The 57,671-nt window shown below is 56.2% G+C and carries 46 protein-coding genes and 1 pseudogene (1 of these 47 running past the window's edge); 18 read left to right on the top strand and 29 right to left on the bottom strand.

Going from position 1 to position 57,671, the window contains the following annotated elements:
- On the bottom strand, nt 1-273 hold the 5' portion of the coding sequence (gene alkB / locus FWJ25_RS18820; RefSeq protein WP_149601808.1) for a DNA oxidative demethylase AlkB. It extends 378 nt beyond the left edge of the window; the window shows 273 of its 651 coding nt (coding positions 1-273); its start codon is at nt 271-273; its stop codon lies off the left edge, out of view.
- 116 nt (nt 274-389) lie between these two features.
- On the opposite strand from alkB, the gene FWJ25_RS18815 reads away from it, so the two are divergent.
- From FWJ25_RS18815 to FWJ25_RS18805, 3 genes are all read left to right on the top strand, one after another.
- A complete protein-coding gene (locus tag FWJ25_RS18815) occupies nt 390-3,224 on the top strand; it encodes an HD domain-containing phosphohydrolase (RefSeq protein ID WP_149601807.1) in 2,835 nt (944 codons plus the stop codon).
- Between the two features lie 49 nt (nt 3,225-3,273).
- Entirely contained in the window at nt 3,274-4,053 is a 780-nt protein-coding gene (djlA, locus tag FWJ25_RS18810) for a co-chaperone DjlA (RefSeq protein ID WP_149601806.1), read from the top strand.
- Nucleotides 4,054-4,149: 96 nt separating this feature from the next.
- Entirely contained in the window at nt 4,150-5,640 is a 1,491-nt protein-coding gene (locus FWJ25_RS18805) for an amidase (protein WP_149601805.1), read from the top strand.
- Here FWJ25_RS18805 and FWJ25_RS18800 read toward each other — a convergent pair.
- Nucleotides 5,550-6,350 (bottom strand): pseudouridine synthase, encoded by an 801-nt coding sequence (locus FWJ25_RS18800; RefSeq protein WP_149601804.1) that lies wholly within the window; start codon nt 6,348-6,350, stop codon nt 5,550-5,552. The two genes, FWJ25_RS18805 and FWJ25_RS18800, sit on opposite strands and share 91 nt — an antisense overlap.
- 102 nt (nt 6,351-6,452) lie before the next feature.
- Here FWJ25_RS18800 and FWJ25_RS18795 point away from each other — a divergent pair, with 102 nt between their 5' ends.
- Nucleotides 6,453-8,078, top strand: a complete 1,626-nt coding sequence (locus FWJ25_RS18795) for a methyl-accepting chemotaxis protein (protein ID WP_149601803.1) — start codon at nt 6,453-6,455, stop codon at nt 8,076-8,078.
- Between the two features lie 6 nt (nt 8,079-8,084).
- On the opposite strand, the gene FWJ25_RS18790 is transcribed toward FWJ25_RS18795, so the two are convergent.
- Both FWJ25_RS18790 and FWJ25_RS18785 read right to left on the bottom strand, forming a co-directional pair.
- A complete protein-coding gene (locus FWJ25_RS18790) occupies nt 8,085-11,156 on the bottom strand; it encodes an efflux RND transporter permease subunit (RefSeq protein WP_149601802.1) in 3,072 nt (1,023 codons plus the stop codon).
- Nucleotides 11,157-11,161: 5 nt separating this feature from the next.
- A complete protein-coding gene (locus tag FWJ25_RS18785; RefSeq protein ID WP_149601801.1) occupies nt 11,162-12,244 on the bottom strand; it encodes an efflux RND transporter periplasmic adaptor subunit in 1,083 nt (360 codons plus the stop codon).
- Nucleotides 12,245-12,571: 327 nt separating this feature from the next.
- On the opposite strand from FWJ25_RS18785, the gene ilvG reads away from it, so the two are divergent.
- Both ilvG and FWJ25_RS18775 read left to right on the top strand, forming a co-directional pair.
- On the top strand, nt 12,572-14,269 hold the full coding sequence (gene ilvG, locus FWJ25_RS18780) for an acetolactate synthase 2 catalytic subunit (RefSeq protein WP_149601800.1): 1,698 nt from the start codon (nt 12,572-12,574) through the stop codon (nt 14,267-14,269).
- Complete coding sequence (locus tag FWJ25_RS18775; protein ID WP_149601799.1) at nt 14,266-14,544, top strand: ACT domain-containing protein; 279 nt, start codon at nt 14,266-14,268, stop codon at nt 14,542-14,544. Before ilvG ends, FWJ25_RS18775 begins: the two co-directional genes overlap by 4 nt.
- Nucleotides 14,545-14,880: 336 nt before the next feature.
- Here FWJ25_RS18775 and FWJ25_RS18770 read toward each other — a convergent pair whose 3' ends face one another.
- The 3 genes from FWJ25_RS18770 to FWJ25_RS18760 are packed head-to-tail and all read right to left on the bottom strand — an operon-like array spanning nt 14,881 to nt 18,035.
- Nucleotides 14,881-16,062: a thiolase family protein gene (locus FWJ25_RS18770; protein WP_188093673.1), complete on the bottom strand. Its 1,182-nt coding sequence runs from the start codon at nt 16,060-16,062 to the stop codon at nt 14,881-14,883.
- A 5-nt stretch (nt 16,063-16,067) separates the two neighbouring features.
- Complete coding sequence (locus FWJ25_RS18765) at nt 16,068-17,219, bottom strand: acyl-CoA dehydrogenase family protein (protein WP_149601797.1); 1,152 nt, start codon at nt 17,217-17,219, stop codon at nt 16,068-16,070.
- 54 nt (nt 17,220-17,273) lie between these two features.
- A complete protein-coding gene (locus FWJ25_RS18760; protein WP_149601796.1) occupies nt 17,274-18,035 on the bottom strand; it encodes an SDR family NAD(P)-dependent oxidoreductase in 762 nt (253 codons plus the stop codon).
- Between the two features lie 104 nt (nt 18,036-18,139).
- Between FWJ25_RS18760 and FWJ25_RS18755 the strand changes: the two genes are divergently transcribed.
- From FWJ25_RS18755 to FWJ25_RS18715, 9 genes are all read left to right on the top strand, one after another.
- Nucleotides 18,140-18,562 carry a MerR family transcriptional regulator gene (locus tag FWJ25_RS18755; protein WP_149601795.1) on the top strand — a complete coding sequence of 141 codons (423 nt, stop codon included), beginning with the start codon at nt 18,140-18,142 and terminating at the stop codon, nt 18,560-18,562.
- 64 nt (nt 18,563-18,626) lie between these two features.
- Entirely contained in the window at nt 18,627-19,793 is a 1,167-nt protein-coding gene (locus tag FWJ25_RS18750; RefSeq protein WP_149601794.1) for an isovaleryl-CoA dehydrogenase, read from the top strand.
- A gap of 186 nt (nt 19,794-19,979) precedes the next feature.
- Nucleotides 19,980-21,587, top strand: a complete 1,608-nt coding sequence (locus FWJ25_RS18745; protein ID WP_149601793.1) for a carboxyl transferase domain-containing protein — start codon at nt 19,980-19,982, stop codon at nt 21,585-21,587.
- A gap of 16 nt (nt 21,588-21,603) precedes the next feature.
- Entirely contained in the window at nt 21,604-22,407 is an 804-nt protein-coding gene (locus FWJ25_RS18740) for an enoyl-CoA hydratase-related protein (protein ID WP_149601817.1), read from the top strand.
- Nucleotides 22,408-22,412: 5 nt separating this feature from the next.
- Nucleotides 22,413-24,401: an acetyl/propionyl/methylcrotonyl-CoA carboxylase subunit alpha gene (locus FWJ25_RS18735; protein ID WP_149601792.1), complete on the top strand. Its 1,989-nt coding sequence runs from the start codon at nt 22,413-22,415 to the stop codon at nt 24,399-24,401.
- Nucleotides 24,401-25,309, top strand: a complete 909-nt coding sequence (locus FWJ25_RS18730) for a hydroxymethylglutaryl-CoA lyase (RefSeq protein ID WP_149601791.1) — start codon at nt 24,401-24,403, stop codon at nt 25,307-25,309. The genes FWJ25_RS18735 and FWJ25_RS18730 overlap by 1 nt, the downstream gene beginning before the upstream one ends.
- Complete coding sequence (locus FWJ25_RS18725) at nt 25,306-25,881, top strand: peroxidase-related enzyme (RefSeq protein ID WP_149601790.1); 576 nt, start codon at nt 25,306-25,308, stop codon at nt 25,879-25,881. The genes FWJ25_RS18730 and FWJ25_RS18725 overlap by 4 nt, the downstream gene beginning before the upstream one ends.
- Before the next feature lie 52 nt (nt 25,882-25,933).
- Nucleotides 25,934-27,622, top strand: coding sequence for an AMP-binding protein (locus tag FWJ25_RS18720; RefSeq protein WP_149601789.1), 1,689 nt, complete (start codon nt 25,934-25,936; stop codon nt 27,620-27,622).
- A gap of 166 nt (nt 27,623-27,788) precedes the next feature.
- Nucleotides 27,789-28,232, top strand: coding sequence for a DUF7282 domain-containing protein (locus FWJ25_RS18715; protein ID WP_149601788.1), 444 nt, complete (start codon nt 27,789-27,791; stop codon nt 28,230-28,232).
- A gap of 51 nt (nt 28,233-28,283) precedes the next feature.
- On the opposite strand, the pseudogene FWJ25_RS20505 reads toward FWJ25_RS18715, so the two are convergent.
- Nucleotides 28,284-28,367, bottom strand: a pseudogene (locus FWJ25_RS20505) (PEP-CTERM sorting domain-containing protein); the annotation flags it as partial.
- A gap of 702 nt (nt 28,368-29,069) precedes the next feature.
- Between FWJ25_RS20505 and FWJ25_RS18705 the strand changes: the two are divergent.
- Complete coding sequence (locus tag FWJ25_RS18705) at nt 29,070-29,783, top strand: SGNH/GDSL hydrolase family protein (RefSeq protein ID WP_149601786.1); 714 nt, start codon at nt 29,070-29,072, stop codon at nt 29,781-29,783.
- 14 nt (nt 29,784-29,797) lie between these two features.
- On the opposite strand, the gene FWJ25_RS18700 is transcribed toward FWJ25_RS18705, so the two are convergent.
- The 6 genes from FWJ25_RS18700 to hlyD form a co-directional block, all read right to left on the bottom strand.
- Nucleotides 29,798-31,354 carry a DHA2 family efflux MFS transporter permease subunit gene (locus FWJ25_RS18700; RefSeq protein WP_246166896.1) on the bottom strand — a complete coding sequence of 519 codons (1,557 nt, stop codon included), beginning with the start codon at nt 31,352-31,354 and terminating at the stop codon, nt 29,798-29,800.
- The gene (locus FWJ25_RS18695) at nt 31,351-32,496 is read right to left on the bottom strand and encodes an HlyD family secretion protein (RefSeq protein WP_149601785.1); all 1,146 of its coding nucleotides are present in this window, start codon (nt 32,494-32,496) and stop codon (nt 31,351-31,353) included. The genes FWJ25_RS18700 and FWJ25_RS18695 overlap by 4 nt, the downstream gene beginning before the upstream one ends.
- A gap of 129 nt (nt 32,497-32,625) precedes the next feature.
- A complete protein-coding gene (locus tag FWJ25_RS18690; RefSeq protein WP_149601784.1) occupies nt 32,626-33,708 on the bottom strand; it encodes an ABC transporter permease in 1,083 nt (360 codons plus the stop codon).
- Nucleotides 33,709-33,712: 4 nt separating this feature from the next.
- Complete coding sequence (locus FWJ25_RS18685) at nt 33,713-34,807, bottom strand: ABC transporter permease (RefSeq protein ID WP_149601783.1); 1,095 nt, start codon at nt 34,805-34,807, stop codon at nt 33,713-33,715.
- Complete coding sequence (locus tag FWJ25_RS18680) at nt 34,800-36,476, bottom strand: ATP-binding cassette domain-containing protein (protein ID WP_149601782.1); 1,677 nt, start codon at nt 36,474-36,476, stop codon at nt 34,800-34,802. Before FWJ25_RS18680 ends, FWJ25_RS18685 begins: the two co-directional genes overlap by 8 nt.
- On the bottom strand, nt 36,473-37,450 hold the full coding sequence (hlyD, locus tag FWJ25_RS18675) for a secretion protein HlyD (protein ID WP_149601781.1): 978 nt from the start codon (nt 37,448-37,450) through the stop codon (nt 36,473-36,475). Before hlyD ends, FWJ25_RS18680 begins: the two co-directional genes overlap by 4 nt.
- Before the next feature lie 186 nt (nt 37,451-37,636).
- On the opposite strand from hlyD, the gene FWJ25_RS18670 reads away from it, so the two are divergent.
- On the top strand, nt 37,637-38,437 hold the full coding sequence (locus FWJ25_RS18670) for a class I SAM-dependent methyltransferase (protein WP_149601780.1): 801 nt from the start codon (nt 37,637-37,639) through the stop codon (nt 38,435-38,437).
- A gap of 75 nt (nt 38,438-38,512) precedes the next feature.
- Here FWJ25_RS18670 and FWJ25_RS18665 read toward each other — a convergent pair whose 3' ends face one another.
- The 12 genes from FWJ25_RS18665 to FWJ25_RS18610 form a co-directional block, all read right to left on the bottom strand.
- Nucleotides 38,513-39,979 (bottom strand): fibronectin type III domain-containing protein, encoded by a 1,467-nt coding sequence (locus tag FWJ25_RS18665; RefSeq protein WP_149601779.1) that lies wholly within the window; start codon nt 39,977-39,979, stop codon nt 38,513-38,515.
- Nucleotides 39,980-40,308: 329 nt separating this feature from the next.
- Nucleotides 40,309-41,304: a branched-chain amino acid ABC transporter permease gene (locus FWJ25_RS18660; RefSeq protein WP_149601778.1), complete on the bottom strand. Its 996-nt coding sequence runs from the start codon at nt 41,302-41,304 to the stop codon at nt 40,309-40,311.
- Between the two features lie 2 nt (nt 41,305-41,306).
- On the bottom strand, nt 41,307-42,194 hold the full coding sequence (locus FWJ25_RS18655) for a branched-chain amino acid ABC transporter permease (protein WP_149601777.1): 888 nt from the start codon (nt 42,192-42,194) through the stop codon (nt 41,307-41,309).
- 104 nt (nt 42,195-42,298) lie between these two features.
- Nucleotides 42,299-43,513: an ABC transporter substrate-binding protein gene (locus tag FWJ25_RS18650; RefSeq protein ID WP_149601776.1), complete on the bottom strand. Its 1,215-nt coding sequence runs from the start codon at nt 43,511-43,513 to the stop codon at nt 42,299-42,301.
- A gap of 72 nt (nt 43,514-43,585) precedes the next feature.
- The gene (locus tag FWJ25_RS18645) at nt 43,586-44,308 is read right to left on the bottom strand and encodes an ABC transporter ATP-binding protein (RefSeq protein ID WP_149601775.1); all 723 of its coding nucleotides are present in this window, start codon (nt 44,306-44,308) and stop codon (nt 43,586-43,588) included.
- On the bottom strand, nt 44,305-45,108 hold the full coding sequence (locus FWJ25_RS18640) for an ABC transporter ATP-binding protein (RefSeq protein ID WP_149601774.1): 804 nt from the start codon (nt 45,106-45,108) through the stop codon (nt 44,305-44,307). The genes FWJ25_RS18645 and FWJ25_RS18640 overlap by 4 nt, the downstream gene beginning before the upstream one ends.
- 76 nt (nt 45,109-45,184) lie before the next feature.
- Nucleotides 45,185-45,991 carry an alpha/beta fold hydrolase gene (locus tag FWJ25_RS18635; RefSeq protein WP_149601773.1) on the bottom strand — a complete coding sequence of 269 codons (807 nt, stop codon included), beginning with the start codon at nt 45,989-45,991 and terminating at the stop codon, nt 45,185-45,187.
- A gap of 5 nt (nt 45,992-45,996) precedes the next feature.
- Nucleotides 45,997-46,413: a PaaI family thioesterase gene (locus FWJ25_RS18630; RefSeq protein WP_149601772.1), complete on the bottom strand. Its 417-nt coding sequence runs from the start codon at nt 46,411-46,413 to the stop codon at nt 45,997-45,999.
- Nucleotides 46,410-48,059, bottom strand: coding sequence for an AMP-binding protein (locus FWJ25_RS18625; protein WP_149601771.1), 1,650 nt, complete (start codon nt 48,057-48,059; stop codon nt 46,410-46,412). The genes FWJ25_RS18630 and FWJ25_RS18625 overlap by 4 nt, the downstream gene beginning before the upstream one ends.
- A gap of 189 nt (nt 48,060-48,248) precedes the next feature.
- Nucleotides 48,249-49,292 carry a proline racemase family protein gene (locus FWJ25_RS18620; protein ID WP_149601770.1) on the bottom strand — a complete coding sequence of 348 codons (1,044 nt, stop codon included), beginning with the start codon at nt 49,290-49,292 and terminating at the stop codon, nt 48,249-48,251.
- On the bottom strand, nt 49,282-50,433 hold the full coding sequence (locus FWJ25_RS18615; protein WP_149601769.1) for a zinc-binding dehydrogenase: 1,152 nt from the start codon (nt 50,431-50,433) through the stop codon (nt 49,282-49,284). The genes FWJ25_RS18620 and FWJ25_RS18615 overlap by 11 nt, the downstream gene beginning before the upstream one ends.
- 92 nt (nt 50,434-50,525) lie before the next feature.
- Nucleotides 50,526-51,221 (bottom strand): DUF3592 domain-containing protein, encoded by a 696-nt coding sequence (locus FWJ25_RS18610; RefSeq protein WP_149601768.1) that lies wholly within the window; start codon nt 51,219-51,221, stop codon nt 50,526-50,528.
- A 205-nt stretch (nt 51,222-51,426) separates the two neighbouring features.
- On the opposite strand from FWJ25_RS18610, the gene FWJ25_RS18605 reads away from it, so the two are divergent.
- Nucleotides 51,427-52,347 carry a formylglycine-generating enzyme family protein gene (locus tag FWJ25_RS18605; RefSeq protein ID WP_246166895.1) on the top strand — a complete coding sequence of 307 codons (921 nt, stop codon included), beginning with the start codon at nt 51,427-51,429 and terminating at the stop codon, nt 52,345-52,347.
- Here FWJ25_RS18605 and FWJ25_RS18600 read toward each other — a convergent pair.
- The 3 genes from FWJ25_RS18600 to FWJ25_RS18590 all read right to left on the bottom strand — a co-directional run.
- On the bottom strand, nt 52,344-54,851 hold the full coding sequence (locus FWJ25_RS18600; RefSeq protein WP_149601767.1) for a LysM peptidoglycan-binding domain-containing protein: 2,508 nt from the start codon (nt 54,849-54,851) through the stop codon (nt 52,344-52,346). The two genes, FWJ25_RS18605 and FWJ25_RS18600, sit on opposite strands and share 4 nt — an antisense overlap.
- Entirely contained in the window at nt 54,838-55,704 is an 867-nt protein-coding gene (locus FWJ25_RS18595; RefSeq protein WP_188093672.1) for a DUF4123 domain-containing protein, read from the bottom strand. Before FWJ25_RS18595 ends, FWJ25_RS18600 begins: the two co-directional genes overlap by 14 nt.
- On the bottom strand, nt 55,673-57,671 hold a 1,999-nt coding region (locus FWJ25_RS18590), incomplete at its 5' end, for a type VI secretion system Vgr family protein (protein WP_149601765.1). The genes FWJ25_RS18590 and FWJ25_RS18595, both read right to left, overlap by 32 nt.

The following is a 57,671-nucleotide window of genomic DNA, read 5'->3' as shown; positions in this document are numbered from 1 at the left end:
CGGCTTTCCAGTGACCGGATCTTCTGACTGGTAACGATAACCCTGCGCATCCGTCACCCAGCCGTACTGGCCGCAACAGGTCATCGCAACAGACATGGTATGGCCACCGGGCGTTTTCATCCTGCGAAGGGGCGATTCGGCAATAACCCTTCGAACTGCTCCCATCAAAGCATCTGCATCCCTGACCGCTGCGCCGCGCAGCACCACAGCACCCTCGCAGATCGCTTCGAAGTGCGGTTCAGATGGCAGCTTATCAAACAAGTCCAGAGTCATAACATGCTACTTTTACAGAGAAAAAAGGAAATTATCCAAGGAACGTCTAAGCTTTAGATAGTAACCGATCAATTCCAGACAACCTTGGAATCCATCTACGCCCACAGGGATACCCCATGCACCGAGAACGCAGGCCAGCGCAGATTTCTCTCGCACTGTTGATCGCCTCAACCATCACCCTGGCAATGCTGGTGCTGGCGATATTTCTGGTTGGCCAGACCTTCCGGGGCATGGAAAGTGCGAAAGTCCAGGCGGCGAGCGTTGCCGCAAGGCATCTTGCAATCAGTGTCGATGACCGCATCCTGGCGATTACCGCACCGCCCTCAACCGCATTGGCGGTGCTGAGCCATGATCCGCTGTCATCCGCCAGCACACTCGAAGAACGTCTGTCACGCCTGCCGGTGATTGCCAATATCCTGCGCAGCAGCAATATCGTAAGCGCCGTGTACACTGGTTACGCCAACGGTGATTTTTTTCTGCTTCGCAAAGTCCGTAGCTCCGGCGTGCTCCAGTTCCCCGATGCACCGGATGGCACTCGCTTCCTCCTTCAGGCTATCGATACCGTGGCCGGAGAGCAACGCCGTGAATGGCGCTTCTACGACGACACCCTGAACCTTCTTGAGCAGCGCGCAGTTCCGGACTACGTCTACGACCCCCGCTCACGGCCCTGGTTCCAATCTGCATCGGAAACCAACAGAACCGTGCTGTCTGCTCCCTACATATTTTTCACTACCCGGGAAACCGGACTGACACTGTCCCGCCGCGCGGCCGGAAGCACGGCCGCTGAGGGTCATGGGGGCACGGTATTCGGCATTGACGTAACAGTTTCAGACCTCAGCACACAGCTTGCGGAGTTAAAGCAGACGCCGGGCACACACATCGCCATCGTGAACGGCGAGAATCAGCTTCTCGCCAGCACCAACGACCATTCCAGCCCCGGCCCGGAAATCAGCGGAGCCCTTAATCACCAGGGAACCCGAGTCAGCAACAGCGCGGTCACCCGCTACGAAGTGGAGGGAGAAGACTGGTATGGCATGTCGGAGCCGTTGAACGCGCTCTCGGCCCAACAACTGAAAATTGCGGTCGCCATTCCCGCCGATGAACTCCTGTCTGAAGTCTGGAAAACACTCGTTCGTCAAACCCTCATCGCTGCAGTCATCGCCCTGGTTCTGCTGGTTTTTGGCTGGTTTATCGGAACCCGGGTCGGACGACCGCTGGAACGACTGACCGATCAGGTCAGCCAGCTCTCCCGATTCCGCTTCGATACCCAGATCAAAACCGATTCAAACATTCGCGAGGCAAGGGAGCTTGGCGATGCGCTTGACGACATGGCCCGCACCATCCACAGCTTCCAGAGCATCGCCACCGTACTTAACCGTGGCCAGAACCTCAACGAGCTACTGCATGACATCCTGCTGCAAATTGCCCATATCGTTGGGCAGGAGCGCGGCGCCATCTACCTCTTCCGGGGCCAGCATCAGGATCTTTCACTGGCGGTAAATCGCGACCTGGATATTCCCGACACCCTGAACAACATCACAAACGATCTGGACGACAACGAATTGATCCGATTGCTGAGAAGCCAGATCGGCGGGCACCCCGTATTTGCCATCCTCCGCAACCGTCAGAAGCACCTCGTAGGCGTTCTCATCGTGGAAATGGAGCACGGCGACCATACCCATTTGAGCGATGACCTCATCGTGTTCGTTGATGAAATCGCCGGTTCTGCCGCTGTGGCCATTGAGACCAGGGAGCTGATCGAAAGCCAGCAAGCTCTGCTCGAAGGCATTATACGACTGGTCGCCAATGCCATTGATGCAAAATCCCCATACACCGGTGGCCATTGCGAGCGGGTACCGAAGCTGGCCCAGATGATGGTGGAAGAAGCGATCACAAGCACCGCACCCGCCTTTGCCGGTTTTACCATGAGCGAAGAAGAGAAGTACGAATTCCACCTCGCAGCCTGGCTCCATGACTGCGGCAAAATCACCAGCCCGGAGTATGTTGTGGACAAGGCGGTGAAACTGGAAACCATACATAACCGAATCCATGAGATCCGCACCCGGTTCGAAGTACTTCACCGGGATGCCGAGATTCGCTATCTCAAACGTTTGCTCCAGGGCGATGATGAGAAGACTGCCCAGGATGAACGGGATGACACCCAGGCCGGGCTTCAGGAAGATTTTACCTTTGTTGCCCGCGCCAACGAAGGCGGGGAATTCATGACGGACGAGGATATCGCCCGTATCCGGTCCATCGGCGAACGAACCTGGCAACGGCATTTCAGCGACCGACAGGGCTTGTCCACCGACGAGACCATCGCCCTGCTGGGCATTCCGGAAGCGGAACTGCCCGCCAGAGAAACTCTGTTGAGTGACCGGCCAGAGCACAGGCGCGGCTGGGGCGACCGAATTCCTCCGGTGCAGAAAGGCGACCCCGCCAATCGCTGGGGTTTTGACATGAAGCTACCGGAGCATGCCTCCAACCGGGGCGAAGTCCACAACCTGACCATTGCCAAGGGCACCCTGACCGAAGAAGAACGCTTCAAGATCAATGAACACATTGTCCAGACTATCTGCATGCTGGACGCACTCCCCCTGCCCTCCCGGCTGGCCAACGTGCCAAGACTCGCAGGCACGCACCACGAGCGGATGGACGGAAAAGGCTATCCCTGCGGCCTGACCGCTGACGATCTGGGTATCCCGGAAAAAATCATGGTGGTGGCAGACGTTTTCGAGGCACTGACGGCGGTTGACCGCCCCTACAAGAAGGGCAAGACCCTGACCGAGTCTCTGACCATCATGGCGAAGATGGTTGAAGAGGGCCACATCGACAACGAGGTGTTTGATCTTTTCGTCCGCTCTGGTACCTATCGCACTTATGCTGAGCAGCATCTCCGGGCTGAACAGATAGACGCCGTTGATGAAAGCCTGTTCATGAATAACGCCTGAAAAACCCGTATATTCTGTGGACTGAAAACGTATATAAGGACGAATTTTAATGATCTTTGCTCTGCTGATCGGCGGTCTTATTGGTTATGCCTTCGGAAAGTTTCCCGGTTTTCTCGTCGGCGCGGCGATCGGTGCCTTTCTCTTCAACCGGATGAAAAGCCGTCTGATTGGCAAACTGCAGAACCTTCAGTCCGGATTTGTAGAGTCCGTCTTCGCGGTTATGGGCGCTCTGTGCAAAGCGGATGGCGTGGTCAGCCGTGATGAAATCCAGATGGCAGAAACCATGTTTGTGCGTTTTCGCCTCAACGAGCAGCAAAAAGCCAAAGCCAAAACGGCCTTCAACCGCGGAAAGTCACCGGAGTTCGATCTCGATGCCGAACTTGATCGCTTCCTCCAGATGAGCGGGCGGCAACCCGCGTTTTTGCAGATGTTCCTTCAGGTACAGGTGTCTGCCGTTGCCGCAGATGGTGTTGTTCACCCGGCAGAACACGAAATGCTGGTTCGGATCGCCCGCCGGCTCGGGCTGCCTGAAAGCCAGGTAAGCCAATTGGAAGCCATGCTGCGAGGAGCTCATACCGGACAGGCAGGCCCCGGGCAGCGCTCGACCTCACAGCAAATTGACGACGCCTACCAGGTTCTGGGTGTATCTCCTTCCACCAGCGACGCGGACATCAAAAAGGCTTACCGCAAACTGATGAGCGAAAACCATCCGGACAAACTGGCAGGCAAAGGTTTACCGGAAAGCATGCGCGAAATGGCAGAGGAGCGGACCCGGGAAATCAGTCACGCCTACGACGTGATCAAAGAAGCCCGCAAAAGCCAGGCATAGGCATTATGCCAGCCGGCAATTTCCCGAAATGACATATTGTCACGTTACTCAATAGCGTAAAGTGGGACTCATAAGAACATCAAAGCGAGTCCCCCTATGCGTTCCGGCACAAACTGCTCCATCAACACTTTTACCGACGATGCCCTGGGCAATGACGATGCCACTGCACTTGCTGCCCGTATACGCAGGCGGGAGGTTTCTGTTGCAGAGGTGACGGCTGCGGCCATCCAACGGGCCCAGAGAGCAAACCCAAGCTTGAATGGCATCGCCGCGGCAGGGTTTGAGCAGGCCATGTCTCTCGCCCACCAAGTCGATTCCGATACCGGTAACCCAGCCGCATTCATTGGTTTCTTTGCCGGGACGCCCACGTTCATTAAGGACAATACAAACGTTAAAGGCCTGCCAACCGGCCACGGCTCGCCCGCCGTTCCTCACCACCTGGCCGCGGGTACCAGCAATATCGCCAAACAGGTACTCGCCCAGGGATTTATTTGCCTTGGCAAAAGCACCCTGCCCGAGTTCGGCTTCAACGCTACAACAGAATCGTCTTCAAGAGCACCCACCGTGAATCCATGGAATACGGCGTATTCGTCCGGCGCATCTTCCGGTGGTGCTGCAGCGCTTGTCGCCGCCGGCGTCGTACCTCTTGCCCATGCCAATGATGGTGGCGGGTCCATCCGTATTCCGGCTGCCTGTTGCGGACTTGTAGGGCTCAAACCGAGCCGCGGAAGGCTGGTGGACAATGACGCTGCAAAGTCACTACCGATCAATATCCTGGCCGACGGGGTTGTCAGCCGGTCCGTAAGGGATACGGCAAATTTCATGGCGCAGGCAGAGCACTACTACCGGGATAAGGGCTTACCAGGTATCGGAGAACTGAGCGGACCCTCAGAAAGAAAGCTGACGATTGGACTGATTGTGGACTCCGTCACTGGTCACCAGACCGACAAGCAGGTCCGCGAAGCCGTTGAAAGGACCGCCCGCACCCTTGAAAAGCTGGGGCACTCGGTACACCCGGTTGCAATTCCTGTCGCCAGCACATTTCCCGACGACTTCGCGCTTTACTGGGCCATGCTTGCCTTTGGCGTCAAAGCCAATGGTCGTAAGCTTATCCATCCGGATTTCGACAAGCACCGCGTCGACAACCTGACCAATGGTCTGGCCGCATTTTTCAGAAAGAGGTTCTATCGATTACCGGCAGCTTTATGGCGCCTCAGAAAATCCCGGACAGACTATGCCCGTGCCATGGCAGCCTATGACGCTGTGCTGACTCCGGTACTCGGCCAGACCGCGCCACCATTGGGTCATCTAAGCCCCGACGTACCCTTCGATACCCTGTTTGACCGGCTGACACGCTACGTCAGCTTTACACCGGTCGCGAATGCCACCGGAGCACCGGCCATCTCACTACCGGCTGGGTTCAGCAACGAGAAAACACCACTCTCAGTCCAGTTCATGGCGCCGTTCGGCAAAGAGCGGACGCTTATCGACCTGGCCTACACACTGGAAGCCGAATCGCCCTGGCCCCATTTGTTCAATTCAGAGGTCCCATCCCGGGCTGACATTGCTGACATCAGTTCGGCCTGAGGGAAGATCGACAGTACGTCAAGAAAGCTCTGTTCCGGTTCTGCATGGATATGAAGCAGGTCTCCGCTGACGGGATGAGCAAAGGCAATGTCGGTTGCCGCCAGCATCAGCCTCCCCTGCCCAAAGCGCTCGGCAAAATACCGGTTATGCCGGCCCCGACCATGGTTGGCATCGCCGATAATGGGATGACTGATGTGCTTCATGTGCCGCCGCAACTGATGCTTGCGGCCAGTTTCCGGATAGAGTTCGACCAAACCATAACGACTGCTCGGGTACTTCTCGATCAAAACCGGAATTTCCGTCGTCGCCAGGGTCCGATAGCGGGTTCTGGCCTCACGAACCGGTTGGTCCTGGCCTTTCAGACGGCGGTCTTCCGGCTCCTCCCTTAAGGGATAGTCAATCGCCCCCTCCAACTGCGGCCAGCCGCGAACCATCGCCAGATAGGTTTTTCTGACCTGCCCCGCCATCATGGCCTGCCCCAGCGTCCTTGCAACTTCCGGACTCCTGGAAAACACCAGCACACCCGAGGTCGGCCGGTCCAGGCGATGAACCGGATAAACATACTCGCCATCGTTCATCTCACGGGCATACTGCAATGCAAACTCAGTTTCATGTTTGTCGATGGGGCTGCGGTGCACCAGCAAGTCGGCCGGCTTGTGCACGATCAGCAGGTCATCGTCCCGGAAAAGCTGTATCAGCGGGTTTGTCATCTATATTTAACACGTTACGGAAATACAAAAGTTTGAAACAGACTAGAGCCTATTATCAGGGATAATAGCGTCCCCCAAAACCTCAGTGACAGGAATAGTTGAATGGCCTGGTACAGCCGAAGCATTCTCAACCGAATGCTCACCATCGTTCTGACCGCGAACATCATCGTAGGTATCGTCGCCGGTATCTATTTCAATACCTCGCTTGAGTCGAAGGATGAGTACAACCACCTTGTCAGCGTAGAGATGACCCAGGCACTTGAGGCTCAGGATATCCTCATCGCCTTCAAGACTCAGGTACAGGAATGGAAAAACGTACTGATTCGCGGTGCAGATGATCAGCAACGTGAAAAATACTGGGGCCGTTTCCAACAACGGGAAGCTGACATCCAGACAGCGCTGAGCGCTTTGATCCCCGATATCGCAGATCCTGAAGCAAAGAACCTGATGAGCCGGTTCCAGTCTGCCCACAAAAGCATGGGGGAAGCCTATCGTCGTGGATTTCAGTCTTTCGTGAATGCCGGTTATCTGCATTCAGCCGGGGATAAGGCCGTCGCCGGAATCGACCGCGAACCCGCGAAACTGATCGATGAAGCGACGGCTCAACTCAAAGACAGCGGGCTGGCGAATGCAGCCAGTCTGAACCAGACCGTCACCACGAGCACCTGGCAGATGGGCGGTTTGCTGTTTGCCGTAATCATTGCGGGCACCATCGCCTGCGTGATTGTGCTCCTGCATTCTGTTGTGCGACCAGCCCAGCGCCTGATCGACCAACTGGGCAAATTGGGACAGGGTGATCTCAGTGAACGCGTCACCGTGCAACGCAATGATGAACTTGGCCGGCTGGCTGATACCGGCCGCGCACTGTACGCGTTCCTGTCTGAAACCGGCAACCTGATGAAATCCAATGCCGAGCAACTGGAAAGCACCGGCAATCTTATCCGGGACAACGCCAGCAGCGTATCTTCCCAGTCCGACAAGGCTCATCAGCGTATTGACCAGATTGCGACAGCCATGAATGAAATGTCCGCAACGGCTCAGGACGTTGCACACCACGCTGCATCCGTTGCCAGCCAGGTGGACGAAACGGCAGGACAAACCAGAGATGCAGACCAGCAGATCAATCGTGCGGTAGACAGCATGAACCGACTGAGCGATCAGATTCGCAGCTCAGCAGAAGCCGTCAATCAACTGGCCAGCGATGGCCGCAAGGTCGGCGATGTGATGCAGGTCATTCGTGAAATCGCCGACCAGACCAACCTGTTGGCACTGAACGCCGCCATCGAAGCAGCGCGGGCCGGAGAAGCTGGACGCGGTTTTGCCGTTGTGGCCGATGAAGTCCGCAATCTGGCCGCAAAAACCCAGGAAGCCACCATCGAGATTGATCAGATTATTGAGACCATCAGCTCGGCCTCCCGGGATGCAACGGAATACATGCAAGCCTCAGAAGTAGTTGCCGGTGAGAGCAGTGAAGCGGTGGAATCTGTCCGGGTCATGCTCGCCGACATATCGAACCGCATGGCCAGCGTCAACGATGCAACCGCTCAGGTGGCTACGGCTGCTGAGGAACAGACCAGCGTCAGTGAAGAGATCAACCGCAATGTTACCGACGTTGCCGAAATATCCGAACAGATGAATCAGGCCGCGGAAGACAACCTGCGAACCGTGCCTGAGCTGGAGAACATGGCTCGCCAGGCCAGCGAGCTGGCCGCGCGAATCCGCCACTAGAACTCATCAACGCCCGGTCAGAGACCGAAACCTCTGGCCGGCCTTATCCCCCAATACCAGCATTGCCGGCGTCAGGAGCAGGGTCAGTATCGTCGCAAACGCCAACCCGCCAGCGATGGCACTGGATAACTGCGTCCACCACTGGGTGGAAGGGGCACCCAATCCGAGTGACGGTGTCAGCAGATCAACATTCACACTCAATACCATCGGCATCAGCCCGAGGACGGTGGTAACCGCTGTCAGCAGAACCGGGCGAAGACGAAGGCAACCGGTTTCCAGAGCGGCCTCGTAGGCAGCCATACCGTCTCTGCGCATCTGGTTGTAGGTATCGATCAGAATGATGTTGTTGTTCACCACGATACCCGCCAACGCAATAATGCCCATACCAACCATGACGATACCGAAGGACTGGCCATTCAACAGGAGCCCCAGTAGAACACCCGCCGTGGACAGAATGATGGCCGAAAGAATCAGAAAGGTCTGGTACAGGGAATTGAACTGGGTTACCAGAATCAGCAACATCATGGCTACCGCAACAAGGAAAGCTGATGCCAGGAAATTCGAGGCTTGCTGCTGGTCTTCGTTCTCGCCGGCAAATTTCACAGACACACCCTCTGGCACCTCCGGCATCTCAGCCTGAAGAGACTTCAGCAACTCATCCACTCGCCGCCCCGGTGAGAGTTCGGACTTAATGGTGATCGTTCGCTGGCCATCAACCCTGACAATACTGTTGGTCTTGTCGCCCGGTTCCAGATCCACAAACTCCGACAACGGTATCTGCCCCCTTGCGGTATTTATTGTCTGCCGTTGCAATTGATCCAGTTCCCGCCAGTTGTTTGGCACACGAACCGCTATATCCACTTCATCGCGGACATCCTCCGGACGATAAGTGGCCAAAACAAGGCCGTTGGTCACCAGGCGTACCGCGCTGCCAATACTGAGCACATCCGTGCCGAACCGGGCCGCGGCTTCGCGATCCACCTTCAGCCGCCATTCAATCCCCGGCAGACTCCGGTCATCTTCGATGTCCACGAAGCCACCCAGAGCCCGCATGCGCTCTTCAATGGCATCAACCACTTCGTTGAGCTTTTGCGGATTGCGACTGCTGATCTGCAATTCGATAGGCTTGCCCTCGGCGGGCCCGCCTTCCTGTTTTCTGAACTCCAGCATCACACCCGGAATATCCTCCGTCCGTGCCCGGAAGTCCTCAAGGATATCCGAGGCGGGTCGACGGGTATCCCAGTCGGTGAACTGGAATTGCAAAACACCGATCACGTCCGGTGCCATCTGGTTACCCGCGTTCACCATGGACCGGGCATAGAGGGCTTTCACTTCCGGCATGCCCCTCAAGCGGCGCTCTACTTCCCGGACAATGCCGTCCATCTCCCACACCGAAAGATCGCCCCGGGCCCGAACCTGAACCTGGGCAGAATCCGGCTCTACGCTTGGAAAGAACTCAACACCATGATTGAACTTCCCGTAGGCCACATAGATCAGGACGATCACCCCGAGTACACCCAGCAAGGTCCAGCCGGGATAGCTGAGCAGGCGAGCCAGCAGTCCACGATAGCGGGTCATCATTCGCCCTCCGGATGCCTTATGCCGAGCCCTACGCCCGCCACTGGCGCCACCCAACACTGGCAGGAACACCAATGCCATCGCCAACGAAGCCACGAGGCAGATAATGACCGTGAGGGGCAGGAATTTCATGAATTCGCCCACTACGCCCGGCCAGAACAGCAGAGGAACAAATACCGCCAGGGTCGTTGCCGTAGACGCAATGATGGGCCAGGCCATGCGGCTGGCTGCCTCTGCCCATGCGCCTTTGACGTCAGCCCCGTCTGACAGGTTCCGGTCGGCCAGTTCGGACACCACAATCGCACCATCCACCAGCATTCCGGCAACCAGAATCAGGCTGAACAGCACTACAATATTAAGGGTCAGCCCCATCCCCCAGATCACCAGGATACCGGTGAGAAATGCCCCGGGAATAGTGAGGCCTACAAGGAGTGCAGACCTTGGCCCCATGGCGGCGATGACCACAATGATGACCAGGACGATGGCGGCCAGGACGTTATTGAGCAGGTCACTGAGAATATCTTTGACCTCCTCGGACTGATCCATAATGAAGCGCACATCGAGACTGTCCGGCAGGTGCGGTCTGGCCTGCTCGATCAGCGTTCTCACCTGGGCAACCGTTTCGATGATATTGGCGCCTGTGCGCTTTGATATTTCAAGAACCAGCGCCGGCTCGCCATTGATGCGTGCAAACCCGGTAGGGTCCTTGAAGGTGCGTTGAAGCATGGCGACGTCACCGAAAGTCACCACCGTGTTACCGTCAACCTTCACAGGCATCGACATCACGTCTTCAATGGTTTCGATCACGCCCGGCACTTTCAGGGACATCCGGCCATTTCCGGTATCCAGAGAACCTGCCGCAACCAGTTGATTATTACGGGTGACGAGGGACGCCAACTGGTCAAAATCAATGCTGTAACTTTCCAGAACCTGAGGATCGACAACGATTTCCAGCAGATCCTCCCGGTCACCTCCGATCTCCACTTCCAGCACCTCAGGAATCGCCTCTATGGCATCCTGCAATGTGCGGGCGATCGTTATCAGCTCCCGCTCGGACAGAGGGCCGGACAGCCCCACCGACATGACGGGGAACAACGATACGTTGATTTCATTGACACTGGGTTCGTCCGCTTCATCAGGAAGCTTACTGCGGGCCGTATCCACCTTCTCCCGCACGTCCTGCAAAGCCTTGTCTGAATCAAAGCCCGCATCGAACTCCAGCATCACCGAGGCATGGCCTTCCGATGCCGTGCCCCGCATTTCCTTGATGCCTTCGAGTGCGCGGAGCTCCTGTTCCATGGGGCGCACCAGCAAACGCTCGGCATCCTCCGGGCTGATGCCCTCCAGCGACATGGAAACGTAGATCATCGGAATGGTGACATCCGGATTGGCTTCTTTCGGGATCACCTGGAACGCCGCAATGCCGCCAAGAATCAGGAATAGCAAGGTGAGCAGTGTGGTGCGGCTTCGATCCATCGCGGCATAGATGAGTGTGCGCATGGAAGTCAGCCCCGGCTGTTGTCGATCGCTATCGGGCGAACCTTCTCACCCACTCCCACGAACCCGCCACCACGGGTAATCAACCGAATCTCGGCCGGCAACCCTGTAACCCAGGCTCCCTCGGTGGACACATTCAGCAATCCGACAGTGCCAAACACAACCCGATCCTGCTCATCCACGTATTTCACTCCGGGGCGCCCTGCATCATCCAGGGAGAGATAGGCGGGCGATATAAACATCGCCTTCACGTCGGGCAAAGCAATACGAAGACTGGCACTGCCCCCGGCAACCCGCAACAGATCGGGATTTTCAACGGCGACTTCTACGCCAAAACTCCGGGTCTGGGTGTCTGCCGCACTGGCAACAAAGGTGACGACCCCATGTAACTGCTGGCCATCCAGCAGCTGCACAGTCACATCCTGTCCTGGCTCAACCTGGCCAACAGACTGTTGCGGAACCTGGCCAGTCGCTTTCAGGCGGTCGATACGCACCAGTTCAAACAGCGGAGACCCAACCTGGACAAGGCTCCCCGGTTCCACACTTTTTCCGTTAATCACTCCGGTAAAAGGCGCATTGGGCGTTAAATAGTCTACCGCCAGCCGTGCTGACTCCAGCTCGGCTCTTGCCGCCGCCAGTTCACTTTCAAGATTCATCAGATCCGATTGCGACGCCAGGTTGCTGGACCTCAGTTTACGCGCAGCCGCCAGATCCGCTTCCAGCTTGCGGGCACGAGCCTGCCATCGTGCGACCACAGCACGGCGCCCATCATCAGAGATAGTAAGCAGCACCTCCCCCGTCTGTACCTGCTGTCCCAGATCCGCTGATATCGACTGAACTGTGCCAGGTACCCTGGCGCTTACGGAAACAGAATGCCAGGGGTCAAGTTGTCCCTGAAGCAAAAGACCCGGCTCATGGGCTTGCGAACTGACCGTCTGGACCTGGACACTTGTCAGCTCCCGGGTATCGGAAGTACCGGGCTCAGGCGCGTCGATTCTGGCTTCTTTGACACTTCCTGTTGCCATCCAGAAAACCAGTGCAACAACGATCAGGAGAGATAATCCCAGGGAACCCCATTTTGCTTTCGTCATGAAATACTCGCCGTGCCGATTGTACGGAGCGGAAGACTCCAGTTCGCCCGCCCGACAAAAAACCTGAAGAAACAGTTGCAACCTGTTTAAAACGTGGGTTAGATTCTACACACATTGTTTTTACGAATTCAGAGCAGATTGTCGATTTCATGAACTTCAACGCAGTGATTGTCCTTGTGAAGCTTGTCCTGGTGGTCGTGGTGCCATCCGGGGGCTTTTGCGTGGACAAGCGGTTGAACTGACGACAACCTGACAAGACACCAAAAGCCCCCGGCACCGAAAGGTCCCGGGGGCTTTTTTTTGCGGAAGAAAAAAGGAAAAACGACCATGAACGGCGCACAGCACATTCTTGAAGCGTTCCACCGTCATAACATCAGCACCGTATTCGGTTATCCGGGTGGCTGCATCATGCCGCTATACGATGCACTGGTGGATGATGTGGGCGTGGAACATGTGCTTTGCCGCCACGAACAGGCCTGCGCGCTGGCAGCCGATGGCTACGCCCGTGCCAGTGGCAAGCTGGGCGTTTGCATCGCCACCTCCGGCCCCGGCGCAACCAACCTGATTACCGGTGTTGCCAATGCGCACAGGGATTCCATTCCTATGTTGGTGATCACCGGGCAGGTTCCCTCCGGTCTCATCGGCACCGATGCCTTCCAGGAAACCGACGTACTGGGCATGGCCCTGGGCATCGTCAAACACAGCTACCTGATCGACAATGCCGACGAATTACCAGCGATCCTTGAGGAAGCCATGGAGTTGGCTGAGGGTGGGCGCCCCGGGCCGGTATGGATCGACATCCCCAAAGACATTCTGCTGACGGAAGTGGCTCAAGCCGCCACCCCGACTGAGCAAAAGCCCGCCCGTGCTCAGACTGATATCACAGACGCTCTGGCCATGCTGAGAAGCGCGAAAAAGCCTCTGCTATACAGTGGTGGCGGCGTGTCCCTGGCACATGCGGAAACAGCCTTTCGTGAATTCGCCGAGGCTTCCGGCATGCCAGGTGTTGTTACCCTGAAAGGCATAGGCAACGCAGGCAAACACAACCCGAACGATCTCGGCATGCTGGGGATGCACGGCTCGCGGGCTGCCAACAAGGCAGTTGATGAATGCGACCTGCTGTTCGTCGTTGGCGCCCGGCTGGATGACCGGGCCACCGGTAAACTGGACGGATTCGCCCCCAACGCGCGGATGATTCACATCGACGCGGACGCTGCGGAAATCAATAAACTCCGCCCGGCTGATACTGCCCTGCGCGGTGATCTGAACAGCATTCTGGAAGCCTTCACCAAGGCGTTGAAAGACGCTCCCCTGAAGATTGGCGACTGGCAGACCCTGTGCAAGACCTGGTGCACAACAGGTGGTTTCCACACTGCGGACAACGAAGAAGCTCTGGCCCCCATCACCGGCCCGGCGTTCATCCGGCAGATGTCCCGAATCACTCCGGACGACACCATCATCGCCTGCGACGTTGGCCAGCACCAGATGTGGGTAGCTCAGCACTACCACTTCGACCACCCTCGCCATCACCTCACCAGCGGCGGCCTGGGCACCATGGGCTTCGGCATGCCTGCGGCCATTGGCGCCCAGTTCGCTGATCGCAGCAGTACCGTTATCAACGTCACCGGCGATGGTTCATTCATGATGAACGCACAGGAACTGGCGACCATCCGCCGCTACAACCTGCCGGTCAAACTGATCGTTCTGGACAACCAGTGCCTGGGCATGGTCCGCCAGCAGCAGGAACTGTTCTACAACAACCGGGAAAGCCAGATAAACCTGGATGACAACCCGGACTTCGTCGCCATGGCACGGGCTTTCGACATCCCGGCCCTGCACATCGAACGCACCGACCAGATCCGCCGGGGTATCGAAACCCTCCTGGCCTACGACGGCCCAATGCTGCTGCACGTATCCATTTCTCGGGAGGAGAATGTGTGGCCCATCGTTAAACCCGGCGGCAGCAACAAAGACATGATCGACGAACCACGACGCACCAATGCAAACAAGGAGCAGGTAGCATGAGCCAGCCAAGAGAAGCATCAAAACCCAGTTATACCTTGAACTGCCGCATGGCCCATGAGGCGGCCGCGCTGGAGCGGTTGTGTCAGGTGGTTCGTATACGCGGGTTCCGGATTTCCCGGATGAATATGGAAAGCGCCGGGGGGCATCTGGATATTGCTCTGACTCTGGAGGGTTCCCGGCCTATCTCAATGTTGCAGTCGCAATTGGAGAAATTGCATACGGTGGCGTCGGTTGACCTTGAGTTGGGTGACCGGGTTCAGTCTTGTAGTGCCTGAGGATTTGGGATGTAGCCTGCCTTGCTTGGTGTTTGGATAGGAGGTGGGGGTGTCTTTCTTCTGGGAAAAATAACTCGCTGCGCTCAGACAGCTTTTTCCCGGCAGAAAGACACCCCCACCTCCTCTCCGACTTGACCACGGACTGGTCCGCCTTGGAGGATTAACGCTTTGTTCTCTACGGGCAATTCATTTGCCTGTCGGGCACGGGGTGGTAGGTCATTTCGTTCGGAAAAAATGTCTGAGCGCAGCGAGTTGTTTTTCCGATAAGAAATGACCTACCACCCCGGGACCAGCCCCCAAACCCAGCAGGCTGGCGCCGGCCCAGAACTCCAACGTTTACAGTAACTCGATAGCCACTGCAGTACCCTCACCACCACCGATGCAAAGCGAAGCCGCACCACGCTTGAGGCCGCGCTGTTTCAGGGCGTTGATCAGGGTGACCAGGATACGGGAGCCGGATGATCCGATAGGGTGACCAAGTGCGCAGGCGCCGCCATAGACGTTCACCTTTTCCGCAGGCAGGTCCAAGGCCTTCATGGCTGCGAGGGTAACCACGGCGAAGGCTTCGTTGATTTCAAAGAGGTCGACATCATTCGTGGACCAATTTGCCTTCTCCAGAACTTTCTCAATGGCGCCAATAGGAGCCAGGGTGAACTCGGCAGGCAAACGGGCATGCGTGGCGTGGGCCACGATGCGGGCTTGTGCGGTCAACCCACGGGCTTCGGCTTCAGCCGCCGACGCCAGCACCAGTGCTGAACCGCCATCACTGATGGAGCTGGAGTTGGCGGCGGTTACAGAGCCATCTTTGGCGAACGCCGGTTTCAGCTGGGGAATTTTCTCCGGGCGGGCGTTGCCTGGCTGTTCATCAGTGTCGACGATGGTGTCTCCGCCGCGCCCTGATACCGTCACCGGCGCGATTTCGTCCTTGAACCAGCCATTATTGATGGCATCAAGGGACTTGTTCAGCGAGCCAATGGCAAACTCGTCCATGTCGTCCCGGGTGATGTTTTCCTTGTCGGCCGTGCGCTGGGCAAAGACGCCCATCAGGCCGCCTTCGTAGGCATCCTCAAGCCCGTCGAAGAACATGCTGTCGATCACCTGGCCGTGGCCCATACGCATACCGGCGCGAGCTTTCGGCAGCAGGTACGGGGCCTGGCTCATGTTCTCCATACCACCGGCAATCATGATGCTGTTGGTGCCAGCCTTGATCTGATCGTGGGCCATGATGACGGCCTGCATGCCGGATCCGCACATTTTGTTGACGGTGGTGCAGCCGGAGCTATCCGGGATGCCGGCGCTGCGGGAGGCCTGGCGAGCCGGGGCCTGGCCGAGACCTGCCGGCAACACGCAGCCCATGATCACTTCCTGAATATCGGCAGGCTGCAGGCCCGAGCGTTCAATGGCCGCCTTAATCGAAACAGCGCCCAGTTCCGGTGAACGCACGGAACTCAGAGAGCCCATCATGCCTCCCATGGCGGTTCTTGCAGATCCTGCGATTACTACGTCGTTTTTGTTCATTGTTGTCATCCTCTTCCTAAAACCGAACGAGCAATAATTTCTTTCATGACTTCCGAGGTGCCGCCATAGATCCTCTGAACCCGGGCATCGGTGAAGTTGCGGGAAATCGGGTATTCCGTGGTGTAGCCGTAGCCTCCAAACAGCTGCAAACAGCCATCAGCTACCCGGCACTGCATCTCAGTGGCGCTGTACTTGGCCATGGATGCCGTTGGCGCGTCGAGTTTTCCGTCTTCGTATTCGCGGATGCACTGGTCCACGAATGCCTTGTTCACCCGATAGTCAGTTTCCATCCTCGCTATCTCGAAGCGGGTGTTCTGTAGTTGCGAGAGTTTCTGGCCAAACAGCTCTCGCTCCTGGGTGTAGGCAACCGTCATATCCAGAGAACCGCGCGCAGCCGCAACTCCCAACGCTCCGATAACCAGTCTCTCCCGCGGTAACTCGCGCATCAGGTAGACAAAGCCCTGCCCTTCTTCACCCAACAAGGCACTTGCGGGCACCCGCATATCCGAAAAAAACAGTTCGGAGGTATCTCCTGAGTGCTGGCCTATCTTGTCCAGATTCCGGCCTCGGCTGAATCCGGGCAGAGTGGTATCAATCATGAACAGGCTGATGCCCTTTGCTCCGGCAGTCGGGTCCGTTTTGGCGGCCACGATAACCATGTCAGCGTGCTGACCATTGGTGATGAACGTTTTCGAGCCATTCAGTATGTAGCTATCACCATCCCTGATAGCACTGGTTCGGATAGCCTGGAGATCGCTTCCAGCACCTGGCTCGGTCATGGCGATAGCGCCAACGGCTTCACCGGAAACCATTTTCGGCAGCCATTGCTGTTTCTGTTGGTCGTTGCCGATGTGGCTCAGGTAAGGCGCAACAATGTCCGAGTGCACCATCACGTTGGTAGACAGTGCCCCAAACCCCATGCGGGCCAGTTCCTCACCCACCACAACCGAATACTGGAACGGGGCGCCACAGCCTCCACAATCCTCGGGCACATCTACACACAGCATTCCGGCATTACCCAGCGTGTTCCATAGCTCTCTCGGGACAATTCCGGACTTTTCCCAGGTTTCATAATGAGGCGCCACTTCCGCTTCGAGCGCCTTGATGACGGAATCACGGAAAAGCGCCAGTTCTTCTTGATCGACAGAATTAGTCATTGTTGGTCACCAGCAGATTGATGCTTTATGTCTTTTTTTGTTTATATAAACCTGTCACTTCGGAGCCATGCGCAAAGCGCAGTCGAGCCGGATGACTTCACCGTTGAGGATAGGATTGCGAACCATCTGATCCACCATCATCCCGAATTCCTCAGGTTTACCGAGCCGTTTCGGGAACGGCAGAGTCGAGGCCAGGCTGTCCTGAACCTCCTGAGGCATACCTGCCATCATAGGCGTCAGGAACAGGCCGGGAGCAATGGTGTTCACCCGAATACCTTCACGGGCCAGCTCACGGGCGGATTGCAGTGTGAGTGCAACAACACCACCTTTTGAGGCGCTATAGGCAGCCTGCCCGATTTGCCCTTCATAAGCGGCAACCGATGCGGTATTGATGATCACACCACGCTCGCCATCAGCATTTGGCTCACGAGTTGCCATATCAGCCGCCGCCAGACGCAGGATATTGAACGTTCCAATGAGATTGACCTGGATCACCTTGCTGAAGTTCTCCAATGGCATCACACCTTCACGGCCAAGAATCTTGGCTGCCGGGGCAATACCCGCGCAGTTCACAACAACTCCACAAGGGCCATGGGCTTCGCGGGCGGCAGCGAAGGCAGCCTCAGCGCTCTCGGGGGACGTCACATCGCATTCCAGGAAGATGCCTCCGATATCTGCCGCTACCTTCTCACCCAGCTCTTTCTGCACATCCAGAACCGCTACCTTGCACCCGGCAGCGGCCAGAGCCCGCGCAGCACCTTCGCCAAGTCCGGAGGCTCCGCCTGTTACAATGGCGCCCACGTTATTGAATTCCATCGTCTACTCCTCTTGTTGGGAATCAGGTTTTCAAAAATCCGACCCTAAAAATACTTTACGTTTACGTAAACTTTATCTAACCTAAGTCGAAAAAGGAAATCGTCATGGCCGAAAAAAGAACATTCAGCATCAGCGAGCTCTCTCAGGAGTTCGACGTGACAACCCGAAGTATTCGTTTCTACGAGGACGAAGGTCTTCTGAAACCCACACGCCGCGGGCAAACCCGGGTATTCAGCACCAAAGACCGGGTGCGCCTGAAGCTGATCCTCCGGGGCAAGCGAATGGGCTTTACCCTGGCGGAAACCCGAGAGCTGTTTGATCTGTGGGACGAAACCGAAACCGGAAACGAAAAGCAGTTGCTGAAGTTGCTGGAAATTCTGAATGCCAGGCGAGCGCACCTTGAACAACAAAAGAACGACATTGCCCAGGCAGAAATGGAGATGGACACCGCTGAAGCACGGTGCCGGGAAGCACTGGCCGAGCTGAAAAAGAAAAAACAGCCGGACCTGGTGAAAGACGAATCCTAGAAAGCTGCCCGATTGCAGTGGCAGCCATCAAACAACAAGAGTCAGATAAAGAAGGTAGCCAACAATGAAATCACAGTACTCAGAGCTTAATTTCGGCTTAGGCGAAACCCTCGACATGCTCCGTGAGCAGATCAACGGCTTCGCCGCCTCCGAAATTGCCCCTCGCGCCGAAGAGATTGATCGCAACAACGAATTCCCCATGGATCTGTGGCGGAAGATGGGCGACATGGGCTTGCTGGGTATCACCGTGAAAGAAGAATACGGCGGCTCTGACATGGGCTACCTCGCCCACGTGATCGCCATGGAAGAAATCAGCCGCGCTTCTGCCTCAGTTGGCCTCTCCTACGGAGCTCACTCCAACCTTTGCGTAAACCAGATCCACCGCAACGGCACTGAAGAACAGAAGAAGAAATACCTGCCAAAACTGGTCAGCGGTGAACACATTGGCGCCCTGGCCATGTCCGAACCCAACGCCGGCTCAGACGTCATCTCCATGAAGCTGCACGCCCGTGAAGAAGGCGATCACTACGTACTGAACGGCAACAAAATGTGGATCACCAACGGTCCGGACGCCAACACCTACGTTATCTATGCCAAAACCGATCCGAAAGGCGGCTCCAAAGGCGTAACCGCCTTCATTGTGGAACGGGACTATCCCGGCTTCAGCCGTCACCAGAAACTCGACAAGCTCGGTATGCGCGGCTCCAACACATGCGAACTGGTGTTCCAGGACTGTAAAGTACCCAAAGAGAACATCCTCGGTGGCATCGGGAACGGCGCTAAAGTCCTGATGAGCGGCCTCGACTACGAACGCCTCGTCCTCTCCGGCGGCCCGCTGGGCATCATGCAAGCCGCGATGGACGTGGTTGTCCCCTACATCCGCGAGCGCAAACAGTTCGGCCAGGCCATCGGCGAGTTTGAACTGGTCCAGGGCAAAGTAGCGGACATGTACACCTTCATGAACACCGCCAAGTCTTACGTCTACATGGTCGCCCAGTCCGCCGACCGCGGCGAGACTACCCGCAAAGACGCCGCCGGCGCCATCCTCTACTCCGCCGAAATGGCCACCAAACTGGCCCTGGACGCGATCCAGCTGCTCGGCGGTAATGGCTACATCAACGAATACCCGACTGGCCGCCTGCTGCGCGACGCCAAGCTCTATGAAATCGGCGCGGGAACATCCGAAATCCGCAGAATGCTGATCGGACGTGAGCTGTTTCTGAACAAGTAACACGCTCTGATCGCATTGATAGACGGACTACAACTCCCACGGTACGCCGAGGGTGTGGGGAGCGTTCCTCCCGGGAATGTCGTAGGCCAGGGATGGCCGAAGACAAGCGCACATGGATGTGCTCGTAGCGGTTCCCGGGAGGAACGTTCACCACACCCGGACGCCCCGAACTAGAAGGCTGGGAAAATGACCATACTCCAAAGCAAAATAAACCCGAGAGCCGAAGAGTTTCAGGCCAACAAAGAGTCCATGGCCGAAGCCGTATCGGACCTGCGGGAAAAAGTGTCCAAAATTCAGCAAGGCGGCGGCCCCTCCTATCAGGAACGCCACGTTGCCCGCGGCAAACTGCTTCCCAGAGAACGCATCAACCGCCTCCTTGACGACGGATCGCCCTTCCTGGAAGTCGGCCAGTTCGCCGCCTACAACGTCTACGGCGAAGAAGTACCCGCAGCAGGCGTCATCGCAGGTATAGGCCGCGTCTCCGGCACCGAATGCATGATCATCGCAAACGATGCCACCGTGAAAGGTGGAAGCTACTACCCCCTGACCGTCAAAAAGCACCTGCGGGCCCAGGAAATCGCCATGCAGAACCGGCTGCCCTGCATCTATCTGGTGGATTCCGGCGGCGCCAACCTGCCCCGGCAGGACGAAGTTTTCCCGGATCGCGACCACTTTGGCCGCATCTTCTACAACCAGGCCCGCATGTCCGCCGACGACATTCCACAGATCGCCGTTGTCATGGGCCTGTGCACCGCCGGGGGCGCCTACGTGCCGGCGATGGCTGACGAATCCATCATCGTACGCAACCAGGGCACCATCTTCCTGGCCGGACCGCCACTGGTAAAAGCCGCCACTGGTGAAGTGGTCAGCGCCGAAGATCTTGGCGGTGCAGACGTACACTGCAAAACCTCCGGTGTCGCCGACCATTATGCCGAAAACGATGCCCACGCACTGGAAATCGCCCGTCGCTGCGTCGCCAACCTGAACCGCCGCAAGCCGGTGCCTGTGGAAGTCCAGAAGCCTCGGGCACCGCTATACGACGAGCAGGAGATCTACGGCATCGTAGGCACCGACCTGCGCAAACAGTTCGACGTGCGTGACGTGATTGCCCGAATCGTCGACGGCTCCGAGTTCGACGAATTCAAACGCTACTACGGCCAGACCTTGGTGACCGGCTTTGCCCATATTCACGGCTACCCGGTAGGCATCATCGCCAACAACGGCATCCTGTTCAGCGAGTCTGCCCAGAAAGGTGCGCACTTTATCGAGCTCTGTTGCCAGCGCAACATCCCGCTGCTGTTCCTGCAGAACATCACCGGTTTTATGGTCGGCCAGAAATACGAAGCCGAAGGTATCGCCAAACACGGCGCCAAGATGGTGATGGCCGTGGCCTGCGCCAACGTACCCAAAATCACCGTGCTGATCGGCGGCAGCTACGGGGCTGGTAACTACGGCATGTGCGGCCGCGCCTACAGCCCGGACTTCCTGTGGATGTGGCCCAACGCCCGCATCTCCGTCATGGGCGGTGAGCAAGCCGCTGGCGTGATGGCTCAGGTCCGCCGCGAGGGCATGGAGCGAAAAGGCCAAACCTGGAGCGACGAGGAAGAAGCGGCGTTCAAGAAGCCGATTGCCGACACCTACGAACACCAGGGCCACCCGTACTATGCCAGCGCCCGCCTGTGGGACGACGGCGTCATTGACCCGGCCCAAACTCGGGAAGTGGTCGCCCTGAGCCTTTCTGCCACTCTGAACCGGCCGGCGAAGCCTTCCCGCTTCGGCGTGTTCCGCATGTGATCCGGGGGTAATGACCATGATAGAACAGGAAAAAGCGGTTCTTACCCGGCGTCGCGAAGACGGCGTCACCGAAGTTGTGCTGAACCGGCCGGACAAACGCAACGCCTTCGACGACGTGATCATTCAGCAGTTGATTCAGGCTCTGAACGACGTTGAAGCAGACGAAGCCACCAACATCGTCATCCTCCGCTCAGAGGGCAAGCACTTCTCAGCGGGAGCCGATCTCGGCTGGATGCGCCGGATGGCGGACAACACCCGTCAGGAGAACCTGGACGATTCCCGGGAACTGGCGAGACTGATGAACGTACTGAATCACCTGACCAAACCGGTCATTGGTCTGGTTCAGGGCGCCGCTTTTGGCGGTGCCGTCGGGCTGGCCGCATGCTGTGACATCGTCATCGCTACTGAAAAGGCCAGCTTCTGCCTGAGTGAGGTCAAATTGGGTCTCATCCCTTCGGTCATCAGTCCGTATGTGGTTCGCGCCATCGGTGAACGGCAGGCCCGACGATATTTCATCTCAGCCGAAATTTTCAGCGCCGCTGAAGCCGCGGATTATGGACTGGTCCATATGGTCTGCGAAGACACCACCGCCATGGAGCAGCGCTGCAGCGAACTTCTGAAACAACTGGCCAACAACGGGCCCGAAGCCATGAAAGCCGCCAAGGACCTGGTATTCGCGGTAAGCCACAAGCCCATCAGCGCCGATGTCATCGACGATACCGCACACCGGATTGCCGACATTCGCGTAGGTAAAGAGGGTCAGGAAGGCCTCAGCGCCTTCCTCAACAAGCGCAAGGCCAACTGGGTTCCGGAGGAATAACAACAATGTTCAGCAAGATTCTCATAGCCAACCGGGGCGAAATCGCCTGCCGGATCATCCAGACAGCACACCGCATGGGCATTCGTTGTGTAGCGGTCTACTCCGATGCAGACGCCAACGCCCGCCATGTCGCCATGGCAGACGAAGCGTTTCATATAGGCCCTGCCCCAAGTTCCGAAAGCTACCTGCGCAGCGACAAAATCATCCAGATTGCCAAAGAGAGTGGCGCCCAGGCGATCCATCCTGGCTACGGTTTTCTGTCAGAGAACACCGATTTCGCAGAAGCCTGCGAGGCCAATGACCTGGTGTTCATCGGCCCACCCTCTTCGGCCATTGCCGCCATGGGCTCCAAATCCGCCGCCAAAGCCATTATGGAAGACGCCGGCGTTCCCCTTGTTCCCGGTTATCACGGCAACGACCAATCCCCCGAACTGCTGCGGGCCGAAGCGGAAAAGTGTGGCTTCCCGCTGTTGCTCAAAGCCGTTGCTGGTGGTGGCGGTAAAGGCATGCGGGTTGTCGGGAACATGGGAGAGTTTGACGAGGCGCTCGCCGCTGCCCAGCGGGAAGCACGTAATGCCTTCGGCAACCCGGATATGCTCATCGAACGCTACCTTACCCAACCTCGCCACGTAGAGATCCAGGTATTCTGCGATCAGCAGGGCAACGGCATCTACCTGGCCGAGCGAGACTGTTCTGTGCAAAGGCGGCATCAGAAAGTCCTTGAGGAGGCACCTGCTCCGGGACTGTCCGATGACACCCGAAAGGCGATGGGCGAAGCCGCTGTACGGGCAGCCCAGGCCATCAACTACGTGGGTGCTGGTACTGTCGAGTTCCTGTACGACGTGGACGGATCCTTCTTCTTCATGGAGATGAATACGCGACTGCAGGTTGAACACCCGGTGACCGAGATGGTTACCGGACAGGATCTCGTGGAATGGCAGCTGAAAGTGGCCTGGGGCGAAGCCCTGCCGCTGAATCAGGAACAGGTCAAAACCCGCGGCCACGCAGTCGAGGCACGCATCTACGCTGAAGACCCGGACCAGGATTTCCTGCCTGCCACCGGCACCCTGCGTTACCTCAGTACCCCCGATGAATCCGCCCATGTGCGGGTTGATACCGGCGTTACCGAGGGCGACGACATCAGCATTCACTACGACCCGATGATCGCCAAACTGATTGTCTGGGACGAAACCCGGGAGCAGGCCATCAACCGCATGGTTCAGGCTCTGGAGCAATACCGGATTGCCGGCCTGAAAACCAACATACGGTTCTTGCATGCCACCGTGGACTGCCAGCCTTTCCGCGAAGCAGACCTCACCACCAATTTCATCAGCGCTCATGAGGAACTTCTGTTCCCGAAATCCCGGCTCGATCTGGACAAGGCACTGGTGCTGGCTGCCGGGTTCATTCTGGAACAGCGCAAGTCCTGTGAACCGGTTACCGCTGATCCCTGGTCGCCATTTGGCCGCAAGAACAGCTGGCGTATGAACTCCGAGTACGCCCAGCCACTCAAACTGCAAGTCGGTGAGGAAATTCACGAGCTGAAAATCCTCGAACGGGATGACCGCTATCAGGTGTTCGTCGGAGACAGCGTCTACCATCTGAACGCCAGGCTGGCTGACGACTACCTTCAGGCGGTCATCAATGGCCACCGCCTCAGTGTTCATGGCAACTTGCACGACGACGAACTGGTGCTCTTTTACGAAGGCGACACCTTCAAGTGCACCGTTTATCGAGAGACCTACGGCAACGAAGAAATGGCCGGAGAAGGCAGCCTCGCCGCACCGATGAACGGTGCTGTTGTCGCCATTCAAGCTCAGGTTGGAGATAAGGTCAGCGCCGGCCAGACCCTGGTCATCATGGAAGCCATGAAAATGGAACATGCCATCAAAGCCCCGGCTGATGGTGTCGTCACCGACATTTTCTTTGGCGAAGGCGACCAGGTCTCCGAAGGCGCCGAGCTCATCGCCATTGACACCGGGGAGGCAGAATAATGGCCTTTCCCAAACAGGTTCGCCTGGTGGAAATGAGCCCACGGGACGGCCTCCAGAACGAGTCCGGCCCGGTCATTGCCACACACATCAAAACCGGCTTGATCGATCGACTTGCCAACTGTGGCCTGAGCCACATTGAGGCCGCCAGCTTTGTCTCTCCCAAATGGGTGCCACAGATGGGCGATGCGGCCGATGTCATGGCTGGTATCACCCGCAAACCGGGCGTTCGCTACTCTGCCCTCACCCCTAACCTGAAAGGCTTTGAGGGTGCCCTGGCGGCCAATGTGGACGAAGTGGCCGTCTTTGGCGCTGCCTCGGAATCCTTCACCCGGAAAAACATCAACTGCAGCATTGCGGAAAGCCTGGAGCGGTTCGCCCCTGTGGTGGAGGAAGCCCGCAAGCACAACATCCCCGTGCGAGGCTATGTCTCCACGGTACTTGGCTGCCCCTATGAAGGCGACATCCAGCCGGAACAGGTAGCCACCGTGGCCAAGGCCCTCTATGACCTGGGCTGCTACGAAATCTCCCTGGGTGACACCATTGGCGTCGGCACACCGCTGAAAGCCAAGAAAATGCTGGAAGCCGTGGCCAAACACATCCCGGTTGAACGCCTCGCCGCCCACTTCCACGACACCTACGGCCAGGCCCTGGCCAACCTCTATGCGGTCCTGGAAGAAGGCATTGCAGTTATCGATTCATCTGTCGCAGGCCTCGGTGGTTGTCCTTATGCCAAAGGTGCCTCCGGCAACGTGGCCACAGAGGACGTTCTTTACCTGCTTAATGGCCTTGGCATCGAGACCGGCGTGGATCTCGACAAACTCGTCGCCACCGGCGACTGGATCTGCGGCCAATTGAGCCGCCACAATGGTTCAAAAGTAGGCCAGGCACTAGGAGGACAATGCCAATGATGAATAATAATGTAGTAGCCCTGGACCTCCCAATCCCCGAGATCAGCAACCTCCCGGAGGATACCCAGAAGTACTTCCAGATCTGTCAGGAAAAACTCGGCATGATCCCGAACGTGCTCACCGCCTATAGCCAGAACCTCAAACAGCTTGAAGGCTTCACCAAACTCTACAACGAACTCATGCTGGGCGAAGGCGAACTCTCCAAGCTTGAGCGGGAAATGGTGGCCGTCGTGGTGTCTTCCGAGAACAAATGCTTCTACTGCCTGGTCGCCCACGGCGCAGCGGTAAGAGTACTCAGCGGCGATCCGGCCCTGGGCGAGCACATGGTCATGAACTACCGCAGTGCGACACTGGAACCGCGGCAGCGTGCCATGCTGGACTTCGCCTCACACCTGACCCGATCTCCGGCCACCGTCACCGAAGACGACATCCAGACACTGCGCGATGCCGGCCTCAGCGACCGGGCTATCTGGGATCTGAGTAACCTGATCGGCTTTTACAACATGTCTAACCGCGTGGCGATAGCCAGCGATATGAAACCCAACCCCGAGTATCACAGCCAGAGTCGCTAGCAAGTACTCACACTTGCTTGCCCTCGAATACAAAAACAATGGAGGCAGAGACATGAGCAAGACTCTCCCAAGCTACACCAGCGGAACCGCCGACGTACCCCTGCTGGGCATGACCATCGGAGACATGCTGGACCGTACGGCAGAGAAATACCCCGATACCGAAGCCCTGGTGTGCCTGCATCAGGATATCCGCTGGACCTACCGGGAGTTCGTGGACAAGGTCAATGAGGCGGCTCGCGCTTTCATGGCCATTGGCGTCAAGCGCGGCGACCGCGTGGGCATCTGGGCGCCCAACCGCTATGAGTGGACAGTGACCCAGTTTGCCACCGCAAAAGTCGGCGCCATCCTCGTCAACATCAACCCGGCCTACGGCGTTCACGAACTGAAGTACGCCATGAACCTGGCCGGCATCAGCGTGCTGGTCACCGCCGACAGTTTCAAGGCGTCTAATTACCGGGAAATGCTCTACGAGCTGGCTCCGGAGCTGAAACGCAGCGCCCCGGGCAAGTTAAAGGCTGAGAACGTGGCCGATCTCCGGGCAGTGATTAATGTTCACGACGACAACCACGACGGCATGTGGACCTGGAAGGAATTTGTCGACTTTGCCAAAGAAGTGTCTGCGGACGAACTGACCAGGCGCCAGGGCTCGCTCCAGTTCGATGATCCAATTAACATCCAGTTCACTTCCGGCACAACGGGCAATCCCAAGGGTGCCACCCTCACCCATCACAACATCCTGAACAACGGCTATTTCGTGGCAGAAAGCCAACGCTATACCGAAAAGGATCGTCTGGTCATTCCTGTACCGCTATACCATTGCTTTGGCATGGTAATGGGCAATCTGGGCTGCATCACCCATGGTTCCACCATGATCTATGCTGACGAAGGTTTTGAGCCGAAGTCCGTTCTCCGTGCCGTGCATAAGGAAAAAGCCACCGCACTTTACGGTGTACCCACCATGTTCATCGCCGAACTGGCAGACCCGGAGTTCGACAGTTATGACCTGTCCTCTCTGCGCACAGGCGTGATGGCAGGCTCCATCTGCCCGGCCGAGGTAATGAAGCAGGTCAACGGCAAGATGCACATGAAAGAAGTGCAGATTGCCTACGGCATGACCGAAACCAGCCCGGTATCGACCCAGACCAGCTCCCTTGACCCATTTGAGAAACAGGTCACCACCGTGGGACGCACGCAGCCGCACCTGGAAACCAAGATCGTTGAACCCGGCACCGGCAACGTGGTTCCCCGGGGTGAAATCGGCGAGTTGTGCACCCGGGGCTACAGCGTCATGCTGAAGTACTGGAACAACGAGGAGAAAACCCGCGAGGCCATCGACGATGCGGGCTGGATGCATACCGGAGACCTGGCCACCATGGACGACGAGGGATACATCCAGATCGTTGGCCGCATCAAGGATATGGTGATTCGCGGTGGAGAAAACATCTACCCGAAAGAGATCGAGGAGTTCCTCTACACCCACCCATCGATTGAAGAAGTCCAGGTCACCGGTATTCCTGATGAGAAATACGGAGAGGAACTGATTGCCTGGATCAAGCTGCGCCCAGGTGCAGAACAGGTTAACAGCGATGATCTGCAGGCGTTCTGCAAGGGCAAGATTGCCCACTTCAAGATTCCTCGCAACTACAAGTTCGTGGATGCCTTCCCGATGACAGTCACCGGGAAGATCCAGAAGTTCAAGATGCGCGAGATCTCCATCGAAGAGATGGGGCTCAAAAAGTAGATTTCGAAAAACCGGCCCTTGATCCACCCCGGGAAACCGGGGTGGATCCCCCCTCAAAAAAATTTCCTGAATTCTGCAACCGATTTCCGGCCTGGTCCGTATCACCAACACACCCATCAACAATTCATCAAATCGATGGGGAAAACCAGAACCTCAGGAGAATGCCATGACGAAGAAACTTACCAAACTGTCTACGTTGTCTGCCGTAATTTTTTCTGGCGCACTGCTCGCTGGCCCCGCCTCAGCCGGGCATCACGAAGAAATGGATGGTGCTCAGGTCTGGGCTGACGATCAGAGTGTTGCCGCAGGTAGCGTCACCGCAAAAAAAGTAAATGCCGAGACCAATGGCTGGCTGGTAGTCCATCGTACTGACAGCAATATGAAGCCTGGCCCGGTTGTTGGCCATGCACCGCTGAAGAAAGGTAAGAATATGGATGTAGCGGCGATCCTCACCGAAGAGGTCAAACCCGGAGAGATGCTCATGCTGATGGTTCACGGTGAAAGCGGCGGCATGAAGACCGGCATCTTCGAATACACCCTGGGCGCCAAAGAGGATGGGCCGATCAAGAAAGACGGGAAACTGATCATGCAGGTTGTGACCACGAAATAATGGACATAAAAATACCCGGGAGGTCCCGGGTATTTTTGACTCAGCATACAATCACTGCCGACAACGTTGACGGTAGGCAAGACCGAGAAGCCCCAAGCCCAGCAGAGCAAGAGGGGTAGGCTCAGGCACGGATACCGCCACAGAACCCAGGTTCACAATGCTACCGGTCAATTTGAAATGAGGTCCAAGTTGCAAGCCGGTATCGACAGCATCAAAAATCAGACGAGCCGTCCCCGCATACAGGCCGGTGTTGTAATCAAAGTCGACAGATCCGCCGGTCCACTTCCCGCCAGACAGCAGCCCAATGGATATTACGCTGAATTGACCGTCGACACTTTCACCGTTGGATATCGGTGACAGAAAATCAACGGTTGCTTCAAGAATACCAGAACCGATTCCCAACACACTGGCTGTGCCAAAGGTGAAGTCAGCTGACTCACCGTCATCCAGCCACGCAGAACCGGCATTGTCAGAATAGTTTCCGAGGCACAAGCAACCAGTAGTTTCAATCGAGCCACCGCTGAATTCGAAGGAAATCGGAACTGCATAAGCGGTCATTCCAAACAACGAAAGCGCCATCCCTAGAATAAGCTGTTTCACGTGATTCTCCCTTGATTTTCAAAGTAAGATAGAAATCCGTTAAATCACAAACACCTACATGCCAAAGCCAACACTTCCAGGCATGCAATGAAATAAAATGCATACCTCATACCATTTGAAATTTAACGTTAGACTTCAAATTCTTATGAAAACCATCACCAAAACCGATATTGAAAGGTGTTAAGTTGATCGACACCAACACTCGCCATATCGTCGTCACAAGGCGGATATAACACAATGCACATCCCTTTCTGGCTAACCACGGTCGCGCTGCTTCCACTACTTTTGTATCAGGGAAAACGCACCCGGCGAGTCACGCCACGATTGGCTGAAGCCGGCGGAGATACCCATGGTCAGTATGGTGAGGGTGAACCTGATCTACGGATACTGGTGATCGGAGAATCGACAGCAGCAGGCGTCGGTATAGAGAGGCATGATCAGGGGCTCGCGAGCCAGCTTGCGCGGCTGCTCCACCAAAGGACCGGGCAAGTCGTGAGCTGGCACACCTACGGGGTAAACGGGATACGGCTGACACAACTGAACCGCAACCTGCTGCAGGTACCACTGCCGGCAGCAGACCTGGTGTTGCTGAGCATGGGGGTTAACGATACAACCGGCTTCACACGCCGGTCCCGTTTCCAGCAGCAGTTGCTGACGCTCAGGGCAACGCTCGCAGAGAGGTATCCGCGTCCTGTTCAGCTACTTAGCGTTCCCCCGATGCACCGGTTTACCGCGCTGCCAGCGCCATTGAGACAGGTGATGGGATGGAGGGCCCGACAATTGGACCACATTCTGAGGCGGACAGCCCGGGAGCGTCCGGAGTCGTTTACCTATCTGGACTACCCAGCGGTTGTTGACCCGACGCTACTGGCCCGGGATGGCTATCACCCGAGTGCAAAAGGTTACCAGGCCATTGCACAGGCTTTGGTGGGAAAGCTCCCGCAAACCTGAGGTGTACTACCCTTTCACGCCTCCTGAGGCGCAGATTCTGCGCCTTTTCCCTCCGGCTTCGACGATGCCTCCTTGCTGCCCCGGAACAGAAAGATCAGCGGTATCACTGCCAGGGTCATCCAGGCCATAAACCGGAAATCGTTCAGGTAGGCAATCGCTGCAGACTGGCGTGTCAGCTCCTCATTCAGCATGGCCAGAGTCTGATCCGAACTCAGCCCGATGCCGGCGCCACCCATCATCCTCTGGAGCGGTTCGCGGAACGGCGTAAGCTGCTCACCCAGGACAGCGTGGTTGATCTGGGTGTTACGGGCTGCAAGAGCGACCATGGCCGAAATGCCGATGCTGCTGCCAATATTCCTCATCAGGCTGAACATGGCTGTTCCTTCCGTGAGATAACGCTGATCCAGTGTGGAGAAGGTGATCGTGCTGAGTGGCACAAAAATAAACCCAAGCCCCAGGCCCTGAACAATTCCGGTAAACACCAACGCAGAAGGCTGGATATTGAGGTTGAACTGTGCCATTTCAAACAACGAATAAGCGGTCAACGTCAGCCCGGTACCCACCAGCAACCTGACATCTACCCGGTTTACCAGACGCCCAACCATAAGCATGGCAACCATGCTTCCCATCCCCCTCGGAGCCAGCAATTCACCGGTGGTAATTACCGGATACCCCATGAGGTTTTGCAAATACGGCGGAAGCAGCGCAAGTGTCGCCAGCAGAATTACACCGACAATAAAGATAAAGATCAAACCGATGATCAGGTTCCGGTCCATGAACAACCCCGGCTCAAGGAAGGGTTCCTTCGCCGTCATCATGTGCACCACAAACATGTAGAAACAAACCGCAGCAACCAGCGTTTCTATGATGATCTCGGTCGAGGAAAACCAGTCCAGGCTCTGCCCTCGATCCAGCATGAGCTGTAAAGAGCCGATGGCCAGCGAGAGAAGCGCAAAACCAAACAGATCAAATCGCCGGTTCGACTTTTCCGTTTCCGGAACAAACATGAGGATGCCAGCCAGTGCCAGAATACCCACCGGCAGGTTGATGAAAAACACCCAACGCCAGTTGTAATACTCAGTCAGATAGCCCCCGAGAGTGGGGCCAAGAATAGGACCGACCATCACACCAACACCCCAGATGGCCATGGCCGAGCCATGCTTCTCCTTCGGGAAAGTATCCAGAAGGACAGACTGGGAAAGCGGCACCAGCCCGGCACCGAAAATACCCTGAAGCAGCCGGAACAGCACAATCTGCTCCAGGGAAACCGCTACGCCACACAACAGGGAGGTAATGGTGAAACCGGTGACAGAAATAACAAACAGCCGCTTCCGACCTATGCGGGCAGACAAGAAGCCGGTCATGGGAGTCATGATTGCGGCCGCCACAATATAGGACGTCAGCACCCAGGCAATCTGCTCCGACGTCGAGGACATACTGCCCTGCATATTCGGCAACGCTACGTTGGCGATGGTGGTGTCCACCGCCTGCATGATCGTCGCCAGCATGATAGAAACAGTGATCAATCCCCGGTTCAGGCTCTTACCGCCTTCGCTTTCCTGAGGACTCACCCTTCGGCCCCGTGCCGTTCAGCCGCAGCCGCCGAGCCCACAAAGCCCTGCATCCAGGCCGTCAATGGCGACAGGAATGCAGGCCCCCGGTGATGCCAACCGGTATCAATATCAACCGAAACACTCATCCCGGAGCGCAACCGCTGGGTTGTCGGGGCATCGACCAATTCGATCCGGACCGGAACCCGCTGAACGACTTTAACCCAGTTACCTGTGGCATTCTGGGCAGGCAATACCGAAAACTCGGAACCGGTAGCACCGGCAATGCTGATGACCTTACCCTCAAGTTCGACGTCCGGATAGGCATCGACGACAACAACAACAGGCTGGCCTTCCTGCACATGAGTCAGCTGGGTTTCCTTGAGATTAGCTTCCACCCAGACTTGACCCGTAGAGACCATGCTCATCGCAGCATGGCCGGGACCGGCGTACTGACCGACAACGGGCGTTTTGGAGGCAATGCCAGCAAAGCGGGCCTTCACTTCGGTGTCCTGAAGATCCTGTCGGGCGGCTGACAACGCTGCCTTAGCCTTCTGGTACACCGGGTGGTCAGTTACAGCAATATCAGGATCGCCCGCCAGTCCAGCTTTCAGACGCTCAAGCCCTTTACGAACCTGTGCCACTTCCTGCTCGGCAAGATCCTGTTTGTGGCGATAGCTATCGAGAATGGAGTCGGACACCGCATGACTACGGGAAAGTTCGACCTGGCGATTGTATTCACGCTTTGCAAAAGCCAGATTACTGCGGGCGGTCTGGAGTTGCTGGGTTTGTTCGCCGTACTGGGCCTTGAGTGTTTGGATTTCGATTCGCACATCCGCCAGTTCTGACTCCGCCTGGCTAACTTCGATCTGATACCGAACAGGGTCGATGGTAAATAGCAGATCCCCGGCCGCAACTGACTGATTCTCCCGGACCGCAACACGGGTAATCGTTCCGGACACTTCGGGAACCACCGACACCATATCTGCCCGCACATAGGCGTTTTCGGAATCAACGTAGCGGCCACCGAGAAGGTACAGGATAGCTGAGGACACCAGGATGATGAGGGGCACCATCACCAGGAACACGAACCTCAGGTTAAGCCGCCCCGAACCGAGGTTCCAGCTAACAGGTTTGGAGGGATTGCTGTTGTCTTGACTCATGCTCGCTTCCCGAAGTTGGTTTTATATGTTGTTATGACCTTTTTAGAAGGTACAACATTATAAGCATGCTTACTTTCACAGAAAACCTAAATTTCGGATTACCCGAACATCCGCTTTCACAGCACCGGGTTAATGCAATCGTCTACGGACCACAAGCGTTGCTCCAGACAGCATCACTACGGCAGCTACAGCCATTGGCCACAAGTGAGAAACGACAACCTCTGCTGGCAACGCTTTGAGAAAACTTCCCTGCACAATCACCAGGAAGTGCGTTAGTGGAATGGCCTGAGCCACCCACTGCAATATCAACGGCATGTTTTCCACTGGCGTTGCAAAGCCGGACACCAGCACCATGGGCACACCAATTGAAAAGGCTCCGAGGATTGCCTGCTGCTGGGTTTCGGAAATGGCAGAAACCATCAGGCCAATGCCAACCACAGAAACCATGAACAGACCCAGTGCTGCGGCCAACCAAAGCAGGGAACCGGTAAACGGCACGCGAAACAGGAACAGAGCGGCACTGACCATAACAGCACCCATAACAAAGCCGACCAGCACCGCCGGCAGGCATTTTGCGAGAATAATTTCGGAGGGTGTGGTTGGCGATACCAGCAGCTGGTCAAAAGTGCCCAGTTCCCGTTCCCGGGAAATCGACAGCGCGGTAACCACCAGGGCGATAAACATGGAAAGGATGCCGGACAGGCTTGGTACTACATACCACTGATAGATCAGGTTCGGATTAAAGGCGTGGCGCAACACCATGGGTTCAACGGCATCTCCCTGCGCCATGGCAATAGCCTGCAGGTAGCTAAGCGCCACCTGTGCCGTATTGGCTTTCTGGCCATCAAGAATTACCTGAACCGGCGCAGCCTCACCGGCCATTTTCAGACGGGAAAAGGTTTCCGGAATGTGCAGCGCCAGCAACACTTCGCCCCGTTCAATCAACTGGTCCTGATGCCGGTGGTCATACACCGGGACGACGTTGCTGACGAAGCTGGCATGTGCAACGGCGGTGACCAACGCTTCCGAGGCCTGTCCTGAGTCCTCATTGAACACCGCAATGGTGGTATTCCTCACTTCCAGGGTGGCGGCAAAAGAGAAAATGAGCAATTGCAGTAACGGCGGCAGCACAAGGATTGCCCGGGCCCTGGGGTCACGAAGCAGGCTGAGCAACTCCTTAATGATTTGAGCAATAAGCCGGGACCTATTCATGACACTATTCCAGGCTCTTGCGCGTTTTTGCACGGGCAATGACAAACATTACCGCCCCTATCGCCAGCATGGCCAGCATATCCCGGGTCAGTAATGGCCACACATCGCCCACCAGGAAAATACTGTGCAGGCTCTCGATGAAATACCGCGCCGGCACAATATGGGTCAGCAGCCGTATAGCCGGCGGCATGGCATCAATCTCGAACAGGAAGCCCGACAACAGGAACGCTGGCAGAAACCCCGAAAACAGGGCGGCCTGGGCCGCAATAAACTGATTTTTGGCCAATGCGGAGATCACAAGCCCCTGCCCCAGAGCTGGCACAAGAAAGCAGGACGATACCAACAGGAGAGTTCCCCAACTCCCTCGCAACGGAACATCGAATATGTGGATAGCAAGCAACGTGCTACCCATCGTGGCTATCAGCCCCAAACCGAAATACGGCAATAACTTTCCTAACAGTATTTCGGGGATTCGGGCCGGCGTGGACAGCAACGCTTCCATGGTGCCCCTTTCCCACTCACGGGCCACCACCAGCGCGGTCAGAAGAGTTCCAATCATGGTCATAATAATGGCAATTGCGCCAGGTACCAGAAAGCGGCGGGTTTCAACTTCAGGGTTGAACCAAAACCGGGGTTCCAGTCGGACTGGCGACTGAAGACCATGGTCTGATAGCCAGTTCACCAGTGTGCCCCGGGTATAGCCGGCAACAAAATTGGCGGTATTTGGCTGTGTTCCGTCGGTTATTACCTGAATCAGTGGTTCGCCCCGCAACAACCTCTGTTCAAAATCCGGAGGAATCACCACGTAGCCTTTGATATGACCACTGACCAGCAGAGGTGTCACCTCATGCCGATGCCGGGCAGGCACCACTTTGAAATAGCGTGTACCACCGAATTCAGCCGCCAGCGACTGGGCCCGGGCACTGTCTGTCTGCAACACGACGCCAAGAGGAACCTGGCGGATATCCAGCGAGACAGCGTAGGCAAACAAAAACAACAAAAGTACTGGCAGTACAAAAGCGATCAGGATGGCCGAAGGGTCCCGCAAAATCTGCAGGCTTTCCTTGAACACCAAGGCCCGCAACCGTCGGCTACTCATCACCCTGCCCCTCTATCAGGTGAATAAAAGCCTGCTCCATGCTCGCACCCTCACCGGCGCGTGCCTTGAGGTTGTCTGGGGTATCCAGGGCAATGATCCTGCCCCTATGCATCAGCGCGACCCGGTCACAATACTCCGCTTCGTCCATAAAGTGAGTGGTTACCAGAACCGTCACCCCTCGGGTCACCAGACCATTGATATGGGTCCAGAATTCCCGTCGGGTAATCGGGTCTACGCCTGATGTCGGCTCATCCAGAAACAGGATGGGCGGGCGATGCATGAGTGCACACGCCAATGCGAGCCTCTGCTTGAACCCCAGGGACAGCTGATCCGGCGAACGGTTAAGCAGCGGGCCGAGCTGAAGGGCTTCCACCATCTGGCTGATTCGTTCGCGCTTCTGCCTTCCGCGCAGGCCGTAAACTCCAGCGTAAAAAGCCAGGTTCTGGCGTACAGACAGCAGCCCGTAGAGCGAAAACTTCTGGGCCATGTAGCCCAACTTCAGCTTGGCATCGCTTGCGGCACGGCGCAGATCCACACCGGCAACCCGCGCTTCCCCGCCAGAGGGCTCAAGAAGTCCGCAAAGCATCTTGAAGGTGGTGGATTTACCGGCACCATTAGGGCCGAGCAAACCCAGTATCTCTCCCGACTTCACACTGAAACTGACCTCATCGGCGGCCACAAAGTCTCCAAAGCGACGAGTCAGTTTTTCACAACTAACAGTGTCATCTCTCGCTGTACTTTCGGGCATCTGCTCTGCCAGGGGAGAATGACCACCTGGCCCACCCCCGAGAAGATCAATAAAGGCATCCTCAAACCGCGGCGGGACCGGTCGTACGTCAGTGACTCCCGGCAAATCCGGAAGATCAACGCCTGCATCCATGACCACACGAATCCGGTCACCTTCGATAGTGCCATCACATACGCCCGGAAGCGCAAGCACACGGCTCAACAGGTTGCGCCTGTCGTCCTGCCCCAGAACCTGGAAACACCGCCCCTGTAGTCGGCGGGTCAGATCGCCCGGGGGGCCTCTGAATGTGAGTTTCCCCTCGTTCAACAGGAGAACATCTTCACACCGCTCCGCTTCCTCCAGATAGGCAGTTGCCCAGATCACCGCCATACCCTCAGCGGTCAGTTCCTGAACCATTCGCCAAAGATCCTGCCGGCTGACCGGATCAACACCCACCCCGGGTTCGTCAAGTAGCAGCACTTTGGGTGAGGTAATCAAGGCGCAGGCCAGCCCAAGCTTCTGTTTCATCCCTCCCGACAGGCGCCCGGCAAGACGATCTGTAAACGGCCCCAACCGGGTAAATTCCAGAAGCCTATCAAGGGTTCGCCCATAATCACGCCTGGGCAACGCCCGCAACTCGGCATAGAGATGAAGGTTCTCCAGCACAGACAGGTCTTCATAAAGACCGAAACGCTGGGGCATGTAACCGACCGACTCGGCAAGTGCATCACCGTCGACAACGGGATCAAGTCCTGCAACGCTGAGGCGCCCCTCATCCGGAGCGAGCAAGCCCGCCATCAGGCGGATCAGCGTGGTCTTGCCGGCACCGTCAGGACCAACAAGACCGGTTAGCCGACCTGCGGCGATTTCTCCGGAGACACCAGCCAACGCCGGAGTCTTGCCGAATGTTTTGCAGACATTGTCCAGAACGATGGCGGTCATGGCTGCGCCAGACGAACCGTTACAGGCATGCCTTGCAGCAGGTGCTCATCCGCATCATCAACCACGATACGCAGTCGATAAACCAGCTCGGTTCGCAGAGACTCGGTTTGAACCGTTTTGGGGGTAAATTCCGCACGGGGAGAGACGAAGCCTACCTGCCCATGGTATTGCCGGGTGCTGCTGTCAGTGGACACCACCACAGCTGTACCCGGTGCAACACCGCCAAGGTCTGCTTCACTGACGTAAGCCCGCACGTAAACCGGGTCCCGAAGCGCCAGACTCAACACCGGGCCACCAGCTTGAACAATGGCTCCCGGTTCAACGATCCGCGTTAGCACCAATGCATCAGACGGTGCTGTCAGCCGTGCGTCAGACATCGCGGTTTCCGCCTGGGCGGCCTGGGCCTGTGCTGCTTCCAGCTGGGCGCTGGCCGCATCGATATCTTCAACGCGAGGACCCTCTTCCAGCAGGGAAAGCGTGGCCCGTACCTCTGCAAGTCTGGCCCTCGCCTCGTCGAGGGCATAACGGGCACTATCAAGGGTTTGCTGACTGGTAGCGCCGGATTGAGCCAACTCCCTCAACCGCTTGAACTCCAATTGCCTGCTGGAAAAAACCGCCTGAGCCTGACGCTCAGCTTCACGCACCTGTTCAATTTCCTGAGAGCGGCTGCCCGCTTCCAGCTTGGCGAGACTCGCCTTCGCTCTGGCAACCTCGGCCCGAGCTGCGTTCAGAGCATTTCGTAGTGGTACCGGGTCAAGCCCGGCAAGCAATGCGCCAGCAGCGACGTCGTCCCCTTCATCCACCATGATGTCGGTAACCCGGCCACCCTGCCTGAAGCCGATCGACAGCTCCCGGATATCCACATTGCCATAGAGAATCAGAGGACCATTCTCCGGAGCCTGCGCCCGATACCAGGCATAAACACCGCCGGCAATCAGGGTGAGAACCGCCACTGCAACAACTGCCTTCCTCATTCTCCAGCTCCTGTGCGACCACTCTGTCACGAACTATACTTTCAAGCATAAAAGAAATTCCCGGATCAGAGGAATGAGCCAGATCAGGGTTCGACGTCATTACAGAGCTTTTAAGCCGAGCAATCCACGGTAGCAAGCGTTCTCCGGGTAGCCACGGCCGCAGAGCGAACGACGGAGGAACCGACAATGACAGAGCCAGATCTTCAGAACGAGATTGCAGGAGCCAGGGCCTACGAGAACCTGCACGTACCAGCGCTTTTCAAACAATGGTGTAATCCAGTCCTCGATGCAGCCGACATAAATCCGGGAGACGACGTTCTGGACGTCGGCTGCGGCACGGGCATTCTCGCCCGGGAGGCTGTTTCCCGAACCGGCAGCCATGGCCGTGTCACCGGTCTCGACCCAGGACCTGGCATGTTGGCCGTTGCCAGAGAGCTGGCTCCGAACATTGGATGGGAACAAGGGGTTGCCGAATCACTCCCCTACGCAGACGATTCCTTTGATGCGGTTGTAAGCCAGTTCGGACTGATGTTTTTTCAGGACAAAGCTGGGGCGATCAGGGAAATGCACCGGGTGCTGAAACCGGGGGGGCGCCTTGCGGTTGCCGTCTGGGACAGTCTCGAACATATGACAGCCTTCCCGGAATCTGTAGCCATTCTCAGGGAACACGCCGGGGACGCAGCAGCAGCTGCTCTCAGCGCACCGTTTGTTCTTGGCGACAAGCGTGAACTGGCAGCCTTGTTCCATTCTGCGGGAGTCGCCTCACCAGAGATCACCACGCTGGTTGGTCAGGCCCGGTTTCCGAGCCTGCAGGCGATGATGGAGGCGGACCTCAGGGGCTGGTTGCCTGTGATGGGCATTCATCTGAGTGAAGAACAGATCCAGACGATCCTCGGGATCGCTGAGAACAGATTGGCCGACTACGTGACGGCAGACGGTGAAATGGTGTTCGAAGCCCCTGCCCACATTGTCAGCAGCACCAAGTAAAGAGCGCATTATGAAGAAAACCGGGAGAACCTGAGCATGGCGGCGGAAGCACAGCCTGCCGCCGCCATGCCTGCATCAGATCTGCTTGTAAACGACGTCTGAAAGCTGACTGCGGTTACCATCGATGTCCAGGGTGCGAATGGCAAAGTACCAAGTACCAGTATCGAGGTTGTCGACCAGCAGTTCGTCAACGGAGGCATCACCAATAGCCAGGGACTGATCAAGATTGTCTGCGCTGCTTCCGTAGACCACTTCGTACCCTGCAATCTCACCCATGGTGAGGCTTTCCCCGTTTTCCCGTGTCAACGGCGCAGTCCAGCTCAGCATGGCGGCGTTTGCAGGAACGGAGTTTTCAATCACCGTGTCAGTAGAACCCTCTGCGCCACCGTCTGCTACGGTTTCGGTAGAACCCGCTCCGGAATCCGCGACTACTTCACCGGTACCAGGTTCCACAGAGCCGGAGGTCTCTCCGGTTGGTTCAGTGCTGCCATCTGTCGCTGTATCCGTGCCGCCGGTTGGGTCCGTGGTATCGGTGTTATCAGCAACGCTGGTATCAGAGTCGCCGTAAACATCAGCAATTGTCTTGAAGCGATTTACATTCCGGTATTCCACAACCACCAACTTCTGGCTGATCACACTGGAGTCCACAGTGGCCTGAAGCTCAGAAGACTGAAGAGCCGCAGCACTGACGATGTCTGCCAGAGCAACGTGGGTGCCGTCCCCCATGATAGAGAGCTGGCCGGTGGTGGAAACCTGCGAAATAGCATCAGCCATAACATCGGAAATGCTATTCCACTGTGTGTTGTCATTTACCAGCGCGAGAAAAGCAGCGTTGGTGATAGCAACCTGGACCGCATCGGCAGAGACGCTGGCCATATCATCCAGGCGGGTAAGATCGGGTACAGGCAATTGCAAAGCACCGGCGCTCAGACCAAACCAACCTTCAATCTCAGCGTACGCGTTGGAAATCGCATCGGGTGACAGCCCGCTTGCACTGCGCTTCGCCAAAGACACCGCAAGGTGGGTCAGCGGTGTCAGGTTGACGGTTTCAGCGCTGGGGTCCCCGGCACCGGAAAGCATGAAGTTGCTGTCGAGTGTGAGGGGCTGGCCAAAAGCCACCGGAGCAGCACCCGCCTGCTCACACTGCGGAACAACATCGCAGATCATCCGGGTTTTGCCATCGGCGGTGATTTCCACCAGCGCCCAGTCGTTGGATTTGCCGCGCAGCTTGAGTGCGTAGCTGCCATCATCCGCTGTTCTTGTCGGCTTGGTGGCATTGTTCTGCTCGGAGTAAACACCTTCACCATCTGCAACCAATCGACTCGCGGTGACAATCCCCTGCTGAATGACACCCTTTACAGCAGCACCCGCAACCGCTACCTCAACAGCATCAGCAGTTGAATCGTTTGTGCCCGGAGCCTGTGAAGAAACGGAGCTGGTAGCGTCACCACCGCTCTGACCACCGCCGCAACCTGAGAGCAGAGCCGCCGTAAAGCCAATCAGCAGTCCTTGCTTCGTTAATTTTTTGCCGCAATAAGTCATCGTTTTTCACCAAATAATTGACGATTTCGAGCAAATCCTACAGCGGCAGATTTAGGCTGAATGTGGAACAGTTCCGGATTTATCCGGGGTGAATCGTCAGAAATTTGGCGGTTACGGAGGGATACATGATGAGATCAGGTGTTACGCGGAGAGGCGCCGGAAATGGCGACACAAGTCTATGTTTTAAATGGCATTAACCTTACCCGGGATAGTGCCAGCCCAAGCTTCCTGTCATAACGGGCCTGCGTACGATTACAAATTTAAACAGTGAAAAAAAGCGAAGGCCACCGGAGAACGGTGGCCTTCGCCGGGGATGTGGTGCCCGCTAATCAGCCGAGATTTTTCTTTACGAACTTCTGAACCTCCCCAACGATACCACTCCGGAAGGCCAGAACAGTGAGGACAAAAATGCCGCCGAGTATCGGGTCCACCCAGTCCCTCAATGGCCCCTGGGAGAGCTGATATTCAACATTCACTACGAAAGTCGCACCCACGACAGGCCCAAGCAAAGTTCCCATGCCACCCACCAGGGTCATCAGAATAACTTCCCCGGACATGTGCCAGTGCGCATCATTCAGCGAAGCAAGCTGGAACACCACGGATTTCATGGAACCCGCCAATCCCGCAAGAGCAGCAGAGATGACGAACGCCAGTATCTTGTAGCGATCCACGTTGTATCCCAGCGAAACAGCGCGGGCTTCGTTCTGTTTGATGGATTTGAGAACCTGACCATACGGGCTGCTGACAATACGTTGCACCAACAGGTAACAGCCAATGAACACGGCCAGCACGAAGTAGTACATGTTCAGGTTGTCATCCAGGTTAATCACCCCAAGCAACTCCCCCCTGGGGATACCGTGCATGCCGTCTTCGCCACCGGTGAACTTGGATTGTACGAAGAAGAAGAAAACAAGCTGAGCCAGAGCAAGCGTAACCATCGCAAAATAGATGCCTTGCCGGCGTATGGACAACAAAGCAAAGGCCAGACCCAGCAACGTGGCAACCAACGTGCCGGCAATGATCCCCATTTCGGTCGTCAGACCAGAATAGTTGGTCAGCAGATACCCGGTGGTATATCCACCCGTTGCAAGAAACGCGGCATGCCCGAACGACAGCAAGCCGGTGAATCCGAACAGGAGGTTAAAGGCCACAGCAAAGAGTGCAAAGCACAGGATCTTCATGAGGAAGACCGGATACATCACAAACGGGGCTGCCAGTAACAGGAGCAACAGAACACCGTTGACCATCAGCTTCTTGCGGTCTTCAGATCTCTGTTGTTCCAGGATACCGTGCTGGATATCGGTCTGATTTACAGGCTGATTCATGATTATGCCTCCTTACCGAACAGACCAGAGGGACGGATCATCAATACCACGACCATGACCAGAAAGATCACCGCAGATGAAGCCGGAGGATAGAAGGTCTTGGTAAGGCCTTCGATAATCCCCATCAAGATACCGGTGATAATAGCGCCACCGATGGAACCCATCCCGCCAATGACCACCACGGCGAAAACAACAATCAGAATATGGGAGCCCATCACAGGAGTGACCGAATAGATCGGAGCCGCCAGAACACCCGCGAACGCTGCCAGCATTACACCGAATCCGTACGTCAGACTCACCAGCAATGGCACGTTGATACCAAAACCCTGCATCAACTGGGAATCCTCAGTTCCTGCCCGCAGATAGGATCCCAACTTGGTTTTTTCAATCATGAACCAGGTTCCGAAGCAGACAACCAGTGCGGCAACGATAACCCAGGCCCGGTAATAAGGCAGGAACATAAACCCGAGATTAACCCCACCCTTGAACACGTCAGGCATGGAATAGCGCAACCCGGATACACCGTAGATATTGGTCAGAACCCCCTGGATCATCAGTGCGATACCGAAGGTCAGTAGCAGACTGTAGATATGATCCTGCCCCGCAATCCGGCGCAGGAAAAAGTATTCAATGACCATTCCTACAATACCGACGAGAACAGGAGCAACAAACAGCGCCACCCAATAGTTGATACCAAGCGCATCGAACATGATGACGGTGGCCATGGCACCGAGCATGTACATGGCACCGTGTGCGAAATTGATGATCTTGAGCAGGCCGAAGATGACCGCCAACCCCAAACTCAACAGGGCATAAAAGGCGCCATTAATCACACCGATAAGAAGCTGGCCGGACAGCACAGCAGCAGGGACGCCGAAAATCATGGACATGTTGCTAACTCCAAAAGCAGCACAGACGTTGTTTTAATATTTTCGTCTTTGCAGGTTCTGCAGGACTCCCTGGCAAGGCCAGGAAGTCCTGCCTGCGTGCAGTTTTAGTTGCCGCTTACGAGCTTGCACTTGCTCTCGGAGAGCGGACGGAAGGCTTCATCGGCAGGAATCGTACGAACGATGTCATAGAGATCCCATTCACCTGTGGACTCTTCCGGAGTCTTGACCTTGGCCAGATACATATCGTGCACCATACGACCGTCCTCACGAACGCGGCCATTCTTCGCGAACATGTCGTTGATCGGGTGTTCCATCATGTACTTGCGCACTGTCTGGGAATCATCCGATCCTGTGGCTTCAACAGCTTTGAGGTACTGCATGGTGCTTGAATAAATACCGGCGTGAACCATGGTCGGACGGGCACCGGTTTCTTCCATGAAGCGATCAGACCACTCACGGGTTTCGTCATTCATGTCCCAATACCAGCCAGTGGTGAGCTGCAGTCCCTGGGCAGCTTCAGTACCAAGAGCGTGGACATCACTGAGGAAGACCACAAGACCCGCAATCGTCTGGCCAGCCTGGGTTACCCCGAACTCAGCTGCAGTGGTAATCGCGTTGGTGGTATCAGCACCAGCGTTTGCCAGAGCGATAACATCAGCACCGGAGGCTTGCGCCTGAAGGATGAAAGACGAAAAGTCCGGTGTCGGGAACGGGTGACGGATGCTTCCCAGAATTTCCCCGCCATTCGCTTCCACCACTCGCGTTACATCGGCTTCCATGGCATGGCCGAAGGCGTAGTCTGCAGTCAGGATGTACCAGCTTTTACCGCCCTCTTTAACGATTGCCGTCGGAGTACCGATTGACAGCGCGTAGGTATCGTAGACGTAATGAATATGGTTTGGCGTGCAGTGAGCGTCCGTGATGCTTGAAGCCGCAGAGCCGGAAACCAACCCAAGCTTATTGTTCTCTTCGAGAATTTTGGTAGTGGCGATCGTTACAGAAGAGGCCACCATGCCACCGACCATATCCACACCTTCGTTCTCTACCCAGCGGCGAACGGTGCTGGATGCCACGTCCGGGCTGTTACGGTCATCCGCGCTCACCACTTCAACTTTGGCGCTGCCAACCTTGCCGCCAAAGTCGGCAATGGCCATTTCCATGGCTTTCAGGCCGTTTGGCCCAGCCAGATCCCGATAGGTGCCTGACATATCCGCCAGGTAACCGATCTTGACGGTCTTGTCCGAGATTTCCGCCTGGGCTCCGCCCACCATCAGGGCTGATGCAACGGCTGAGGTCAGAAGCTTTTTCATCATTGTCATTGTTGTATCTCCGCTACTGTCTTGCGTTGGTTCGGGTTGTTGTTGCTTTTGTTGCTTTCGTCCTATCCGGGATCAGACCCCCAAATAGCCATTCAGCACCGACTGTTTTTCAGTGAGTTCGTGGGCGCCGATTTCTTCCACAATCTGGCCGTGTTCAACCACGTAATGACGGTCGGCCAACGGCGCTGCAAAGTGGAAATTCTGCTCTACCAGAACGATGGTCAGTCCCTTTTCTTTCAGGGCTACCAGGACCTCTCCCAGCTTCTCAACAATGACCGGCGCAAGACCTTCGGTGATCTCGTCCAGCAATAGCATGTTGGCGCCGGTGCGCAGAATACGCGCCATCGCCAGCATCTGCTGCTCGCCACCAGAGAGCTTGGTGCCCTGGCTGGTGCGTCGTTCATAGAGATTGGGGAACATGGTGTAGATTTCTTCCAGGCTCATGCCTCCGCTGCGCACCACCGGTGGCAACGTGAGGTTTTCCTGGACGCTGAGTGAGGAAAAAATGCCCCGATGTTCGGGGCAATACCCGACACCCAACCTAGCAATATGGTGCGGAGCGCATGACATGGTCTCCTCACCGTTGATCATGATTGACCCGGTTCGGCGCCCTACCATGTTCATGATGGCTTTGAGTGTGGTACTCCGGCCGGCCCCATTTCTCCCCAACAGCGTAACCAGTTCGCCCCGGTTAACCACCAGATCAATTCCGTGCAGGATGTGGGATTCGCCATAGAAAGCATGCAGGCCGGAAACCCGTAGCTGTTCGTATTCCTTATCCGGATTCACGCTCATGGGGCCGCCTCCGCACTTTCCTGGTGTTCGGAGGCACCGCGTTCGCCGCTGCCTTCACTGCCCATGTAGACTTCCCGCACCTGAGGGTCAGCCGACACGGTGGCGTAATCTCCCTCGGTCAGTACAGCCCCCTGAGCGAGCACCGTAATACGGTCACAGAGCTTACTGACCACACTCAGGTTGTGCTCAACCATCAACACGGTACGGCCCTTGGCTGCCTTTTGCACCAGTTCCACAACCCGGTCTACGTCCTCGGAGCCCATGCCCTGGGTCGGCTCATCCAGCAACAGGATTTCCGGCTCCATCGCCAGTGTGGTCGCCAGCTCCAACGCCCGTTTTCGGCCATAGGCCAGTTCCACGGTGGTTGTGTTCGCAAACTCCGCCAACCCGACAGCATCCAGCAGCTCCATGCATCTCGCATTGAGCTTGTGAAGGGTGTTGCCAGATTTCCAGAAACTGAATGAATTGCCTTCGAAGGTTTGCAGGGCAACACGGATGTTTTCCAGGGCGGTCATGTGAGGGAATACCGCGGAGATCTGGAACGAGCGAACCATACCCTTACGCGCGATGGCTGCTGATTTCAGTGGCGTGATGTCCTGGCCTTTGTAGAGAATCTGGCCACGGGTAGGAATCAGGAACTTGGTGAGCAAGTTGAACACGGTGGTCTTGCCCGCTCCATTCGGCCCGATCAAGGCGTGGATGTGGCCTTTCTGAATCTTGAGGTTCACGTCGTTGACCGCAACAAAGCCTTTGAACTCTTTTACAAGGTTGCGGGTCTCCAGAACGTACGGTTCAGTCATGAGCCGATCTACCTTTGTTATTGTTGTAAATGTAAAGTAATCACAGATTAGATTGACGTATACGTAAACGTCAATATCAAATTGCAACTTTTTCGCAAGTCTGGCTCAGCAAAAAGTCGTAGACGATCTCCAATACCTGATCTGTCTTTTCAAGATGTGGCGAGTGTCCCGTCTCCGGCATGAACACGGCCCGGGCCTGATCACCAATACCAGCAACTATTCGGGTCACCTGGTCCGGCACACCGTATTCATCGTCTTCGCCCTGAATAATCAGGCACGGACAGGTGGTTGCAGCCAGCCACTCGTCGAAGTTCAGGAATGCCTGAAAACCTTCATCCAGCCAGACGGTTTGCCAGGCGTAGAAAATGTCATCCGTGCGATGCCCGTGGTGGCGTTGAAGCCTTTCCCGGATATCCGTTTCCCGATACCGAACCGCCATTTCCCGGATGCCGGCTTCAGTCAGGTGGTCCGCGTACACATGAGCTGCCATGGTAACCATCCCTTTGACCCTGTCGCCCATGGCTCCGGCTGCAATAAGCGCGATGGAACCACCGTCGCTATGGCCGACAAGAATCACATCTTCCACTCCAAGCTCGTCCAGCAACCTGGGCAGCCAGACCGAACCTGCCTTGATCTGGAAGTCATAGGGCCTCGGGAGAATCTCATCCGACGACCGCCCATACCCCTGCCGGTTGTAGATCAAGGCATCGTACCCCGTGGCGGCAGCCAGCTTTTCCGGGAACTTTCGCCACAGCCCGATACTGCCCAGGGATTCATGCAGGAAAACAAGGGTTGGCTTGCCCCCTGCGTCCTGGTGCAGTATACGTCTCACCTCAATGCTGACACCATCACCGAGCGGCACGACCGAGTCGCGGATTTGCATGATTCTTACCTTTTGGGCGGGATTGAATAGGTCATCGTGGAATGGGCAACCGGCTCATCACTTCCTTCGGAATAGACAAACACTTCCCCTACCCCCATGGTACGCCCCACCTTCAGCATGGTTGCTCTGGCCCAGATCGGCTTATGCGCCACCGGCTTCCTGAGAAAGTTGATGTTCAGGTTGGTTGTGACCGCCAGTGGCACCAGGCCGATCTTGCTGAGCAAGGCCGCGTAGACAGTGACATCCGCAAGCCCCATCATCACTGGCCCGGACACAGTGCCACCTGGCCTCAAGTGCTCCTCATCTACCTCAAGCCTCATTTCAGCCCATCCGTCTCCCAGTTTCTGCAGGGAGCCATAAGCATCTCCCTGCGGAAACTGTTCACTCAGAAAAGCCTGAAGCTCCTCAAAGCTGATGATCATGCCTCAACTTCATCCTTGGCGCGGTTACGCAGAACGAACCGCTGTATCTTGCCACTGGGCGTTTTCGGCAGTTCGTCAACGAATTCAATTTCCCTGGGGAAGGCATGGGTTGATAACCGCCGACGGACGAGTTCCTGCAGTTCGTCTTTCAGGGTTTCATCATCGCCCGTTGCCTTATCTCCTTTGATAACCACATAAGCCTTGATGATGGAACCACGTTTCTCATCCGGCTTGGCAACCACCCCGGACTCAGCCACCGCAGCATGCTCAAGCAAGGTGCTTTCCACGTCAGCAGGGCCGACTCGATAGCCCGCTGTGGTGATGATGTCGTCATCCCGTCCACTGAAGGAATAACCTCCGTCACCATGGCAGATCACCATATCGCCCGTGAGGTAGTAACCGTTCACAAACGGGTCTTTTTCACCCCAGGTGTAGCCGTCGAAATGGAACAACGGTGAAGCTTTGACATCCACAGCCAACTGGCCAATTTCACCCTCACCTACTTCCTCATTTTTCTCATCCAGAGCCACTACCCGGTGCCCCGGCGAAGAGAAACCCATGGAGCCGGCACGAAGCGGGTGTTCAAGCCCGTGGAAATTACAGCAGGTCATGCCGGTTTCGGTCTGGCCGTAGTGATCTTTCACCGGACAGAAGTGCCGGTTTTTGATCCAGTTCACCACTTCCGGATTCAACGGCTCGCCCGCACTGCTGGCAACTCTCAGCCCCAGATTTTCACCCTCGGGCAAAACATGATCGTTGGCTTTAAGCAATCGGTAAGCCGTGGGAGCTGCTGCCAGGTTGGTGATCTTGTATTTGCGGATCATCTCGTAGGTGGACTCAGGCGTGAACGCACCCGGATTGAAATGGGTGGCATGACCCATCAGCAGTGGCCCCACAACCGCGTAGTAAAGACCGTAGGCCCAACCGGGATCAGCCACGTTCCAGTAACGATCACTGTCACGCAGATCGATGGCGTACTTCATGTACACATAGAACGCCATCAACGCACGGGCAGGCACCGCCACGCCTTTGGCCTTACCAACGGTGCCGGAGGTAAACATCTGCAGGAACGGATCGGAGCCCTTGATCTGGACCGGCTCAAAGTCCGCTGACTGATCGTTCAGTACCGATTCGAAATCTGGTACCTCTGCGCCGGTTTCACCTGCCTTCACAGCGAGCACCGGAGGGCAGTTTTTCACATCCGCCAGCTTCGGATAATTCTGGGGGTCCGTGACCACAAGCCGGGTTCCGGCGCGGTCCAGGCGATATTCAATGGCTCCGGAACCGAAGGCGGTGAACAGCGGCTGGTATATAGCTCCAGCGCGCAGAGCACCAGCAATCACAATCAGTAACTCCGGTGTACGTGGCAACAGTCCGGCCACCCGGTCGCCTTTCCCGATACCCTGAGATTTCAGATAGTTCGCAAAGCGCGCAGAGGCATCGCGCAATTCAGCAAAGGTGAGCTGGCCGTCACCCCCACCCTCTTTTTCATAGTAAAGAGCAACTTTTTGCGGGTCGCCGGCCCACTTGTCGCAGATCTCGTGGCAAACGTTCAGGCCGCTATCCAGACGACCATCCAGAATCTCGGCTTCCAGTGCGGCAGGATCAAAGTTGTTGTAGACGTCAGCGTATTCCGGGAGGCTCATGTTCAACTCCTGTTGTTGTTATCGTCGAAATCACGCACCAAGATTTAGCACAGGGTACACTTTACGTAAAGGTAAACTTTAAAGAAAAATAGTCCAGATTTTCTATTTATCAAGACAAAAATTCAGAGGAAATGTAAGGCACGCCAGACGCAGCGCGCCCTCTGGGGAAATACTCAAAAGGGTGAAATTTTATTCGCCCGAACGACTCGAAAGGATATGGTGAAGACCATCGCAACTCACCATGGGATCGTCACAGTTCAACACAATATCAGAGCGGGTAATCACATATCCTTTGCCGGTAATATGATTCTTCACCACCTGATACTCCCCCACCTGCTCCACGCCACTGAACTCCCCGGTAAAACCCGTCTCGCGCAAGGAAACGGTTTCCAGCCTGTTACCAGGGCGGATACTACCTTCAAAATTCATCAGCGCCAGGCGAGCAGAGGTTCCGGTACCCGTGGTGCTCCGGCAAATCACGCCGGGGTGAACATAGGTTGCTGAACGGGAACGATAGAAGCCGTCGTCCACCTTCTCAACCGGCCCCATATAATGGAGGAATGGCAAAGGACCCACATCCCCCAGTGTGTAATGAGAGAAATCGCATTCAGCCCGTATTGCCTCCACAATTGCATGGGCCGTTTCTGCAAGCCGGCGTTCTTCATCCAGGGTGAGATCAAAGCCAAGCTGTTGCGCATCCACCAGCGCGTAAAAACCTCCACTGTAGGCCACGCTGTAGGTCACTCTCCCCAGGCCCGGGACGTCAATCGAATCCCTGTAGGTATGTATATAGCTCGGCAAGCCTTCACACCTGATAGTCTCTACCACACCATTCTGTATCGTCGCCTCGATCTGGACCAGACCGGCAGGTGACTCCAGCATGAAGCTTTGTTTGCCTTCCCGTTTAGGCACGATGCCGGCCTCCAGCACCGCGGTTGCCGTGCAGATGGTGTTGGACCCGGAGTAGATCGGGTACCCCATCACTTCCATAATGATGTACCCTGCAACTGCCTGTGGGTCCGTTGCAGGCACGAGCAGATCCACCGACATTTCCGGGATTCCATAAGGTTCCTCCAGCAGGAGCCGGCGAAGCCCGTCTGCGTGTTCTCTGAGGTATTCCATCTGCTCCCGAACCGTAGCGCCCGGCAACGGGTCAATGCCGCCGGTCACGATACGACTGACATCGCCGCCAGCGTGGGTATCCATTAACTGAATGCTAAGCTCAGGCTTCATTGGCGTTCTCCAGGCTCCAGGGTTTGCCATATTCTTCCCACATTTCATCGGGAACAATCACGATCTTGCCGAGATAGTTACTGTTCCGGTTCACAAAGTACTCCTCGGCCCGGTGCAGATGGGAAAGCCGGAACGCACCATGAAGCACTGGTTTTAGCTGCCCATCGCGTATCCAATCCATTAATTGCTCCGCCTCTTCCCGGGTACCGTGGGACACGCCAAAAATCTGTACCTGATAAAGGTAAATTCGGGTCCAGAGGATTTCGCTGATATTGCCTCCGCTGGCGCCGGCAATACTGAGCCGTGGGTAATCACTCCGGGAGTTCATATCGAAAATCATCGTGTCGATAAACAGGTCCGTCATCTCCCCGCCCACGAGATCCATGACCGCATCAATCGGTTTGCCATCCGTTGCCTGTTTTACCCGCTCAACAAAGGTTGGCAGATCAGAACGATCCACCACCGCTTCCGCGCCAAGTTCCAGCAGGGCTTCAGCCTTATCCGGCTTACTCACCGCATAGGGAATGGCACCAATGATCCGGCAAAGCTGAATCAACGCTGTTCCGACGCCGCCACTGGCACCGGAAACCAATACCCGTTCCCCGGCCTTAAGGTTGGCAGATGTCACCATGTGGTAGGCAGTCTGATAAGAGCACATTCCCATGGCCGCCAGCTCCGCATCCGAAAGATCCGGATTGGGGATATGATGGAACTGGTCAGCGGGCAGAATGACGTATTCTGCGAATCCCCCGTCCGCACCATGGCCGTAATAATCCGGAGTCAGATTGATATCCCGGCGGTCATCAGCGTAGATATTAAAGTCCAGCAGACCTCGCTCGCCGATCCGACCCTCGGGAACCTCTGAGCCAACTGCGACGACACGGCCAGCAATATCGGCACCCTGAATTCGGGGAAAGAGCAGCGTGGGCTTGCCACCCATTTGAAAAGACGTCATCTCACCCTTTTTAGTGGGGTAGAGCCCTTCCCTCGCTTTTCGGTCGGTGTTGTTCTTGGCGGTGGCAGTCACCTTTACCAGCACCTCGCCGGGCCCCGGTGACGGTGTGGACACATCCTGATACTCAAGTTTTTCGATGCCGCCATGCCCGGTGAGGACCATGGCCTTCATGGTGGATGGGATCATGAAAAGACGATCCTCCATTGATGCTGAATTTGGCGTATCAGATCAGCATAGGAGAGATCGTCGGAGGTGTCAGGCAGACTCAGGCAGGGAAATCAGGCGATCTTGGGCAGGAATGACGTATCGACCCAGTAGCGCTTGGGATTGGAGGGGTTGATGTAAACCGGGACGTGGTCGCCCGCTATATGATCAGAGGGATCAAACCAAAGATTATCGCTACGGAAGACATGAACATCTGACGTGAGAGGATTCTGCCACTGACAAACGATCCGGAAAGGATTCTGGCCGTTCATCTCCAGACCTGTGTTCTTTTCCACCCCCTGAAACCTACTCTGGACCAATTGGCCATTTTTTCGCAATCTGGCCGCACGAGCTCCAGTGACAGCGGGCACGATAAACATGCCAGCACCCATAAGAAAAAATACGGCTCCGATGCTACCGACGATCAATCCGGCACCCCAGAGCGAAAAGAATCCATCGATACGTGCAGAATTCAGGTCACCAGGTGTATAGAGCACCGTCACAACTTCGCCACGGTCATAACTCGCAGGGCTAGTGCCACTAGAGGACCGAAACTCAGACATCTGGCCCTGATCATATTCAAAACGGACGACCGGGTAATACACATTTGAACTGCTGGATCGGGAGAGAACCAGATCTGTAACTACACCTTGTTTCGCCGTGGCTGTTTCAAGAAACGAGGCGGTATGCTGGTAAGCGAAAAAAGCGCCGGCGAGCATGCCGACACCGATCAGGGTGAAAATCACCCGGAGGGCTTTAAAGACTTTCATTTTCAGATCCTTTGAGATGTTTGCGTCCGTGCCAGGCAACCTCCTGCTGCCTGGGCATACGGATTATACCGGCATCTCCGGCGCTTTAAAGCATCGCCACAAAAAGCGAGCTAAAAGCTTTCGCCCTCTTAATGCTTTTCAGGACTTTCGGGTGGTAACATTCATCCCATACATGGAATGTGAAACCTTATTGCACGGAGCATGCATGCGTTACGCACTGACCTTGATCGCCTCCAGCCTGATCGTGGGCTGCACCTCTGTCACCAGTGAAAGCCTCAGCGAAGCCGAAGTAAACGCCATCGAGGACCGGATTCAGGCACACCACCCAGACCTGTCATATTCCCAACAACGAGCGGTCACGGAACTGGTGGTTCGGGCGCTGGACAACATGGTGTTTGTGGAAGGCGGTACTTTCATGATGGGGGAGTTTGGAGTGCCCTGTGAGCCTGGCTCAGAAGAGCTCTGTCATGCGGACATCTGGCCGGACAATGACGACCTCCACGAGGTCACCCTGGATGACTTTTACCTCTCGAGATACGAAACCACGTTGGGAGATTTCGACCTTTATCGGGCAGTGATGGGTAAAGCGCCCTATGCCCCGGAGCTTCGTTCCCGGGAAGATCGACAACACCTGTTCGAACCCAACCTGCCGGCTTGGACCAAAGAATGGCAAGAAGTTAAAGACTACTGCCTTTGGGTAGGAGAACTGGCGAGTAAAGCGGTAGATCTGCCAACCGAGGCTCAATGGGAGTATGCAGCCCGTAATCGGGGGGAAAACGCACTGTATGCCACAAACAATGGGCAGTGGATCAGGGGCGTCAATTCCCCTGGCGATGACGGCGTTCTGAAAACGCTTCCCGTCGACAGCTACCCACCGAACCCACTGGGCATTCATCATCTCACGTCGAACAGTGCTGAATGGATCAACGACTGGTACTCAAAAACCTACTATCAGGAAAGCCCCGGCATGAATCCTCAGGGCCCAGATGCTGGAGAGACCAAAGTCATCAGGTCTGGTGGATTTAGAACATCAGACAGTGCAAATACTACGATACTCAGAGATAACATCCCGCCAAGTGCAAGTTCATATATACAGGATCAAGGCTTCAGATGTGCCGTGCACTAAGCCCAGCCACGGCTGTTGGTGTCACTTAGCATCGCCAATCGATGTTCCAATCGTTCAGCCTTCTGCTGAAGAGGCACTGGTCGCCAAGCCAAATTAAGTGATCGCTTGGTCGGCCTTAGTGCCAGATCCGATGTAATCCAGCGATGGAACTGGGACAGCTGACTATCTGATGTACCGTCATCAAGAATTGCAGCCACCATTCTCAAACTATTCATGGGATTAACCTTTGTGCCATCGGCTGACATATGTTCGAGAGATTCAAAGAACTGGCGCCAGGTTTTGATCTGAGAAACAATGATTAGCAGGGCCTTCTCCTGATCTTCTTCCCAACTCTCAATAAACGTTTCGCAGAGCGTCGACATCATCATGCCCAACGTTTCCGGAGGAAGTCGATGGTACGGCAATCCATTGAATTGAATTTCCTCGAGCCTTGTACTTTGCCTAGCCGCTCTTATGATTTGAGCAGCAAGTAATTCAGCAGTGTCTTTTCGGTTGGCGCGTGCCAACCACACTTCGTTGAAACTCCGGATGGGACTGGTGAGAAGTTCAGCTATATCCTGAACCTCATCAGTTATTCCTACATACAAAGCCCGCGTCCACTGAGCAAAAAGTTCATCATCAATATTGGAAATATAGTGATAATCAGCCTCGGCTAAGACTTCAAAGACGGTCTTTGCTAAATCCCAAACTTTGTCAGCTCCAATTTCACTACCAAACGAGCCACTTGCTCCTGGCCCAAACACTAAGCGCCCTTTGCAGGCCAGAACGACCTTCCCTCGAACAAACCGGAGCTGAAAATCACACCCAGCTCCAACCCCCAACGCCAACGTCCCACCCGCAGTTATCTTGAACAAATCCTGCCAGTTCGCGTTCGATTTGAATTGCTCATTCGGGTGCACCCAACTGAATTTTCCGCCAACTGCACCACCAACTTCCGCCCCGGCGAATGCATTGCCCGACACGGCGAGACCAGCTCCAGGGCTCGCTTCTACTTTCTTCTTGTTCGATAGCAAAAATGACGCTGCACCCGTTGAAAGCCTGGCATTGGCCTCACCACTCATACGCCCGCCCACGAAGCAGTTCAGGGTAATATCACCGGAGAAGCGGAAGGCGCCGAATGCCATATCGGTCAACTCGCCATTGCGGTTGCGGTAGGTGAAGCGACAGTCCCAACCGGCTTCATCCGGGACGAATACTTCGGCAAGCTTCGCTTCAGCTTCCAGCAAGGCCATCGAAGCACTGGCTTTGGTACCGATATCGATTTCACCAGAACTGAGGTCAAATGCGTTTACGCCGGCACTGGCCTGCATCGCAAAACGCATCAGGTGTGCCTCGGTGCTGACCTGAAAGTTGTTTTCGGTCGGGCTTTCATCATCGCCCCCCGAATTCCAGGTCAGTTTGGAGTGTTCCTCGCCAAGCAGGTAGCGATCTTCGCTGGCTTCATAAAACTTCACTTCAATATTGCCAATCGGGCTCTTGGCGGCATCTGCGGCAATTCCCTCCCGAATTTGTCCGATTAGCGCCCTGGCAGTGCCGGACGGGTCACGCAAACTATTGGATATCGCCCGGGTCTTACGGACGTAGCGTACCGATGAGTAGGTTTTAACCAGTCGCTGATAAGCCTCGCGACGAATGTAGTACCAACGCCCTGGGCGACTGAAGACCATCACTTCGACAACCCCGGTTTCCCGACGGGTGCTACGTGCCGCACCAAAGGCAGCCTCTCGACTATTGCCATGGGACGTTAGGAAATTTGCGGTGGGAACTCCGTTGCCTTTTACTCCAGTAGTGGCACTGCCTTCGCCAAGTTGGGCTACCAGGTCCTGGCGTTCCAGCCTTAACATCTCCAGCCGTTTCTCCTTGGCCGCAGTCAGGATATCTTCGCGCATCTCTGCCGAATCGTTTACGGCTGCCCACAGGTAATCTGAGTCGAAATCGTTGTACCATTCGATCTGTTCATCAATGGCGGCTATCTCGGAACTGATACGGGATGCCTTGTTCGCATCCTCATCGTCGTTTTCGTCCGGTGCCGGGTCGATCACCCCCATTTCCGAAGCCTTTTGCATCCATTGGCGCTTGGGGCTGGACTCGTCCGCCTGAGAATTCTCGGCTGCATTCTGTGCCTGGTTGAACTCAGCCATTAATGCATCAATTTCGGTAATCTCCCGGTAGAGGTCATCCGCAGCCTCGTCCGGTAACGCTACACACCATTCATCATCGCCAGCCCCCATGACGTGGATGACTTCGGCATAGTCACCGGAGCACTCCGTGCAGGACGCCTGACCGCTGGATTCATTGCCGGCTGATCGTGGAGGCGGCAGTGTCTGGGCATCCTTCGCGGCTTCAGCCCCGTTATTCGCCGGAATCTTCAGCTCCCACCCAATCTGGATGTAGTCGACGTCGGTGATCCGAGGATTTACGCTCTGAAGCTCATCTACGGTTGTCTGGTACTGGTGGGCAATCGCAGATAGGGTGTCTCCCGATTGAACTTTATGCATTTGCATGGGACTTCTCCAGATTGCTTTCCATAGCAATTAATCGTTCCGTAGTAATGAGGTCTTTACGGGACAGGCTGGATCGAAAGGGCTCGGAGAGATGGAAATCCGCTCCATGCTGAATAGCCAATCGCAACCAGCGTTCCATGTGTTCGGATTTCTGGAAGCCGGTATTCCTTGCCGACTTAAGACAGTCAAACACCCAGCAAGCCGGGGACTCAACGGAAGCCAGAGCCGCCGCATAGTGGTCAGCATAGCCACAGGCTTCCACGGCTAGCCAGAACGACTCCGCCTGCTGAAGTTCCTGCTGGGTCACCCAAAGCTGATCATCCTCGACATCCTCAACCAGTCCCTCATCTACAGCAGGTGCCTCACGCCAACGATGGCCATCATGCCAATACCAGTGGCTCCCAGGAGCCAGCAGGGCCTGACGTTTCTGTTCGCTTAAGGCACTCAGCAACGGGGCGAGCATTCTTGGCTCATAGAATCGCAGTAATTGCCCTGTTGCGGCCTGATGGTCACAAATCCAACTGGTCAGATGTTGTCGAAGCGCTTCCGTGGATTGTTCTGAATTGAACACAAGCCCCAATGGTAACGATTCGAGTTGCGATACAAGCTGTGCACGGAAACTGGCGGCATTGCGACAGTCAATCAAAACGGGTCCTTGGGCCCATGCCCCTTGCCAGTCTGTACCTTCGAACAGGCTCCACCATTGAATCCTTTCATTGGTCATGCCTGCATAGATCTGCTCAAGCAGTTCGTCGCCCGATGCCAGATCCAGGACGGCAAAGTCGTACTCTTGAGGCTCCACGGATCCAGGGGCAATACGATCAAGCGTGGTTATGTAATTTGCAGCGTCCATGTTCATCAAACTCACAAGCGGTTACCGTCAAAGCACCTTCCCGGGCGGCTTGTTTCAACAGCGGGGCGTGGTGCGCCTGAGCTGAAACCACGGCATATGGTCGTTCTTCGGCTGCGATCTGGCGCTGGGATACCTGTGCCAACCGCGCCGATGCATTGTCCGGCTGTTCCTGATCGGCAAGAATCGATGGTTGCTCCGGCGTCAGCGCCGACACCCCACTCCCACTGCCCGGCCCACCACCAGAATTCATGCGTACCAGCGGCCCGGAAACCGTCACACCACTGGGGTCAACTTTCACAAAACTACCTCCGGCCTTCAGCGTGACTTCCGCACCGGCTTCGATGATGATTTTGATGCCGGCTTTGTGGTGGATTTCCGTTCCCGCTTCCACCAGCTGATTTTTGCCCTGTTTGCTGTGATGACTTCCTTTCACGGTATGGCTGTAGTCAGCACCAATCTGTTCGCGGTGCTCACCGTCTACGGTGTGGTGGCTGTTGCCTTTGGTGAGGCTGACCCGGTCGTTCTCCACCGTCAGGTGGCTGTCGTTTTTGATGACTTCGGTGCGGTTGTTTTCTGTCAGCAGGTCCAGATCTTTCTGGGCATGAACGTAAATCTGTTCTTTGTCCGCTTCGTCCTCGAACCGCAATTCATTGCTGCCCTCGCCTTTGTGGGTCTGGGTTTTCAGGGTGGTCCGGGTTTTATGCTCCGGCAGTGAATACGGCGGTGTGTTGGTGGCGTGGTAGGTGCGGCCGGTGATGATCGGCTGGTCCGGGTCGCCATCCAGGAAGGAGACAATCACTTCGTGGCCGATTCTCGGCAATGCCATGAAGCCGTACTGGCCTCCGGCCCAGCCCTGGCTGACTCTTAGCCAGGCGCTGCTGTGTTCGTCGTTCTGGCTGTAACGATCCCAGGGGAATCGGACTTTGACCCGGCCGTACTGGTCACAGTGGATTTCTTCCCCTTCCGGGCCGGTAACAATGGCCATCTGGGGGCCGTCCATCAGGGGACGGTGTTCGCAGATGGGGCGCCAGGTTTTGTTTGCCGGGATGGCGCTGAATTCGTTGTGGTAGGTGGTGGGTTCGCTGCCCCCCTCTTCTTCCAAAGCCTGGGGCTGTTTGCCGGTGTGGGTGATGGCGGTGAGCAGCCATTCCCGGTTAAGGGTCTCGGTGTCGTGGTCGGTGAGTTCCACTTTCGCCCCGGCGGTGAAGTCCGGTCGATTGCTTTCGCCGTTGGCGGTGCTGGCGTTGTTTCGCAGGGCATCCAGTTTGGCTTGGGTGAAAGGCTGACCCGAGGCGTCGGCCTTGAAGCGGCCCGGGTAGTCGTAGTGTTGGTAATCGTCCCGATGATTGATATTGCCACTGGCCTGTTCATGCATCAGGGCGTAGGCGGGATTTTTGAAGGTGTAGTCCTTCATGGCGACGGAGGCAGCTTTAACCCGTTCCTGATAGCTAAAGCGAAATACGCAGGGTTGCTTTGTGCTGCCACCGGCTTTGGCGTTGTAGGCCACGTTATCCAGTCTCGGGGCGTCGCCGTGATGATCGGCGACGATCAAGCCGGGTTGGGTTTCGCCATCCACGCTGCCGTGCTGGTAGCGGTAGTGCCAGCCTTCTTCGGCCGCCAGCCGGTTGATAAAGTCCAGATCGCTCTCCCGGTGCTGGACACAGTATTCCCGTTCCTCCGGGGAACGCTTCAGGTCAAAGACGGTGTCCACGATGCCTCGCTCTTCGAGCAGGGTGCGCACGATGGTGTCCGTACTCTGGGTCTGGAAGATGCGGCTGTTGTGCATCAGGCCCAGGCGCCACAGCGGAGGCTGGATCACCAGTTCATAGCGGGTTCGCCGATGGCCGGTATCGCCCCGGGCGAATTCGTTGACCACGCCGGTGAAGCGACGAAGGGGAATGCCGTCCTGCCACACCACCAGATTTACAGGTTGTTCCAGCACATCAGAGGGCTGGATAGCGGGATCC

The organism is Marinobacter salinexigens (genome assembly GCF_008370345.1).
In the GTDB taxonomy this organism is placed as follows: Bacteria; Pseudomonadota; Gammaproteobacteria; order Pseudomonadales; family Oleiphilaceae; genus Marinobacter; species Marinobacter salinexigens.
Note: the sequence above shows the minus strand (reverse complement) of the source record. Positions and strands in the feature narration are given on the sequence as shown.

What these genes read in the sequence shown, in the direction of transcription:
- FWJ25_RS18610 (WP_149601768.1), bottom strand. Translation starts at nt 51,221, where the DNA reads ATGAAAGTCTTTAAAGCCCTCCGGGTGATTTTCACCCTGATCGGTGTC.
- FWJ25_RS18765 (WP_149601797.1), bottom strand. Translation starts at nt 17,219, where the DNA reads ATGACTAATTCTGTCGATCAAGAAGAACTGGCGCTTTTCCGTGATTCC.
- FWJ25_RS18625 (WP_149601771.1), bottom strand. Translation starts at nt 48,059, where the DNA reads ATGAGCCTCCCGGAATACGCTGACGTCTACAACAACTTTGATCCTGCC.
- FWJ25_RS18815 (WP_149601807.1), top strand. Translation starts at nt 390, where the DNA reads ATGCACCGAGAACGCAGGCCAGCGCAGATTTCTCTCGCACTGTTGATC.
- FWJ25_RS18650 (WP_149601776.1), bottom strand. Translation starts at nt 43,513, where the DNA reads ATGACAATGATGAAAAAGCTTCTGACCTCAGCCGTTGCATCAGCCCTG.
- FWJ25_RS18735 (WP_149601792.1), top strand. Translation starts at nt 22,413, where the DNA reads ATGTTCAGCAAGATTCTCATAGCCAACCGGGGCGAAATCGCCTGCCGG.
- FWJ25_RS18595 (WP_188093672.1), bottom strand. Translation starts at nt 55,704, where the DNA reads ATGGACGCTGCAAATTACATAACCACGCTTGATCGTATTGCCCCTGGA.
- FWJ25_RS18645 (WP_149601775.1), bottom strand. Translation starts at nt 44,308, where the DNA reads ATGAGCGTGAATCCGGATAAGGAATACGAACAGCTACGGGTTTCCGGC.
- FWJ25_RS18640 (WP_149601774.1), bottom strand. Translation starts at nt 45,108, where the DNA reads ATGACTGAACCGTACGTTCTGGAGACCCGCAACCTTGTAAAAGAGTTC.
- FWJ25_RS18705 (WP_149601786.1), top strand. Translation starts at nt 29,070, where the DNA reads ATGCACATCCCTTTCTGGCTAACCACGGTCGCGCTGCTTCCACTACTT.
- FWJ25_RS18660 (WP_149601778.1), bottom strand. Translation starts at nt 41,304, where the DNA reads ATGAATCAGCCTGTAAATCAGACCGATATCCAGCACGGTATCCTGGAA.
- FWJ25_RS18670 (WP_149601780.1), top strand. Translation starts at nt 37,637, where the DNA reads ATGACAGAGCCAGATCTTCAGAACGAGATTGCAGGAGCCAGGGCCTAC.
- FWJ25_RS18620 (WP_149601770.1), bottom strand. Translation starts at nt 49,292, where the DNA reads ATGAAGCCTGAGCTTAGCATTCAGTTAATGGATACCCACGCTGGCGGC.
- FWJ25_RS18680 (WP_149601782.1), bottom strand. Translation starts at nt 36,476, where the DNA reads ATGACCGCCATCGTTCTGGACAATGTCTGCAAAACATTCGGCAAGACT.
- FWJ25_RS18720 (WP_149601789.1), top strand. Translation starts at nt 25,934, where the DNA reads ATGAGCAAGACTCTCCCAAGCTACACCAGCGGAACCGCCGACGTACCC.
- FWJ25_RS18785 (WP_149601801.1), bottom strand. Translation starts at nt 12,244, where the DNA reads ATGACGAAAGCAAAATGGGGTTCCCTGGGATTATCTCTCCTGATCGTT.
- FWJ25_RS18600 (WP_149601767.1), bottom strand. Translation starts at nt 54,851, where the DNA reads ATGCAAATGCATAAAGTTCAATCGGGAGACACCCTATCTGCGATTGCC.
- FWJ25_RS18770 (WP_188093673.1), bottom strand. Translation starts at nt 16,062, where the DNA reads ATGAACAAAAACGACGTAGTAATCGCAGGATCTGCAAGAACCGCCATG.
- FWJ25_RS18690 (WP_149601784.1), bottom strand. Translation starts at nt 33,708, where the DNA reads ATGAATAGGTCCCGGCTTATTGCTCAAATCATTAAGGAGTTGCTCAGC.
- FWJ25_RS18685 (WP_149601783.1), bottom strand. Translation starts at nt 34,807, where the DNA reads ATGAGTAGCCGACGGTTGCGGGCCTTGGTGTTCAAGGAAAGCCTGCAG.
- FWJ25_RS18655 (WP_149601777.1), bottom strand. Translation starts at nt 42,194, where the DNA reads ATGTCCATGATTTTCGGCGTCCCTGCTGCTGTGCTGTCCGGCCAGCTT.
- FWJ25_RS18790 (WP_149601802.1), bottom strand. Translation starts at nt 11,156, where the DNA reads ATGCGCACACTCATCTATGCCGCGATGGATCGAAGCCGCACCACACTG.
- FWJ25_RS18605 (WP_246166895.1), top strand. Translation starts at nt 51,427, where the DNA reads ATGCGTTACGCACTGACCTTGATCGCCTCCAGCCTGATCGTGGGCTGC.
- FWJ25_RS18715 (WP_149601788.1), top strand. Translation starts at nt 27,789, where the DNA reads ATGACGAAGAAACTTACCAAACTGTCTACGTTGTCTGCCGTAATTTTT.
- FWJ25_RS18795 (WP_149601803.1), top strand. Translation starts at nt 6,453, where the DNA reads ATGGCCTGGTACAGCCGAAGCATTCTCAACCGAATGCTCACCATCGTT.
- FWJ25_RS18615 (WP_149601769.1), bottom strand. Translation starts at nt 50,433, where the DNA reads ATGATCCCATCCACCATGAAGGCCATGGTCCTCACCGGGCATGGCGGC.
- FWJ25_RS18800 (WP_149601804.1), bottom strand. Translation starts at nt 6,350, where the DNA reads ATGACAAACCCGCTGATACAGCTTTTCCGGGACGATGACCTGCTGATC.
- FWJ25_RS18745 (WP_149601793.1), top strand. Translation starts at nt 19,980, where the DNA reads ATGACCATACTCCAAAGCAAAATAAACCCGAGAGCCGAAGAGTTTCAG.
- ilvG (WP_149601800.1), top strand. Translation starts at nt 12,572, where the DNA reads ATGAACGGCGCACAGCACATTCTTGAAGCGTTCCACCGTCATAACATC.
- FWJ25_RS18665 (WP_149601779.1), bottom strand. Translation starts at nt 39,979, where the DNA reads ATGACTTATTGCGGCAAAAAATTAACGAAGCAAGGACTGCTGATTGGC.
- FWJ25_RS18760 (WP_149601796.1), bottom strand. Translation starts at nt 18,035, where the DNA reads ATGGAATTCAATAACGTGGGCGCCATTGTAACAGGCGGAGCCTCCGGA.
- FWJ25_RS18730 (WP_149601791.1), top strand. Translation starts at nt 24,401, where the DNA reads ATGGCCTTTCCCAAACAGGTTCGCCTGGTGGAAATGAGCCCACGGGAC.
- hlyD (WP_149601781.1), bottom strand. Translation starts at nt 37,450, where the DNA reads ATGAGGAAGGCAGTTGTTGCAGTGGCGGTTCTCACCCTGATTGCCGGC.
- FWJ25_RS18695 (WP_149601785.1), bottom strand. Translation starts at nt 32,496, where the DNA reads ATGAGTCAAGACAACAGCAATCCCTCCAAACCTGTTAGCTGGAACCTC.
- FWJ25_RS18805 (WP_149601805.1), top strand. Translation starts at nt 4,150, where the DNA reads ATGCGTTCCGGCACAAACTGCTCCATCAACACTTTTACCGACGATGCC.
- FWJ25_RS18725 (WP_149601790.1), top strand. Translation starts at nt 25,306, where the DNA reads ATGATGAATAATAATGTAGTAGCCCTGGACCTCCCAATCCCCGAGATC.
- FWJ25_RS18740 (WP_149601817.1), top strand. Translation starts at nt 21,604, where the DNA reads ATGATAGAACAGGAAAAAGCGGTTCTTACCCGGCGTCGCGAAGACGGC.
- FWJ25_RS18755 (WP_149601795.1), top strand. Translation starts at nt 18,140, where the DNA reads ATGGCCGAAAAAAGAACATTCAGCATCAGCGAGCTCTCTCAGGAGTTC.
- FWJ25_RS18635 (WP_149601773.1), bottom strand. Translation starts at nt 45,991, where the DNA reads ATGCAAATCCGCGACTCGGTCGTGCCGCTCGGTGATGGTGTCAGCATT.
- FWJ25_RS18775 (WP_149601799.1), top strand. Translation starts at nt 14,266, where the DNA reads ATGAGCCAGCCAAGAGAAGCATCAAAACCCAGTTATACCTTGAACTGC.
- djlA (WP_149601806.1), top strand. Translation starts at nt 3,274, where the DNA reads ATGATCTTTGCTCTGCTGATCGGCGGTCTTATTGGTTATGCCTTCGGA.
- FWJ25_RS18750 (WP_149601794.1), top strand. Translation starts at nt 18,627, where the DNA reads ATGAAATCACAGTACTCAGAGCTTAATTTCGGCTTAGGCGAAACCCTC.
- FWJ25_RS18630 (WP_149601772.1), bottom strand. Translation starts at nt 46,413, where the DNA reads ATGATCATCAGCTTTGAGGAGCTTCAGGCTTTTCTGAGTGAACAGTTT.